Origin of the sequence: Paenibacillus sp. FSL R7-0272 (assembly GCF_037969905.1) — a bacterium.
GTDB lineage: Bacteria > Bacillota > Bacilli > Paenibacillales > Paenibacillaceae > Paenibacillus > Paenibacillus polysaccharolyticus.
In genome coordinates, this window is sequence record NZ_CP150221.1 from 403,701 (window position 1) to 461,371 (window position 57,671).

Consider the following 57,671-nt stretch of genomic DNA (forward strand, 5'->3'; position numbering starts at 1 on the left):
GGATGGAAGTGAAGCAAATGTGTCCAAACCAGCACTTTGGACTTCCTCGCGCATTGCGACGGCTTCCGTAAAAGATGGGATCATTCAAGCGAATGGTAAAGGTAAAGCGACCATTACCATCTCCTATGCAGGTGTAAAAACAAAGGTCAACGTTGTGGTTGAGGAGAAGTAAGGTCGGAATACGGATTAGAAATAGTAAATGTCAAAAAGGTGATATCAGCATTCAAGCTGATATCACCTTTTTGAGTAACATCCACATTTGAAAACATACGTTTTCCCGAATTCACAAATTAATTAAATAGGCGATCTAATCTGGTCACATCGTATGTGACAGTACCAAAGCACCATAGGCAAAAGCAATAAGGATAAGAATTGCCGGGTGCAGCTTGGTTTTGGTCATGACCCAGAGGGAGATGCCTGCAATAATCAGCGTCTGCCAGATGCCGATGGAGTCCGTGGATACTTGGCCGAATTCCCAAGTGAGCAGAATCATGAGTACAGCGATCACCGGTTGCACAAGCAGAGTCATGCCTTTGACCTTAGGTGAAGTCCGGTGTTTGTTCAACAAACGAAGTAATAGAATAAGTGCAACTGCTGACGGTACAATGGTAGCGAAGCTGGCGATTAACGCACCAAACCAGCCTGCGACGTGATATCCGACAAATGCAGCAATTTTCGTGGCAATCGGGCCTGGGAGCGCATTACCGATCGCCAGTACATCACCGAACTGCTCGGTTGTCATCCAGTGGTAATGATTCACAATCTCTTCCTGCATCAATGGAATGGAAGCGGGGCCGCCTCCGTATCCGAGGATGTTCGCTACGAAAAATCCCCAAAATAATTCCCACCATGTCTGAAGCATCCTACGATACCCCCTTGTCGGAGTTACCTTTGGATTTTACACGCTGTACCAGCCCGAAATGGAAGAAACCATAGGCCAGGAACACCGTAATCACCAGTCCCGGATGAATATTGAGTAACTGTAATGCGGCAAAGGCAATCACACCGAATAAAATAGCAAACCACTTACCCAAGCCTTTCCAGGCTTTCATCGCAAACTCATAGGCCATCATACCAAGCATCACAAAAATGACAGGCCGTACGGCTGCTACCATACCTGCTACAATCTTGGATTCACGCAGGGCGTACATCGAACCGAGTAGAGCAATAATCGCGATGCTTGTCGGCAAAATATGAGCGAGTACGGACACAATAGCGCCTAGAACACCCTTTGTTTTATAGCCAAGATAGGCAGCCATTTTGGTTGCGATAGGTCCGGGCAAGGCGTTGGCAATCGCCAGAATCTCGCCGAACTCATCGTCGCTGACCCACTTATACCGGGTGACGGCTTCATAACGGATTAGCGGAATAACCGAGGGGCCACCGCCATATCCCAAAATTCCGGTTCGTACCATGCCGACCACGAGACCGTTGTAATCTTTCCAACTCATGCTGATATCCTCCTAGAGTCTCATGCCCATGCGGCTTTTATATCGTTTTAAGAGCAGCTGTGATTCCACTTTGACGATGCCAGGCATCTTGTAGAGTTTCTCCAGTATAAACTGCTCCATCTCTTCCATATCTGCAAAAATACCGTGCATATGCAGGGTACTTGGGCCTGTCATATGATAGAGACTGGTCACGGCTGGCTCATCATCCAGCATCTCTGCAACTTCATCCAGGAAGCGCGGTTCCACATCGACATTAAAAAAGGCAGAGACCTGTAGCCCCACCTTGCCTGGGTTAATGACAACGGTGAAACGTTCAATGATTCCTTTTTCCGATAATGCATTGATGCGAGCTTGAACGGCTACGCGGGATAATCCGATCTGTGTACCCAGATCTGTATAGGAAATCCGGCTGTTCTCATGGAGCGCGGCGATGATTTTGCGATCCATCTCGTCCAGATTGTACATTTGCGGAATTTCTCCACCTTTGGAGGTACGTTTGTGAGACATGTTTGAATCACCCTTTTCATTTTCATATGTTGCATGATGTGTATCCGAATTTAAAGAGTAATTGAATGTACGCTTAATACATGCAGCATTCATAGTTTAATGACGAAACGTAACTAACGTCAACTGATTTTAGGGGGATTGTTAAAAATATTTAAGGGAGCACCTTCATTTTGTCGTATCTATGAAAGAAAAAGACTGCTCGCTTGATGCGGGCAGTCAGTACGTCTTTGTTAGGACAAGTTACTTCATGAATTTGTATCAGCAAGGATGCTTCTCTCAGGAGATTAGAAGTTGTTGCTATAATGAAGATGTTTGTTTGGATGGTGATGCATCACCCATTATGAGTTTACTGTCTTAGGTAGCAGTAGCGTAACCGTAGTTCCTTCGCCGGGTTCCGATGATACGCGTAACGTGCCGCCTGCTCCCCGTGCACGTTCCTCCATGCTGAATAGCCCAACACCATTCCCGGCAGTAGCGTCGTTAAATCCGGTACCTTGGTCTTCAATAACGACAAGCGTGAGCTCTTCCGTATCTTCTACGGTCACTTGTGCCTCGGCAACGTCAGCATATTTGGCTACATTGGTTAGAGCTTCCTGGATGATGCGATAGATGGCGATCTCCCGGTTCATCGCGAGCCGTTTGCGCAGATTGCATTCGAGAGTAACCTCGATGCCGTAATGGCGGTTATAGTTCTCGATATAGGTTCGAATCGCAGGAACGACACCCAGATCATCCAGCACAGACGGCCGCAGTTCCCAAGCCATACCGCGAACATCTTCCATAATGCCGGTAACCTGTTTCCGTAGTGCTTCTACACCTGGGTTTGCTTGATCTGCCAGCAGACGATCCATCTGAATCACGAGAGAGAACAGGCTTTGTCCAATCCCGTCATGAAGGTCACGAGAGATGCGCCGCCGCTCTTCTTCCTGAATGTTCATGACTTGCGACATCATCTGTTGTAGCTCAGCCTCGACTTGTTTCAGCTTGGTCACCTCACTGCGCACAGCTAAATACTGATATGGCTCACCATCGTTATCGAGGAAAGGCACAATCGTGGTATTTACCCAGTAATAACTTCCGTCTTTTGCACGATTCCGAATCTCGCCATTCCACACCTTGCCGGCAGAAATGGTATCCCATAACGTCTTCATAAAGGTTTTACCGTGGTACCCCGAGTTAATAATCCGGTGATCCTGACCAATGAGCTCTTCGCGGCTATATTGTGAAATTTCGCAAAATTTATCGTTCACGTATTGGATTTTACCTAATCGATTCGTCAGCGCTACGATCGAGGATTCGTCGAGTGCAAACTTCAAATCACCAAGTTGATGCAGCGAACCTTTCAGTTTGCTTCGGAATTCATTGTCCGAGATGTGCTTGTCAATCTCGCTGAGTAGGAGCTGAACAGGTTGGTCAGCTAATCCGCTGAGTCTGTTTTTGCGTGGCTTACTCAAAGTTCAACAACCCCTTTTTCATCGCAAACTTCACCAGTTCCGGTCTGGTGCGCAGGCCAAGCTTTTCCATCAGATTGCTTTTGTGGGATTCTACCGTTTTGACACTGATGACCAGATGCTCGGCGATTTCCTTATTCGCGTATCCTTTGGCAATCCAGGACAAAATCTCTTTTTCCCGATCCGAGAGCGTATCGTATGGCCCGGCATTTTCCTGTTTGGCTTTGTCCAGATACTCGCTCATTAATCGTTTGGTTGCACTTGGATAGAGGTAGGCGCTTCCATCGGCTACAGAACGAATGGCAGCCAGCAATTCCTCGTGGGGCGCGCTTTTGAGGATATACCCGGAAGCTCCCGCGTGAATTGCGCGGAACAGGTATTCCTCGTCGTCATGCATCGTAAGAATTAAAATGGATACATCCGGCATTAGCTTTTTTAACTCCGCCGTAGCGGTCAACCCATCCTTGCCCGGAGGCATACTGAAATCCATCAGAACCACATCGGGTTTCAGCTCCTGTGCTTTGGCAATGGCCTCGTCGCCATCGGCTGCATCGCCAACAATATGTATATCGTTCTTACCTTCCAGCAGGGCGATTAGCCCCGAGCGTACAACCACATGGTCGTCCACAACTAACAGTCGAATCACATTCATTTCCCCCTGTCCGATTCCATCATCTGTATCCATCATACCAAAAAAAGAGGCTTTTCAGAGGGGAATCTCCGAAAAGTCTCTTATTCAGTGTGTTCTGCTCCCTTATTCAGCTCATGCATATTGTTCCAATTGTCTGGCAGCTTGCTCGGTTTGTACAATCATCTCGGGGGAAAACGTGCAAGGGGTTCTGCTTCCCACTAGCAATACACCATTTGGCAGACTGCCTTCCCTGAAGATGGGTACGGCTATAGCACAAACGAGTCGTTCAGCAAGCATAAGCGGGCAGCGGTCCGGGGTATATTCTCCACGTGACTGCTCATCCAGCATAACTGTTCGTCCGGTTCGTAGCGCCGTTCCTACCAGATCTTGTCCAGGGCGCATAGCCATGCGTTTGACACGTTCATTGGTTGCCCCGAAGGTATATTTCCAGCGCAACATTGATCCAGACACACAAGCCATTCCGCAAAAATCGCCGGTGGTGTTCTGACACAGGCCGCTCATCATCTCCTGAACAGCAGATGAGACTTCATCATGCATGAGGGACACTTCCTTTTTTCGAATCATATGATGATCTGTTCTTCACTCGTTACGTTTCTTTCATTATCGTGGTCGTTCATCGTTGTCACAACATATGGGTAACCTTGAACTCAAGGCTCGTTGGATGGGAGAATCAGTTTACAATCAGGTTATTCCGATGTTAGTTCTATTGTAGACTGTTTCGTCAGCCTTGTAATTCAGGGAATACCCCTATTTCACTTCTGGAAACTGCTGAACATGGGCAGCGGATCACTCCGAGGAAGTATAAGAATGAAAAAAACAGCTGGCCGATTAGCCAACTGTTTCGTTTGAATGTGTATTCTGGAATGAGTATATATCTAGGAAGACTCTTCTGCAGATCAGAACATGTACACGTATCTTTCTTCTACATTGTAAATGTGCTCAGTAATGCCGGCCATACTGCGATCTTCTCACGGCAAGAGGGACATGTTGTTTTGCCTGCCAGATAGGGCAGATGCGAGGACAGTGTCTGTTCTCCGATCCTTGCTGTCCGTTCTGCTAAAACTTGTGTTTCCTCATCTGTCCATGCAGAAGCGGGAATGATGGCTTGAGCCGCCTGATCAGGTTGAAAAACAGGATCTTGTTCATAGGCTTTCAGAGGCACAGCATAATTTTCATCAGGCCATATGTACATTTCATTTGCGCAAGCCGGACACTCAGCTACATACTCGTCCCCTTCCGAAAATGTCATCAGCATATTCGCAACGATATAGGATTTGCGGAATGCGGCATCGGCAATGAGGATGTAACGTTTATCCGTATCATCTGTGGATGGTTCGGCAGCATCGGTCAGCACTTGTTCCGTCAGTGATCTGAGCTGGTCGATAGCTTCTACATAATCATTGTACATCTGCGTGCAGACCGTACTTCCCACCACATCAGCCAGCTCAGTCCAGGATGGCGGATATGGCGTTTGGTGTCGCTCATCGCGGCTTGCTTCAATAATACCGCAGCTGATAAACAGTTCCTTGCGCACTGCTGTATCGGATGTCGTACCTGCCAGACGAGCTAGAAATGGCATGGCGGCGTAAGTAGCCGTATAGATTGTATTTTGATGAAACAGATATTCCTGAAACAGTTCGTCAAAAACCTCTTGGCTGAATTGCTGCTGCAATTGTTGTAACAAGCCGGGAACATTTTCCGCTGACCCATAGGGGCCTGATAGCTTTTCCCAAACATCACTATTCCACGATAACATATGTATTCCTCCTGTTCCGGAGATGCATAAGATTGTAGATCCACAAGATTGAAGACTCACGAGTGGTTAACTGTATGCTAGCACTATCGTAAAAGTTTGACAATTCAAGATGAGATCATTCACAAACGGGGCTTTATTGGGGATATGTGACTTTTCTCACAGCGAATTGGGGGAGTTTCCCGCCAAAGATCAGGTAATCCCCCGATAACCTTTCGAACTGATTCACGATATGATGTAAACATAAGGAATCACCGAGGGGGACGAAAGTTATGGGTACAGTATTCGTGGAAAGAATCACCCGAAAAGTAGAGCAGACACAGACGGAGGCGGGCAAAATGACACAGAGAACAGGCGGGATTCTGTCTTTTGTTACACCGGAGCAATGGAGTCTGATCGAAGAGAAAATGCAGCCTAAAAAAGTAAAGTCGGGATACAGTCTCTTTTTGGAAGGTGATGAAGCTGGATATCTGTACTACATTCGTTCGGGGCGTGTGAAGTTGACCAAATCGACGGAGGATGGCAAAGAGATTATTCTGTCGATTCAGCAAAGTGGCGATCTGATCGGTGAATTCGGCGGTATTGGCGGATTGAATCATAGTTACAGTGCAGAGATGGCGGAAAAAGGGGAACTGGCAATCATCTCGCTGACGGATCTCGAAAGTGTGATTAGCAAAAATGGTGATCTTGCGCTGAAATTCTTGCAATGGATGGCACTTGCACAGCGGATTACACAGTCGAGATTCCGTGACCTGTTGCTCTACGGCAAAGCGGGCGCACTTGCCTCCACGCTGATTCGTGCCAGCAATACGTATGGCAAGATTGTTCCGGATGGCATCGTGCTGGAGATGAAGCTGAACCACACTGAACTCGCTGAGATGATCGGGGCAACCCGGGAGAGTGTTACACGTATGCTCGGAGCGTGGAAAGAGCAGGGCACCCTCGATATGCTGGACGGCAAATTAATGATTCGGGACATGGCTGCATTACGTTGCATGTGTGGATGCCCTTCGTTCCCAAGCTGCCCGAAAGAACTGTGCCGTCTGTAGGCCATATTACAGTAGATTCAGACAGTAGAACAGGTAACTTAGAGAGAACGCACGGGTGGGGAGACACGAGATCGGAACTGAACGGAACAAAATGAATAGGATAGAACGGGAAAAGGACGAAGCGGCATGGGCTGTTTCGTCCTTTTTGGTATGTGACTTTTCCAAAACTATAGGGTATCAATCCTCCGGCGGCTAACGATCACAGATGACCTTATTTTATGTATTTTAGCCCATTTGAAAATCTAACGATCAGGAGAAACGTTATTTCTCGAGATTTACAGGAAAATCCTGCTTTTTTGCGTCTTTTTTGGTGAAATAGCGCCACTGGTGATCGTTAGAATTCCAAGCAACTGCAAAACACCTAAATAAGCTTTCTGGTGATCGTTAGAATTTTGGTTGCTACCTCCGTACTCGCTTCACCCGTAGGTAGCACATTTATTTTATTCGAAATCCCGATCCAGCATGGAGTAGAGAGACGAGTCATGATATGCCCCTTTATATAACCAATGCTCCCGGAGAAGGCCTTCACGTTGCATACCGATCCGCTGCATGACGCGCTCAGACGCCGGGTTTTCTGGACGGCATTTGGCATAAATCCGGTGAACGCCAAGTTCCTTGAAGCCAAAATGAAGTAATGCGCGGCAGGCTTCGGTCACATATCCATTCCCCTGATAGGCAGGGTGAAGCACATAGCCGATCTCAGCATTGGTCTGATCGACAAGGTGGAGCCCTGCGCCGCCGATAAGAAGCTCTTCCTTTTTCAAAACAATGGCAAGTTCATATCCTTCTCTCGGCTCGGCCAGCTGCATACGAATGACATCCTGTACATAAGCCCGGGTATCCTCCTCCGTGTTCGGGCCCCATGCGGTGTGTTCCGTGACTTCGGGCATCGAGGTGTACGTATGGATGTGAGGCCAGTCATGTTCTACAATCTCACGAAGAATTAATCTTTCTGTTTCAAGCTTCATAATGTACACTCCTTTGCTCCAACTCAGATTTCTTCTTTCTACTTGGAGTGGGTCATATCCCACTGCTGAATGGATTCCGCATCGTATTGCATCCTATTGTAACGCACCATATGCACGCAAAAAAGCCCACGACCGAATTCATACAACTGAATTCCCCGCAGGCTATTGAAAGATTACCAAAATCGTTCATGTAACGGTATGTTATTATGGTTGGTTGCAAGTCGTTGCAGGATATGTGTAGGCCAGCTTGCGGATGATCTCCTTTTGCCATCTTGTGTCACCCAGGTTAATCGCCAGGTTCAGAAGATCCAAATAATCGTCAAGCTGCAGGACAGCCTTTTGCAGAGTTGTGTTCATTCGATGTTCGTTCCCCTTTATCTATAAAGTCATAAGCATGGTTGGCATCATTATCGGAATTGAAAATAAACAAGCTCAATAATGATAATCATTATCATATATAATGACATTATGCATCGAACGTAGGTAAATTGCAATGCCTAACCACGCTATAACTCAACTTTTTTCAGGAAATAGGCTCGCGATGACCGTTGCGGACTATGAAATTTTTCAAAAATTTTACATAAATCGAGAGGAATTCATCATATGAAGCTTTAAATTAGATAGGGACAAGCATTATACGTTATGGAGGAGGAGAAAGGTATATGAAAAAGGCGTTAAGGCAGCACTGGATCGGGGCATTCCTGGTCTTTGTTATGATGGCAACAACGTTACTCGCTCCGGGGGTTCAGGCTCCGGTTCAAGCCGCAGCACCACTTACCGTATCACAAGCGATTGCTGCCCAGAGCAGCGGAGGAACAGCAACCGTCGAAGGTTATGTTGTGGGACATGCGACCGGGTCACTGACGGCCAAGTTTACCTCACCGTATGCCAATGATTTCAATGTGCTGATTGCAGATTCTGCATCCGAGCGCTCGAACGCCAAACTGCTGGATGTGCAAGTTTCTTCTTCTTTCCGTGCTCAATATGGACTGGCTTCAAACCCAAGTCTGGTAGGCAAAAAGATTATCGTGACGGGAACACTTGGCGCATATAACAGCTATGCTGGTGTCAAAAATCCTACGTCGATTACCCTCTCTTCAGGTACCACGAATCCTGATCCAGAGCCAAATCCGAATCCAGGTACACCTCTTCCGGGCGGAAACGGCAAAAAAGTGTTGTTTGATAACACGCATGCTCAGACCGCAGGTGCGGCTGACTGGATTATCGATGGAGCTTTTTCAGACTTTGCGAATGGTTTGCGAAACGCAGGCTTTACCGTGGATCAGCTGGAACGCAGCATCCCGTATACATTTGGTGAGCAAGCCTACACCTATAACAAATTGAAGGACTATGACGTGTTTGTCATTGGCGAAGCCAACGTGCCATTCAAGGCCACAGAACAGGCTGCGCTCCTGCAATACGTACAGAATGGCGGGAGTGTCTTCTTCATCTCCGATCACTATAATGCAGACCGGAACAAAAACCGCTGGGATTCTTCCGAAGTGTTCAACGGCTACCGCCGCGGTGCTTTCCTGAATCCAGCCAAGGGCATGTCTTCTGCCGAAGCGGAATCCCCGGCGATGCAAGGCGTGACCAGTTCCGACTGGCTCGGTACGAACTTCGGTGTTCGTTTCCGCTATAACGCGCTGGGTGATGTGAACGCCACGGATATCGTTGCACCATCACAAGCTTTTGGCATCACGACAGGTGTACAAGCTGTAGCGATGCATGCCGGATCAACGATTGCCATTATGGACCCGAACAAAGCTAAAGGTTTGGTGTATGTTCCGGCAGGCGTGTCCAAATGGAATAACGCCGTCGATCAGGGCGTATATAACGGCGGCGGACGAGCAGAAGGGGCGTACGCTGCGGTTGCCAAAGTAGGCGCAGGAAAAGCGGCGTTCATCGGTGATTCCTCTCCGGTTGAGGATGCAACACCAAAGTATTTGCGTGAAGAAAACGGAGCCACCAAGAAAACCTACGATGGCTTCAAAGAGGTGGACGACGCCACATTCCTCGTGAATACGGTGAAATGGCTCGCGGTCAAAGAAAGCTACACCAGCCTGTCCCAAGTGCCAGGTCTGACCCTTGATACAGCAACAAGCCTGTTGCCAATGGAGACACCAGCCAACTCCACCGAGCCACAGCTTGAGCCGTGGGCTGCGCCAGCGGCAGGGTACAAATGGTATGATCCAACGACATTTAAAGCAGGTTCATACGGCAAGGCTCAATGATAGGTAGGTTAGGGCCGAATTAGAATTAGATAAGGATTTAGAATGACAATCATTCAAAATACGGAGCAACGTGAACAAACGCAAAGAAGCTGGTGATGTCACTCAGCCTCTTTGCGTTTCTTATTTGAAATAATCATATAGTAATTACGTTTCTGCATCATAAATCTCCTTGTTTTGTCGTCATACATTCATTGTAACATTTATCCAATTGGCAATGTATAAAGCTTCTTTTCTCCGGGCAAGGTATGGGTACTCAAGCTTGTAATCCAAAGAGGGAGGCGGCACAAGATGAATCAGCACATCGGACAAGCAGACTGTGACAGTTCCCTGATGCGGCAAAAGTTAAAGGCTGACCTGTACCGCGTAGCGGAACGAATGAATGTGACGTTATCGCGTTTTGATCATGACAGCGTCTGTTTGCTGGGACAGTTTGCGGAGATTCGTGCCGAGATCAAACACATTGAAGTGCTCGCTTCTTCTTTTTATCTCGACTGTTATTTGTCCCCGTTTACCGAGAAGTTTGCAGAACTGACGTCCAGTGTGCAGCATCTATCCGACCGCAGGTACGGAGCGCTGATTGTGATTGAACGGGAGGTTCCGCTGGAGACGATGATTCATTCCGGTGTAGCGGTGGATGCCAAAGTAACTCACGCGTTGCTCGAATCGCTCTTCATCCCTGGTGCGCCATTGCATGATGGAGCTGTGCTGATTCGTGGCAACCAGATTGTATCTGCTGGCAATGTGTTGCCGTTATCCCAAGCCGAAGCCCACGAACGTAAGTTGGGCACACGCCACCGGGCGGCACTTGGATTAAGCGAGCTGACCGATGCGGTGGTGCTGGTAGTCTCGGAAGAGACGGGACAGGCTTCTTTTGCGGTGGACGGGGCGTTGCATCCGATTAATGTGGTTGAAACGCTGACCTAGAGGATATAGCAGATAGCGATATGGTGAGATGGCGAGGGTACATAGGTACATAATCGTGAGCATATGAGTACATGAGCGTATCGACCTGCCTATGCTTCCAGAGCGAATTATTGGAGAGGCTAACCAGTCACAGGGTGACAGGCGGAGCCTCTTTTTGCTATGTGAGAGGTTTCCGTTTTGCACAAACTGGGTGGATATGGGTACAATAGAGGGTGGAGCGTAAATAGGAACGCTAGAATTCAACGCTGCGATTTATCGCAAAAATGGTTAGAGGAGACGGTTAGCACATGAGTTGGTTTGAAGCAATGGAGCAACATGATTATGAGGAACTGGTCCTGTGCCAGGATCGAACTTCGGGCTTGAAGGCCATTATTGCCATACACGATACAACACTTGGGCCTGCGCTCGGCGGTACACGGATGTGGACATACGCTTCAGAGGAAGCAGCCATTGAAGATGCACTGCGTCTCGCTCGGGGCATGACATATAAAAATGCAGTATCCGGTCTTAATCTGGGCGGAGGCAAAACGGTAATTATCGGAGATCCGCGTCGTGACAAAAATGAAGCGATGTTCCGCGTCTTCGGCCGCTATATTCAAGGGTTAAACGGTCGTTACATCACCGCCGAGGATGTGGGAACGACGGAAGAAGACATGAATCTGATCTATCAGGAGACCGATTATGTCACAGGGATCTCGGCTAGCTATGGCTCGTCTGGCAACCCTTCCCCTGCAACCGCTTGGGGGGTGTATCGCGGCATCAAGGCTGCTGCGAAGGAAGCGTTCGGCACCGATCTGCTGGAAGGTAAAACAATCGCCGTTCAAGGTGTAGGCAACGTAGCCATGCATCTATGCAAGTATCTGTATGAGGAAGGTGCACATCTTATCGTAACGGATATCCATAAGGATTCTGTGAAGCTGGCGGTGGAACGTTTTGGCGCCAAGGCGGTTGATCCGGCGGACATTACCAGTGTGGAATGTGATATCTATGCGCCATGTGCGCTCGGCGGCACAATTAATGACGATACACTCAAGACCCTAAAAGCCAAAGTGATTGCAGGTTGTGCGAACAATCAGCTGCTGGAGCCACGCCATGGGGATGAACTGTATCAGCGAGGCATCGTGTACGCACCGGATTATGTCATTAATGCAGGCGGTGTAATCAACATTTCGGATGAGCTGAACGGATATCATGAAGATCGAGCATGGGCGAAGATCGGAGAGATTTACACGACGCTGGAGAAAATTTTCGAAAGCTCCCGCACCGAAGGCATCGCGACCTATGTGGCGGCAGACCGTCTTGCCGAGCAACGGATCGAGATGATGAAGAACACGCGTAGCACCTTTTTGCAAAATGGTCATCACGCATTAAGTGCACGCAGACTGCGGAAATAAACGCTACCAGCCGAGAGCTGGACTCATGTAAGACAACGTGTAAGACGATAGGTAAGACGAGCAGATGAACTAAAGGGACAATCCTGAAGGTTTGGTCAAACGAACGTAGTAACCTCCGAAAAAACGCATTTTTGGAGATTTTTCGTGCAGACCCTATTCAGTATTGTCCCTTTTTGGGTGTGATTGCTCGTTTTCGTTTTAGCTTAAACTTAAGCAGAGGTTCTTATAAACCGAGGCTTGGACTTAGACGCTTTTCGAGTAATCAGGTGATTCGATTCCACGGTTATTTGTGGCGTTTTTTTCAATGTACCAGAGAAGAACCATACACACGGCATAGAACAGGCTGATCCCCAGAATAATGATCCATACACTCTTCATATCCACACTTCGAATGAACAGGCCCGTCAGATAAGGGCTAAGGGTATAGCCCAGACAACCGACAAACAACAGCAAGCCGTTAAATCTCCCCTGATGGCTGTCGGGTACGCGGGATGCAATATACAGATTGATATTGGTCTGCACCAGAATCTCTCCAATCGTCCAGAGCACCGTAGATACCACAACGATAGCAAATTGAGGCCAATCCCCGAGCAGGTATAGCGCACCAAATCCGATGCCATAGAAGAGAGCGCCTGCCGCGATGGAGTTTAGAGCCGTGAAGTTACGGGTCGCGGATAGTACCAGTGTAGTGAGAAGAATGACACTGATTGCATTAATGGTCATGACTGAGCCGTAGTAAGCTGCTCCATGTTCACCGAACGTCTGATTCATCTGCAAGGGCAGGCTGAACGAGTATTGCATGTAAATAAAATAGTTAAGAAAAGATACCACGATGAAAAAAACAACAAGTGGATTCTTCAGCAACATAGGGAACAATGGCGAAGGCAAAGATTCTGATCCTTGTTGCTGCCTGGATGGAGAGCGACCTTGTTTATGTTGTTGTCCCGGCTGCTGGTGTTCTTGGTGTTGTTGCCTTCCATGTGGCTGTTGTTCTCCCTGTGATTGCTTTGTATGCTTTGCAGGTTCCCTGGCAATGGTTTGCGTTGCTTGATCGCTCGAACCAATATAAACCTTTTTCCAAATGATGAAGGTAGAGATCAGAAATACGGTACCGATACTCAGAAAGACGATGTGCACGTAATCTTTAATAAAAAAACCGGCAATCAACGGCCCAAGCGCGATACCGAGATTGGCTCCGAGATACATCAGGGAAAAGGCTGACTTCCGCTCCTTCTCCTCTGGACATAATTCAATAATTAAGACGTTATACGCCGGGCGTGTAATACTGATGAAGAACATGACCGCAATCAGAAGATAACCGATGGTCATCGTGCCTGACCAGAAGGAGCAGCTTATGATCATAAGGGCAGACAAAATCTGCCCGGAGACAATGATCGTTTTTTTGCCAATCAGATCACTTAAATAACCGCCAAGCAGTACACCGGGGCCGCTAATCAGAGCCGCCATGGATACAAAAATTCCCGCACTAACCACACTCATGCCCATCTGCAGCGTAAGCACCAAGGTGATCAGGGAGAAAATAAAATCCCCCGTGCTGTTAATGGTTCTGGCTAAGCAGAGATAATAGATGCCGCGGCTGAGTCCCGCGTATGTTTTGAATAAAGACAATCGTTTCAAACCTCCCCAAGAAAAACACAGTCCCAGTAAAAAAACCACTACGTTAAGCTCGATCTCTATTGCGTATTGATGATCTTATACGTTTTCGGGAACCGCCACCTCAATGACAAATCGATCATACATCTCCAGTAACGTCTGACGTAATTCCTCAAACGAATCACCTTCCACAATAGCGAACCCTGAGCGGGTCATCGTGTCGTTTACAGCCCCGGCGTGCTGCCCCACTTCATAGGAGACGTTAAATTCAATGATGCCCGGAACATCCTTATAATCGTCTCTCCCCGAGATGTGCTGGATCACTCCTGCGCGGGAGGGGAAGCAGATCATACCCGTGAATTTGTTGCTGGTTTCCTGCTGCATGAAGGTATATGTACCGAGTTCCAGATCCGTCACTGCTTCGAAAAAGTCCACACCATGCGTGTTCTTGATGCAAGGCGGCATCACATGTGAACCCCCGATTCTGGCTCCAATCTCTCCGAAAACCACTTCGCCTTCCGGCGTGAGAAACAGCTCCGCATGGGTCACCGATTGATTGATGCCAAGCGCGGCAATAACTTGTCTATTGATGTCCTGGATATGCTGGATAAAATCCGCTTCTGTTCCTTCGGGGAAGGTAATGCTAGCCGGGGGTTTCTGCTGCGTTGCGATATCCAGACAGTTGTAGAGATATTGGGAAACGGAGGCAAACACCACTTCTCCTTTGCACACAATGGAGTCACAGTGGAACTCTGTGCCATGAATGAATTCTTCCAGTAAATCTCGTTGCTGTTCTTGTCTTGTGTATTGAAGATAATGTAACAGTTCTTCCATGCTGGACAATTTGAACGTGTTGATACTGCCGTAACCGCTGAGCGGCTTCACAATGACGGGGAACCCATACGTAGCGGAGAAATGAAGATAGTCTTGTTGCTGGAGTGCAATGGCCGTTCTGGACGTGCGGATTCCGCGCTGATGCAACATTTGTTTCATAATCCATTTGTTCCGAACCGCCTCGGCCTGATTGCGCTGCATGCCCGGAATGCCGAACTCGGAACGGAGTTGTCCGCCGATCTCAATGGCATTCTCACCCGGAGTTAACAGAGCAATGATGGAGTGAGATTGCAGAATGTGCTGGATATGTGCGCGGATGGCGTCCACAGATTCGAGATGATCAACGTATCTAATCTCATCAAAATAAGCTTCAAGCCGTTCGGGATGATGTAATTGATGGCGTTCAATAATCAGAATCTTTCGGCAGTCTGTATATTTGGTCAAGGGTTTCACGAAGTTTAAACCAAAGGGAAGCCTGAAATCAGATATGTATACGATCGTTTTCATATGTCCTCCTGGATAAAATTTGAAATAATGAATGGTTTTCACAACATTATAGCTCATTATTTTCAGGTTTCAATACATTATTTGTAAAATTTTATGCGCGATTGTACATATTTTTGTTGCGTTGAAGTGTTAATTGACAGCAGGAATTTTTTGGTATAGTATCGTACCAAATTGGAAAATAAATGGGAGGTAATGGATATAAATGGATATAAGTAAAGAGAAATATGCCATACTGGGCACATTGGGTGACGATGAAGGATTCTTGACTTGCAGCATGCATATTGCGAAAAAAATGGATAATTCTGATATGATTAAGCCATACCCCGAATTCGAAGCGGCTGCAGAAGACCTGAAATCCGGTGAAATTTCCTGCCTGCTGGTGCCTGGAGCGTATCCCAAGCTGAACAGTTTCATTATGGATTCAGATCTGGTCGTGTCCGAAAGTTTTGTAGAGAAGATCCCTGCACTGGTGTTGTCCGGCTTCCACGCCGCTTGTCCAGAGCAGATTGATACGATTTTTCATCATCCGGCAACTACATACTTGTTATCTGAACTGAATATTGCCTATAGAGAGAACAGCACAGTATCATCCAACCCGGAGGCCTGCAGGAAGGTTATGCTGAATACAGAGACCTCCATTGCGCTCACGAACCAGCTCTGTGCGGATCATTACGGACTGGTAACGTATAAAGTGCTGCGTGAAGGCATTCAAATGCCATGGGTATGTTTTACGAAAAAACCACAGAGGGTGAATGCACTCGTATGAAGAGAATTGCAATTATACTGGATAAAAATCTGGAGCAAGGAGCCGCGGCCAATGTGGCAGCGCTGCTTATGGGACAAGCTGCTCTCAACGAACCGGAGTTATATGCCGATCAGCCTGTACGGGATCAGAGCGGCATTCAGCATGCAGGCATCCGCTATAGCACCGTTATTCTGAAGGCGGGGGAGAATCAACTGATCAATCTGGCTAAATCCTGTGCGGAGAATCAGGACGGATTGAAACATCTTGTTTTTACACAGACAGGACAGTCGCTGAATAACGCTTTTGAACAATATGCAAGTGAAATTGCATCGATGACATTGGAGGCGACCAAAGTCGTAGGTGTCATTGTATGGGGTGAAGACGAGTCCGTTCGCGCGACGACCAAGAAGTTCAGTGTGATGAAATAGTGCCGTGAAAATAAGGCAGGTTTGGGGATATGCTTTAAATTAAGTACAGCAGGGGTACAGTTGCAGCATTGAGGTTGTTGCGCTTGGCTGGAACGGAATGGAACAGAGCGGAGAATAGCGCAGGACAGAACGATTTGTCCGCACGGGGCACGAAACATAAGGGCTACGAACATAAAAATAAGGGCAGAAGCGATCCATGGATGGCCTCTGCCCTTATTTTGTACAAGAGAAATTTTTAGATGAATGCTCTGTATATGGTGATGAAGATGCAGGTGCAAGTACAGATAAGATACAGGTTATGTGCCGCTCACGGCTGTAACCTTTTTCTCTGTGAAATAGTATAGTAGCGCGAGCAGTGGCATGATCAGACCAATCAGCGTTGTGAGACTCCATCCGCCATGGGCATATGACCAGCTTCCGACTGAAGAACCGATGGCACCACCGATGAAAAAGATCGACATAAACAAGCCGTTCACACGTCCTCTTGCCTCGTTGCCAAGGGAGTAGATGATGCGCTGACCCAGCACCAGATTACCGGAAACAGCCATATCCAGCGTAATGGCTACCACGACCAGCAGGATTAAGGCCGATGTGGAGTGACTCTGGAACAGATATGCCAGACCAAAGGAGGCTGCGGCAATGACCATAGCGGCTCCGGTGAGTACTCGGGTAAAACCGCGGTCTGCCCATCTTCCGGCAATCGGAGCGGCAATGGCGCCGCCTACCCCAGCGAGAGCAAACCAGGCGATGCCTTGCTGCGACAAGCCAAAGTCGTTTGCGAGCCGGAGAGGCACCGTCGTCCAGAACAGGCTGAATGCGCCGAACAAGCTGGCCTGATAGAACGCGCGCCGCCGTAACATCGGCAGGGTTCGAAGCAGTGTACCAAGGGAGATAATCAATTGTCCATAAGTCAGGTTGGGATCAGGCCGACGGGCTGGAAGTGCCCGTGACAGTAGCAGCATGAGCAACGCGATCACCACGGCCGAGAATGCAAAGACCGCTTGCCAGCCGAACACGCTGGTGATAAAGCTGGCGACAGGGCGTGCAAGCATAATGCCGAGCAGCAGACCGCTCATCACATTGCCGACCACCTGTCCGCGCTGCTCTTCCGAAGTCAGATAAGTAGCGTACGGCACCAGTATTTGCGCAACGACAGAACCGATGCCGATGAGCAGTGAAGCCGTCAGAAAGAGGAAAGCACTGGTGGAGAAGGTGGCGGTGATCAGCGCTACCACAAGTACAATGAGAAACAGAACCATTAAACGGCGATTTTCAATAATGTCACTGAGCGGAACGATGAACAGCAGACCAATGACATATCCGATCTGTGTCAATGTTACGATTAATCCAGCTGCGGCAGACGACAGACCTGTAGTGCTGCTGATCGGCCCAAGAACGGTCTGAGCATAATACAGGTTGGCTACGATCAGACCGCAGGAAGCGGCAAGCAGGAAAATAATCCAGGCAGGCACGGTCGTCTGAGTCTGGTTAGTACTTTGTTTCTGTGTGGTATCCATAAGATCAACCTCCAATAAAAGTGTATGATGGTAATTCAATTGCCATTTTCACTATGAAAGATGTGTAGGTTTAATTAATGAACGTTACGTTTACTAATTACACCTAAATAATATACGATACGTTTAGTATTGTAAATAGGTAGTTACAGAACATAGTAATTTTACATAAAGATGACGGAAATATAATGACATTGCTGTGAGCTTAAAAATGTATATTGACGCTGCATTTTAGTATAATGAACGTATCGTTTTGTTGATTTTATTTTTTTAGCTATTTTAGCTGAACTATTTTTACACAGATAACGGAGAGGACAGAAAAAATCTGGGGATAACAGCGATTGAAAGGTTATTCTGTCATTGAAGTGGTTGTGTAAATACTTTGGTTCAGCTTATATAGATGATTACAATGGAGGGTCAGCAATGACTGCAAAAAGAGGACGTCCCCGCAACATGGAAACCCAGAATGCCATTCTTGCTGCAGCCTATGAACTGCTGCTGGAGGATGGGTTCGCCGCGGTGACGATTGAAAAGATTGCCGAACGTGCACAGGTAAGCAAAGCCACCATCTACAAATGGTGGCCGAGTAAAGGTGCTGTCATGCTTGACGGGTACATGTCGGCGTTAACGGCCAGGTTGCCTGTGCCGGATACGGGGTCTGTATATGAGGATGTGCGTGCTCATGCAGGGAACCTGGTTCAATTTTTGACAAGTGCCGAAGGGAAAGTCATTACACAGATCATCGGAGAAGGGCAGTCTGATCCCGCCCTTGCGGAAGAATACCGTAGCAGATATATTCAGCCGCGCCGCCGTGAAGCATGGGGCATTCTGGAGAAAGGCGTGGAACGTGGCGAATTGAAGCAGGGACTGGACATTGGGCTGTATATCGACATGATCTACGGGCCTGTATTTTACCGGATGCTGGTCACGGGCGAGCCGATGGATGATACGTTTGTGGAGTTGCTGCTAGGCACGGTATTCAAAGGCATCGGGTCTGAGGCATAGCAATAAGTGATAGCAGCATGTGATAGTGAAGGAAGAGAAGAAGAGAAGAAAAGGAAAAGGGAAAGGGCAATTCGGAGAAAGACCGAATTACCCGGGGATACGGTTACTGCGTAGCCAAACGAAGTCTATACCTGGAAGATCGGGGAGATGGCAGAGGGCCATGTGTCCGTTGGTTTGGGGACGAAGGGAGTTTCGTGCTTGTTTAATATTGGGGGATCATTCCACACTGAACTTGGCAGTTCGTGTCTGTCCGTGTTGTATAATCCTATGGAAATAGTAGGATATTGAAGTTGGAATAACTGTATCATGTTCCTGTCCATTCTTCTAATGGATTTTTTCTATAAGCAATTCGAGGCGAAGGCAAGCTGGAGATGTAGAAGTTCTTGTGCTTGCATAAAAATGTAAATTTATTGCCACGATTGTTATTGACCACTGTAAAATTTAGGATTAAAATTGGTCTAATCATATAAATTCAAATTTCTGGATTTTAATTGTGGAGGTGGGATACATGGAACCTGCAACTACGATACGCTCAACGATTGAGGATTACATCAGGAAACAGGGATATACCCTTCAATATTTTGCAGATATATCGGGAGTGAACGCTGGAACGCTTAGCGCCATTATTAAGGGAACACGCCCCATCGCCATGGCGCAGCTTGATCTGATTACCCAGGGCATGAATCTGGAGGAAGGCTATTTCTACGAGACGTATGGTGGGGAGTGCTTCGTAGAGTCGGCTCCACACTGGCGAAGGCTTGAGCCCTTCCTGCAACGCTGTGCGGAATTGGACAAGCTGGACTGCATCCAGCGGGTGATTCAACAAGTAACGGATGATCGTTCCTATATCTCGGAACTGTTCGAGATGGCCGAAGGTATGCTGGAGCGCGGTCAGCAACAAGCTGCCCGTATGTTATATGAATGTGTAGCCGAGTGCGAGAAATACCAGCATTCCGAGCGCTTGGCCCTCTGCCAGTATCGTATCTTCACCCTCTCGCTAGGCCAGAATCAACACGATAACCTCCGTGCCGCCGTGCACTTTGAGCCTTATATTAATCGGCTAGATGAGGAGAGGCAACTGGATGCGATAAGGGAGCTAGCTAATACTTACAATGGGTTATGTCACTGGGACAAAGTATACCAGTTAGCTGATGAGCTGTTGGAACGGGTCAAATGTCTAGAACAATTCAAAAGTAAAAAAAGAGAAGCAGAGATTAATCGAATCTCTAAGCACCCATTGTTTACTTATAAATTTTATGCTTACTTATTAATTGCAACAGTATGGGGCGAACGTAAAGAGTACAAAAAGGCACTAGAGTATACTTCCCTCTATGCTAACATAGTTATCGAAAATTCTACTTCAGAAGATCAGCTTTTTATTAAACGATTTAATGAATGGGCAGAAGTGAATACCTATTTATATAAATTAATGACGGGCGATTACGATTCACTTTACTCTTATATTGATTTTATAGAAGAAAACGAAAATGAGACCCTTCTTGGACTTGTCAAAGTTATGGAAGCGGCTAATATATATCAGCTAAATGTAGACAAGGTTCTAAAAAGGTTTGAATTATTCATTCATATGTTAGCTAATGATCATGATTACCAGAGTAGCTACACTATTCAGATAAAAGATGATAGATATACTAAATTTTGGGCTGAATTAGCATTTTATCAGTTGTCCAAAGAAAGATATCATGAAGGATTCAGAGATTTACTAACCTGCCTAAGCTATGCTCTCAAAATTAATGATGACTCTACTATAATTTATTGTGTAAGTTTGTTCGAAGAACACAGAATCCAGGCCCCTAAATCAATTAAGTCACAATATAAAAGTATTATTAAGGAGGTTTATAGTCGATATGAGAAGAAAAGTAACGTTGGCATTGACGCTGTTTAGTTCGTTCATTATGTTATCGAGTATTACAGATAGTATAGACCAAATTATCAACTTGCTTCTCAATCATGGTGCAGGCGGATATTAGAAAATGGTAGATAATTTATTATAACTATTGGGCGTACTATATTTAATAGGGTATAGCGCGCCTATTTGGATTGTTATAATGAGTGACCGATGTAAAACTAAAAATAAATATATTTATTGTATATTTGATTAAATCATAAGTTATTCGATTAGTGGACATAAGACAGTGGAAAGGGTTTGTACAGTAATAGTACATATTGAGGTACATCTGAGAGTGAAATCTCAAATTAAGCTTACATTGTGGATAGATATAATAATTCCAAAAAAAGTGAAAATAGATATATGAATGGAAAAAAAAGCCAGCTCTTATAATTACAAGTGGCTTATTTTTTATTCAACCTCATGTGTAATTATGCAGAAAATGCATTGAAATTATATCGTTTTAATGATTACAACTTCCCCCTTTATTAGGTTGGCGCCTTCCTGCGGGCTTCACTTGACATTTAATGCATGAGATAAAAGTAAATCTCGAATTTTACATCATATACAACTATCGGTTGACTCAAGTTGTTTGATTATCCAATTCATTCAGCAGATTAAGATACTTATCTAATAGAACTTCCTTTTTATAGTCTTCTAAATGATATGATGGATATTCCTTTTCTGCATCCAAGATACTATTAATAAATCTTTCTACTTCGCCTTTTGTTGGAGTTGATCCTGAACTACTTATAATATTGTCTATAATAATTAAAACGGAGTTCAAAATTTGTTTGAAAACAACCAGTGACATTTTTTCGGCTTTATTTATTTCTGATGTGGAACCGTTTGAAAAAAAGCTCATTACGGTTTGATAGAGTTTATCTAGAGTGTTAATATACTTTTTTTCAATGGAAATACAATATCTAATATCACCAACATCTAGTAGCTCAGGCATCAAGTTGTCCATGTACTGATTGTTGGAGGAAGTAAAAAAAGTAGCAATGTTTTTATATGATTTACGTATTTTGTCTACCCTACCTTGGATGCTGTTACAGGTGATTTGGTCTTCTTTTTCTCTACATTTACTAAGATCAGTCTTTAAATGAGTTAGTTCTTTCTCACTGCATGATAGAGCGAAATCGTCAAGATAACTAGTTAGAATGAAATATAGCTCTTTTGCATTTTTCATTAAAGATCACCTCATGAAATAAGATTCGTGAATGTAAACGTAGAAGCAGTCTTAAGACTGCTTCTACGTTTACATAACTATTAAAAGAAAGAATGGCCACCAGATCTATCCCAAATATGGTAATGATAATAGTAACCGAAACCGAGACCAGGTTTACTAATTTCAGGTCCTACTGGCTCTTTTCCACCGCCTGCTCGCTGAGCAACTTTAGCTGCTCCAGATAAGGTCGTAGACCATACATCTCTTCCAGTAACGTCACTATCACCATTGAAAGACTTCAATCTATTAACCGCTGTGCTAAGGGATATTGCAGGCCCAATCCATACATCGCCTTGCATTATTTTAGCATAGTAGTGGTCGTACTCTCGTTTATTTCTCAAATTCATTGCAATTTCATCTGTTTTTGCAAATTCAATATTGTTGATCATAACTACAGCTGCAATAAGAAGGAGTGCTTCTATCAGTTTAGCACCCACGATCTGAACTAGTGGCGCTAATATTACCACCATTGGTCGGATAATGGTATCATCTTTACTAATAGTCGCTGTCTGTCCTGTTTTTTGATCTTCATATGTTACAGTTACGCCATTTTCTGTTGAATAGTCATCAATTGTTACTTCATAGTGCTCTACTTGTTTACTATCCGTTGATTCAATAGACATCAGTGAGACGGGGGCGGTCTCTGCTTTTTCGTATGTAGAGAAGGTAGTTTTTAAGGTCTCTTTATCTTGAACCAATATCCCGACTAAACCTTCAATTTCAGTTTTTAGCCTTATCTCTTGATCGTTATTTGCCAAAACTTCGACACCATTTACCGCGGTTATTTCAAATTCTTTCTCAGATTTAGCATAGGATGGGCTGATTAAACTTACACTAACCAGAACAAATACAAGAAATGTCGCAATGAACCTTAAGAAGTTTCGTTTAAGTAACATATTAAAGATTTCTCCTTTTCTGATATGAAGTGTGTGAAAAAAATTAAAGCAATCTACCCTCCTTTTTTTGATATCTAAAACAAATATATACAAATATATATGAATATTCAACATTATTTTACTTTTTATATATTTATATGGAATTTATAACATGTAATTATTTCTACATTAAGTATTAAATTGAAGGAATCAATTTGGCTAAATCGCTACGCTCGCGTCTTAATAAAATGATTTCTTAAAAGCTTGGTCTAAATAGGATTGAATGTACATTCTCCGTTCCTCCTGAGAAAATATTAATGATATGTGTATTTTGTTCCCATGAGGTTTTGACCGCTTAAGTCGAAGTTGGCCATCATCTGCTATCCTCTAATATTTTCGTCTAGGCCCACCTTCTCGTTCACTCCAGTACCTTTCAATGTAAGTGTTAGCTTACAGCGTTTTAAAACAGGATAAAGTGTGCCTTTCTTGAGTAAAAAAGCCCCGTTGGTTACTTGATTATATATTGTGATATCTCATAACCGTATGCATCCCTAACGCCACCTACTATGTATTTCTATGTAGCTGAATTAACATATTTGGTTATGGATAGCCCCTTCCCACATTTGAGTCTGATCAACATAAGCTTCATTACACTTTGTTATGTTACCTACGGACTTATCGCACTCAAGTTTGTGAAAGTTATATCCAGAACACATCGGACATAGCAGGAGGATCTATGATTAAAATTGAAGATTTGAGCTTTTCTTATCCCAAAGCCTCTCGCAAAAACCTGGATCATTTACATGCTGAGTTTCCCGAACAGACCGTGAATATGATCATTGGCAAAAATGGTTCTGGCAAAACGACATTATTTGATCTGATCGCAAATGTGGTTAAACGTCCGTCAGAAATACAAGGTATTCCTGATGAGAAGGAGATCATCTACCAGCTTTGCCACTTGCCTTTTACTCAAAATTGTACAACAATAATTACCAGTAAAGAGTTAAATTGTGCAACAAACTGTGCTAAATTGAAGATAATAAAAAAGAGCAAGGATGCGCTAACATCCCTACTCTTTACAACAGCCGCTTCTAAGGGTGGTGGCTGTGCATAGGTAGCTGAGATAGACCATACCTTAGCTGGGGCGGTCTATTTCTTTTTGTTTTGATTATTTAAGGCAATTAACACCGAATCACCACAGGCATCACCTTTGCGGCAATTAGAAAATATCTGATTGATATGACAGGAATTGCATTCGACATCAATGGGTTTTATTCATCAAGGGATCATATGAGACATTTATTAAAATGGGTGATGGGGTGAATCCTGACTTGGCGTTTCTGTGAAATGTGGATGGATCACGATATGTGGACAAAACATAAGATTGCGTATCCATATGTTGTATGTGTTTTTGATTAATGTGCATTTAAAAAATACTAAACTTATGAAACTAAACCTTTGTAAACAATCATTTGATTTTGCAAAGGAAAAAAATATGAATTTTTTGGCAATGTATCCTAAAATGATGTAAAACGAGGGGGTGCATGCTATGGGTGAACCGATGCAGATTAAAGATCGAATTGAACGGGATAGGCAAAAGTTACGTCGGTTGGCGGAGAATCATGGCATGCAGGATAACAAAGTCCTCGAACAGTCCATGGTTTTGGATGAGCTAATCAATGAATATTATCGATTCCAATATAAACATATGATGAAGAGACAACCGATTGCTTAATGCAGTCGGTTTTTTAATGTGACCCAAAAGAAGCCGACTGCTAAATTGCATTCGGCTTTTTAATGTTTTCCGAAAGATAACTCACCCTCCCCTAACGTACTCCCAGAACATCCCTCCATCCCATCCAATTCCTCTTTAAATTCCGTACTAAATCCATAGCTTACAGGATCGTCACGACATCTCTAAACTGGATATGATGACCTCAATTCACCCGGAATGGATGCATCTGTTTGCTCCAACGGGATGAACCTTTTCATCGAACAACAGCTAGGGTTCATACAATGAAACGAAGGAGGGGGACAAGTGAATGACAGAAAGGACACTGAAAGGTTTTCTTTCTATTCGGGATTTCATAGGTTTCAGCTCGATTCGAAAAAGCATAAACCTGCGCTCCAAGCTGCTAGTGCTTTTTCTGGCATTGACGCTCTTGCCGCTTAGCTTGCAGGGGGTGATGAGCTACGCTCATTTCTCGCAGACGCTGGATCGCAAGACGGAGCAGTTCACGATTGATATGGTGCGGCAGATCAACACCAATCTGAACCGGATGCTCAAGGATTTTGAAAGGTTGTCGCTCTTGCCGCTGTATGACGAGACCGTTCTTGGCATCCTGCGGAAGTACGATGGTTCGATGGGTTCAGGGACGTGGGCCAAGTCGGATGATTATCAGAAAATGAAGCTGTATACGTCAGCTCAAGCCTATGATCGGCCAGAGATTCGAGGCATTCATCTGATCAGCAATAGCGGCATTCTGTTCTCCAATCTGGACTCCCTTGCAGTCAAACCCGTCTGGGACGGCAACCAGGAACAGTGGTTTACTGAACTGAAAGGCACAGAAGGCATATGGCACGTGCTTCCTCCGCATATTCCCGGCTACTACGTAAGTGGTCAGGAAGCGGAATACATCACCGTGGGCAGAGAGCTGCGTGATCCGGGGACGCTACAGCGGCTGGGGTACATTTTGATCGATATCCGGCTGGAGGCCTTTGGGCAGCTATTATCCAACCTGAATTTTGAGCAAAAAGCAAGCCTGATGATCGTAGACAGCCAGCAACGTCTTATTTTTGAAAAAACGTCAACAGACGGGTTATCCGCTTATGCTCCTTTGTTATCCCATGGAAAGCTTCAGGATTATGCAGACCATCAGAAGATAGCACTGGATGGACGTTCCTACCTCCATGTAAGGCATCATTCAGGATATTCGGGGTTGTCCGTGATCGGCCTGACGCCAATTACGGTCATTCAAAAAGAATCAGGGGAGATGCTGACCTTTACGATGGGACTAGCCCTTCTCTGTATGGCGGCTGTAGCAATCCTCGCCGTACTGGTATCGTATAGGGTCACCCGTCCGCTTATTCGTCTGAAACATCATATGATTCGTGTGGAGCAGGGGGATTTCAGCCAGCGGGTTACCCAATACAGCAGTGATGAACTGGGGCAGATTAGCAGAGGATTTAACCGCATGATGGAGGAGATCCATCGCCTGTTCCATGAGGTGTATATGCTCGAAATTCAGGAACGGGAAGCAGAACTGTCGGCACTGCAGAGTCAGATGAACCCTCATTTTATATACAACACGCTGGAGTCGATCAACATGATGGCTGTCCGCCAGAGACATGCAGAGGTGTCTGCTATGGTGACAGCGCTTGGCAGACTACTGCGATACACCATTGATAAGGCAGATCGCATGGTGACGTTGCGGGAAGAGCTGGCGTTTGTCGATTCTTATGTACGAATCCAGCAAGTGCGTTACAACGGTGAATTGGAGATTATCTATGACATGGAGGAAGAGGTTAACGACTGTCTTGTTCCCAAGCTGATCCTGCAACCACTGGTGGAAAATGCGATCTGCCATGGGATCGAAGGACGGCTAGCAGGCAGCGACACGGGAGGTATGATCTGGGTATCTGCTGTTGTATTCGATCAGGAACTGCTCATCAGTGTCCGGGACAACGGCAAAGGAATGGAACAGGAGGAGCTGGATCGGTTAAATGCTTCTATCTCTGGACAGACCGTTTCTGGAAAAAACGTGCATCCACCCGCTAATCCCATTCTGCATCGTCATGCCGGGGAGAGTCTGGGGCTGCACAATATCGCTCAAAGGCTGCACCTGGTGTATGGAAAAGACAGCGGACTAAGTGTGGATGGCAGTCCTGGGCAAGGGCTGGTTGTTACCTTATCCATTCACCTTCAACGGAAAGGGGATTGATACGCATGTATAAAGTGCTGCTTGTCGAGGATGAAACGGTGATTCGCCAGGGATTACGAGAGTTGATTGTACAGGCATCCCCTCAGTTTCAGGTGGTGGGGGAAGCGGCAAGCGGAGCCGAGGCACTGGAGGTACTGCGCTGTGAAGTGCCGGATGTATTAATCACGGATATCCGTATGCGCGAGATGGATGGATTGACGCTGGTTTCATTAGCGAGAGAGATGTACCCTGATCTGCTGATGCTTATTATCAGCGGGTACGGAGAGTTCGAATATGCACGCAGGGCAATGGAACACGGGGTATTAAGTTATCTTTTGAAGCCAATCGAACGTCATGAACTGGTGAAATGTCTGGAAAAAATACAATCGCTGCTGGACCGTAGGTATGGTCTCTCCACACTTCCCATCCCCGAAACCTCTGGCACAGCCAACCCGGAACACGGGGAACCTCGCAAAATTATTCGTAGCGTGAAAGAGCACATCCACCAGCATCCCGATGGTGATCTGCGGCTCCAGACGGTTGCTTCACTGGTCAATCTGAACCCGACGTATCTGAGCCAGTTGTTCAAAACCGAGACGGGCATCAACTATTCCGAATATATCGCGGAGGCTCGAATGGAGCGTGCCAAGTGGCTGCTGGCCAACACCGGACTCAAAATCTATGACGTTGCCCGGTTATCTGGATATCAGAGTCCGAAACATTTTATGTTGGTTTTTAAACAGCAGATGGGATGTACCGCAGGGGAGTACCGTGATGGTTATGGTGTACAGCGTGGGGAGTAGTAAGAAACAGAGAGTAAAGGTAAGAGATTAGCACTAGCACAATGCCTCTTGGTTTAGAAGAGTTTGGACGAGCGAAGTATAGAGAGCATTTAGGCGATTACTGTATGAGGGCAGGGTTAGGAGCCACGAAAAAAACCTCTTTAAATTCCGTACCATTTCTGCAACTGACGTGATTTAGGAGCAAGCAGCGCTTTCGATATACTGGGGTGGCACAAGAATACCATAACGTCCATAAGGGGGATTTCGATGAAAAAAGCAGGACTGATGCTGATTCTCGCGATTATGATCACAGCTCTAATCGGGTGTACTAGCACCAATACGGGCGGGGGTTCTAACGCCTCTGGTGGAGAGAACGACAAGGTAGAGCTGAAGTTCATGATGTGGGGTAATCAGGCCCACATTGATGTGTACAACAAGCTGATCGATGGCTTTACCAAAGAGAACCCGGGCATCAAGGTAACGATGGAATCGGTACCCTTTGCCGATTATCAGCAGAAAATATCGGTGCTTGCCGCTGGTGGCTCGCTCCCGGATCTGGCTTGGGTATCGGAACGCATGATACCACAGTTCAAGTCCAATCACATTCTGGCCGACGTGTCGGCGTTCAAGGATGATGCACAATTCAAGCTGGACGATTACATTCCCAGCACGCTGGATCTCTTCCGTGAGGGAGATCAACTGTTAGGCCTGCCGTTTTCTACACCGCCGGTGGTAATGTTTTATAATAAAACGCTCTTCGACAAAGCCGGGCTGACCGATCCAAACACGCTGGCTGCCAAAGGGGAGTGGACGTGGGAACAGTTCGAGGCATCTGCCAAAGCCATCACCAGCAAAGATGCGGCGAAGCGCATTTACGGGGCTAACTTTTTTCGCGACTGGAAGACTTGGGCGGTGCTTTCCTCGTACTCCTGGTCTAATGGAAGCGGGCCGTTCAACGAAGATATGACAGCGTTTACCTGGAATGACCAGTACGGTGTGCAGACCTTCGCGATGCTGGAACGCATGATGTTTACCGACGAATCTCACCCGAAAGCGGGCGAACAGGTGAGCTTTGATGCAGGCAATGTGGGCATGTTCTTCGATAACTACAGCTATGTGTCCAAAGCGAGGGAGATCAAGGATTTTGAGTGGAGTATTGCACCTATGCCGTCCGGCTCACAGGGCAGCGTACCGATGCTGGGGCAAGCGGGCTATGCCATGTTCAAGGATAGCAAGCACCCGGAGGAGACGAAGAAATTGCTGAAGTATTTCGCCAGTGAACAGGGAACGCAAGCAACCGCGACGTACTTTGTGCCTGCGCGTACTTCGGTGCTGAACTCCGATGCTTTCATCCAGCAGCCGAACAACCCGAGCAAAGAGCATATCGTGCAGGCGGTCATTGATGAAATGCCGAAAGCCCGTCTGATTCCGGGACATATCCGCTGGCAGGATATTGATAACGCGGTACTGCAAGGTTTTGACCGATTATTCGCCCGTACAGCCTCGCCAGAGGATAATTTGAAACAAATGCAGACGGAAGTGCAGCGCATATTGCAGCCCTGAAGAGTTGGAGAGTGAAGGAGTGCGGGAGATGAAGCGTAAATAAGATAGAGCGTAGGGAAGACGGGAAAATGATGGAAAGAAAAATGACGGAAAAAAAGTGAATGGGGCGTATGCAGAGTGAGAGAAGTGAGAGAAGTGAGGGGATGAACCAGGTGGAAGACATGAAGAAGGGTCAGCAGACGGAGCAGATGCAGCAGCGTTCGCAGAGGAAGGAACAGACAAAGGGGTCACAACAGATGCAGCATTCTCAGAGTTGGCAGAACCCGGAGAACGCGCAGAACCCGCAACATTCACATCAAGTCGGTCAACTTCGGACTAAGCAGCATGTGCAAAAGACAGGTCAACTGCAAGCCATGCTGGAGCAAAAACCGTTGTCGCTCATCGTCAGTCTGCCCGGGAATGATCTCGCACTGGCTCGGGCGGCACGGGAGGAAGGTGCGGATGCTCTGAAGGTGCACTTTAATGTGGGCCATCGCGCAAGCGGCAACCATTTTGGTCCGCTGGATGAGTACACCGAGGTATTTCGGGCGATCCGCTCGGAGTTCGCTGGTCCGTTCGGCGTTGTGCCCTCCGGCAGTATTGAAGGCACACGGAGAGAAGATGTGGAGCGCCTGGCGGGTATGGGCTTTGACTTCTACTCCATCTATGCGCATCATCTGCCTTCTTTTATGTTGCAAAATCTTGGGCTGGAATCTACGTTTGCGATTAACAACGAGTATGATGTGTCTCTGGTGGCGTCTGCTGCACATTTCGGCTTTACTGCACTAGAGGCTTCAATTGTACCCGGCAAAGAATACGGCACCCCGCTCAGCTTTGCGGACGTGCTTCATTATCGGCAACTGGTCTTGCAGGCCGGAGTACCGGTACTTGTCCCTTCCCAGCGCAAGCTGGTGCCGGAGGATGTTCCCGTGCTTCACCATAGCGGCATCAAGGCCATTATGCTGGGGGCCATCGTTACAGGCAAAACGGAGGATGAGCTACGTAGAGCGGTGAGTAGCTTCCGCAATGCAATAGATCGTTTGACTGGGAGGGATGGCTCGTGAGCCGATCCAACAAGCGAAGACGTGGAGGGCCGCTCGCCAGGGAAGCGCAGATTGCTGGCTGGTTGTTTATTTCGCCAATGGTGCTGGGCTTTACTTTGCTGCTTCTGTTCCCGATGGGGCTTGCGTTGTATATGAGCCTGACGGATTGGCCGCTGCTTGGGGATCACCATTTTATTGGACTAGAAAATTATCGGAATATTATGACGGACGCCATGTTCTGGGAAGTGCTTGGCAATACGGTTTACTTCACGGCAGGTCTGGTGCCGCTGAATATCGTGCTCGCTTTGCTGCTCGCCCTGCTCTTATCCAAAAGCATTCGAGGGATCAGCCTGTTCAGAACGGCCATTTTCGTCCCGGTGATGACGTCTTTAATTGTCTGGGCCATCGTGTGGAAGCTGATGTATGCAACAGAGTCGGGACTGATCAATCAGCTATTGCTGATGATGGGGATTAAAGGCCCTGCCTGGCTATATGATCCGAACCTGGCCATGCCTGCGGTCATTGTGACGAGTGTGCTGAAAAATGTCGGGCTGAACATGGTGCTGTTCATTGCAGCACTTCAGCAGGTCCCGCGTTCCTTGTATGAAGCGGCGACACTGGATGGCGCGGGCAGAAGGGCTTCTTTTTTCAACGTCACCCTGCCTATGATCACGCCGACCGTATTTCTGACCGTCGTGATGACCGTCATTGGGTCGCTCAAAGTATTTGGACAGATCTATGTCATGACCCAAGGCGGGCCGAGCAACAGCACGAAAGTTCTGGTCTATTACATCTGGGAAAAAGCGTTCAAGCTGTTTCAGTTCGGCTATGCTTCGTCCCTTGCGTATGTGCTGTTCCTGATTGTGCTGATTCTGACGCTGCTGCAATGGCAGCTCCGAAAGAGGTGGGTGTTTGGTGAAGGCGATGCCTAGTTTGTCAGGCCGAAGGTTCGGGGCTGCGGTTGGCACCTATTTGATACTGTCGGCAGTTTCGCTGATCATGATTGTTCCGTTGATCTGGATGGTCTCGACATCCCTCAAGGAACCGCAGAGCATATTTACCTATCCGCCGCAGTGGATACCGGACAGCTTGCAATTTCAGAATTATATCGATGTGTTTCGATTGATTCCGTTTCACCGTTTTTACGGGAATAGTGTGTATATCTCTGCGTTGGTGGTGCTTGGCACGGTGTTTTTCGCTTCGCTTGCGGGGTATGCTTTTGCCAAGATTCCGTTTAAGGGGCGGAATGTGGTCTTTCTCATTTTGCTGAGCGCGATGATGATTCCGCATGAAGTCACAGCGATTCCGATGTTTCTGTTTATGCGGCAGCTAGGGTGGATTGATACGCATCTTCCGCTGATTTTACTGCCGATCTTTGGCGCGGGCGGCGTGTTTGGCATCTTTGTGATGCGGCAGTTCTTTATTACGGTGCCCACCGAGCTGGAGGAAGCGGCCATGATTGATGGCTGTAGCCGATTTCGGATTTATTGGCAGATTATGCTTCCGCTTGCCAAGCCGGGTATGGCGACGCTGACGATTTTTACATTTGTGACGAGCTGGAATGAGTTCTTTGATCCGTTGATTTTTATCAATTCGAGAGAGCTGATGACGTTGCCGCTGGGGTTGTCCCTGTTCACGGATGAGGTGGGCACAGCCTGGCAGTATTTGATGAGTGCAACCGTGATGGCGACGGTGCCGCTATTGATCGTCTTTTTTCTGGCGCAGCGGCGTTTCATTGAGGGTGTGGCGATGACAGGATTGAAGGAGTGATCGGGATCGGGAAGCTGCTGGAAGGCTGGGAGAATTGAAGGGTAACAGAGAAGGGATGGTGAGAACCGTGGGAACGGTGAGAACGGGGAGAAGCGCGAGAGGATAGGCGAAAGCAGACAGACAGAGGCAGGATGCATCAGGCATCAGGCGATTGGAAGGGCAGCATATCGTCTGGAAGGGAGAGGGCATGTTTGAATGAAGTGGCGAATGTCAGAAGGGAAACGGCGGATGTTGTCGTTGTCGGAGGCGGCCCCGCGGGAATAGCGGCGGCGATTGCAGCAGGGAGGCAGGGTGTTCGCGTGCTTCTAGTGGAACGCTACGGATTTGTTGGCGGGATGTCAACCGCTGCTATGGTCTACCCGTGGATGACGTTTCATACGGAGCAGGGTGAGCAGGTCATTCGGGGAATTGCACAGGAGATTGTGGACCGCTTGCAGGCACGTGGAGGTTCGCCGGGTCATCTGCGGGATACGGTTGGTTTTGTGCATAGCGTGACACCGTACGATCCGGCTGTGTATCAGGTAGTTGCGGCAGAAATGTTGAGAGAAGCGGGTGTTCGGCTGTTGCTGCACAGCTTCGTAGATGGTGTTACTACGGTGGATGACCGAGTAGAGGCGGTGCGAGTGACGAACAAATCCGGTCAGCTGGAGCTTCAGGCGAACGTATTTGTCGATGCGAGCGGTGATGCGGATGTGGCTTATCTGGCTGGGGCCACTATAGCGAAGGGGCGGGAGGAAGACAGCCAATCTCAGCCCATGACGATGAAGTTCCGTATGCGCGGCGTGGATCTGGGGCGTGTAAAACAGTATATGCAGGAGCATCCGGAGGATTTTTATGAGAAGACACCTTTTGCCGAGTTAGACACGATTCCGTTGACGGGCGTGAGCGGCTTCTATTCACACTGGAAGAAAGCGGCGGTGCCGATTCAACGCGATCAGGTGTTATTTTTTACCGGGCCAGCAGAAGATGAAGTGTTGATTAACTGTACCCGGGTGCAGGGGCTTGATGCCACCAATGCTGTGGATTTAACCGAAGCTGAACAGGAAGGACGGAAGCAGGTGCTTATGATTGCCGAATTTCTGAGGAATGATGTGCCTGGTTTCGAACGGGCTTCAATCTCGGCTGTAGCCCCACAGATCGGTATTCGTGAATCCAGACGTATTGTTGGGCGCTATGCACTGACTCAGGAAGATGTCGTTGCAGGGCGGAAGTTCGAAGATGTAGTCGCTAGAAGCGGTTATCCTATCGATATTCATGATCCCTCCGGGCAGGGTGTGACTGCAGCCTTTATTGAAGGAGATGGTGCGTATGATATTCCCTATCGTTCGCTGCTCTCGCAAAATATCAGCAACTTGCTGGCTACCGGACGCTGTATCTCCACGACACATGAGGCTCACGCCACAACCAGACTGACCCCAAGCTGTATGGCCACGGGAGAAGCTGCGGGAACAGCTGCGGCTATGGCGGTAAAGCTGAAACTTGCGCTTGCAAAGCTTCCTGTATCACTGTTGCAAGCAGAGTTACGCCAAAATGGTGCGGCAATTTGAGCGGAAAGGTTGGAATAAGAATGGGCCGGGGGGGGAGAAGCTGCGAGAACGTCTTAGGTTCGTTGGAAGGGAAGACGGATTCGTAAGTAACACGGCTTAGAATGTGTGGGGCTGCGAACCTTTGAAGCTAATCTACTCTCCCAGAACATTAGTGAAGGCGAAATAACTCGGTAAAGGGAACGAAGTTAGGGTAACCGCACAGTGGTGAAATTCTAGCTATGATGAACGTAAACAAGGATAGCCCTCCATATTGCTGCACTCGTAGGTTAAAATGGAAAGTGACAAAACCACCATTTCAGAGCTACACAGCAAAGGAGAGCTATCACTATGCAGTCTACCACAAAATTCATCGGTTTAGATGTGTCCAAAGAAAAAATTTCGGTGGCTATCGCAGACGAAGGACAGGCCAAACCTCGGTATTACGGGTCCATTGCGCATTCGCCTGCCGCTTTACGTAAACTCATCAAAGCGCTTGGACCTGCAAATACCTTGTCCTTCTGCTATGAAGCTGGTCCGACAGGATACGAAACCCACCGCTGGATTGAATCTATGGGTGCACATTGTGTGGTCATCGCTCCGTCCCTCATTCCCAAACGTGCAGGGGATCGAGTGAAAACCGACCGCCGCGACGCAGAACAACTGGCGCGTTTATTTCGTGCGGGCGAACTCACTCCCATTTACGTTCCCGCTCCAGAGGATGAAGCTCTGCGTGAATTGGTTCGTGCACGTGAAACAGCTAAAGAGGATTTACACCGGGCTCGCCAGCGTGTGCTCAAGTTTTTACTTCGCCACCAGATCCATCCGCCGGAACACATCAAACGGGCCTGGACGAAAAAATATCGGATCTGGCTGGGAACAGTCACTTTCCCGCAAATCTCGATGCAAACCGCATTTACCGAGTATCTTCACACACTGAATGAGGTGGAACAGCGGATTAGTCGATTGGAAAAAGCACTTATTGAAGAAGCGGCGACCCATCCCAAAACGGAAATGATCCGCATCTTGCAGTCCCTTCGCGGCATTGGTTTTCTGACGGCGGTTACCCTGGTTTCGGAGATCGGTTCATTTGCCCGGTTTTCTTCCCCAGCGAGGCTCATGGCTTACTTGGGCCTGGTTCCCCGTGAGCATTCGTCTGGAGCCAGTACCAAACGAGGTTCCATCACCAAAACAGGGAATGGGCGCCTACGTCGAACCTTGATCGAATCGGCTTGGAGTTACCGTCACCGACCGGCGGTGAAAGGAGACTTAGCCATCCGTTTAGAAGGTCTGTCCGCGGACATACAACAGATTTCATGGAAAGCGCAGAACAGGCTACATGCTAAATACCGCCGTCTGATCTTTGGAAAACACAAGCATCCCAATGTGGCGATTGCCGCTGTAGCACGTGAACTGATGGGCTTTATTTGGGCGGTTGCCCGAACCATGGAACAGCCGAACGCAAAGTAAGTTGTTTTGCATTTGTCCAAGACGTTCGTCACAAGGGAATAGGGTAAAACTCGGAGTCTTACGCCCGGGGGTTCATGAAAAGGTTCAGGAGAGAATCTGTGTTGATCGTTTGCACTAGGCTCTACGTGGGCTGAACGTGCGTTTCTAGCTTACAACCGCTCTCCTTGACGAAGGCATACCATGTGGTAACCAACCCACGGATAGCAGCGTGCCAACCGTCGCTCGCATATGGACCCCCGCGCTTAGGACTTCGACGAAATTGCAGTATTTTTGTGCTGGGCTTGACTAAAACGTTCATAGCAACGATCACGAGTGACGCTATTTTGCCAAGATTGCTCGGAATGGGGCGTAAAATGGCCTGAATCAGCAAAATAAGCTTCCTACGGATCGTTAGAATTGAAAATGCCTCAAAAATGGCTAAATAAGCTCATCTGAGATCGTTAGAATTCAAGAGCTCCAATTCCACGAAAAATGTGGAACGGGAGCTTTTGAACTTCGAACCGTTGCTTTGTTTAGCTCATATTGCGAGCGACTCCACTTCGAGCATTGAAGCTGGAGGAGTTGAATCGCGAGCAATCGTAGCGGTTGCCTCAAACCGTTCAACATGGAGCACTAGAGCAGCATGGCTCCGAACCGTTGCCACAAGCAATGGAAACAAAACAACTGAAACAAAACAACTGAAACAAAACAACTGAAACAAAACAACGCTTTACCTCCCTAGTTCATTCGTGCCTCAAGTCTTCTGGCAACGATCGAGAGGGAGTAGTTGATGATGAAATAGAGTACAGCAGCGAGCAACAACGCCGGGATGATGTAATCGAAGCTTTGACCTCCAAGGATCTGCACATTGCGCATCAGCTCCGGCAGGGAGATGATGATGGCCAGTGACGTATCCTTCAATAGAGAAATAAATTGGCTGACCATGGGCGGAGACATGCGGCGCAGTGCTTGTGGCATAATGATACCGCTGAGCGTCTGCATGTAACTTAGGCCAGAGGAGCGGGCAGCTTCCACCTGACCGCGTTCTACAGACTTAAGACCGCTTCGCACGATCTCAGCGATCATGGCGCCTTCGAACAGACTCAGTCCTACAACCGTGGACCAGAAGGGTGGCATTTTAATACCAAGCTGTGGTAGCACGATATGGATAAAAAAGATGATGAGCAGCAGCGGCAGGTTACGAATGGTATCTACGATAACCGCCACAATCTGGGAGAGGACGGGGATTCGTGTAAATCGTATCGTACCGAGCAGTGTGCCCAGCACAAAGCTGAACACAATGGATAAGCCTGCAACTTGAAGGGTCACCCAAAATCCTTGCAACAGGAAACGAAGGTTAGGCCATTCATAGGCCCCGCTAAAGTCCATACGTTCGATGCCTCCTACGGTGAGCGATATATGTTCAATGCGTCACCACATGTGACTGGATTAGAAATGCTCTACATCGTAACCTGCCCGGCAGGTTTATTTTTCTTCGGTTTTCCTTTGGGCTTGCGTGCTTCTGCATCACTCTGTCCAAATCTGCGTTCCATATAATGCACCAGAAAGCTGAGCGGTAAGGTCAGTATCAGATAGAACAGAGCAACGATGGTGTAGACGCTTAGTGGCTGGAACGTATCGGAGTTCACAATGTCGGCAAAATACATCAAGTCCATGCCGGCCACAACCGCCAGGATGGATGAGTTTTTGACCAGATTAATAAATTGATTGCCAATAGAAGGTAGTACAATTTTGATGGCCTGCGGCAGGATGACCAGATTCATGGCCTGTACATAAGACAGTCCCGATGAACGTGCGGCCTCCAGTTGACCTCGAGGTACAGTTTGGATGCCTGCCCGAATCGCTTCTGCGATGAAAACGGCCGTGTATATGGTTAGTCCCAGTGTGCCCGCGACAAATCCATCCAGAGAAATACCCAGCGAAGGCAGTCCGAGATAGAAAAAAAACACAACCAGCAACAACGGAATGTTGCGGATAAATTCAACAAAGGCCGTACCAAACCAGTTCAACGGTTTGACCGGTGAGATTCGAAAGATCGCCAGAATGGCCCCGAGTACAAAGCTGCCAATCAGAGCCATCACGCTCACTTGAATTGTATTCAGAAATCCTTCCATAAAGCGGTCGGAGTGTCTGAACAGTACGCTGAAATCCAATGTGCCCATAACAAGAGCCCCCGTTCTCCAGGTGTGAAAATAAAACAACAGCGCATCTGCTGCATACGTATTTCTCGTATACGGCAGATGCTTGCAGTGTATATTGAATGTTTAGCTGATGGTAGATTTGCTCATCATCAGGTACTTGGACTATTCAGGCTTGCTACCTAGCCACTTTTCATGCAACGTGTCATACTCACCGCTATCCTTCAGGGCTTTCAGCATCTTGTTCACATCTTCTACAAAAGCCGTATCGCCCTTGCGAATCGCCATGCCGTATGGCTCACTAGTGAAGTTGCCGCCAACCAACTTGTAGTTGTTGTCCGTCTGCTGCATGCCGATGAGGATGATGTTATCGGTCGTCAGCGCCTCGCCTTTGCCTGCTTTCAGCGCTGTAAACGCATCTTGATAATTATCAAACTCCAGCACGTCGGCTTTCGGTGCCTTCTCGCGGATATTCTGTGCAGACGTAGAGCCTTTCACGGCAAGCACTTTCACACCATCCAGGCTCTCCAGACCAGCGATGGCACTGTCGTTTTTCACCAGAAGGGATTGGCCTGCCTCGAAGTACACATCACTGAAATCCACTTGCTCTTTCCGCTCATCCGTGATGGTCATCGTCGCAATGATGATGTCGATATCTCCGTTTTGCAGCATCGGTATCCGTGTTTTGGACGTTACTTCTTTCAGTTCGACCTTCGTTTCATCTCCCAAAATCTGCTTGGCCAGTGCCTTGGCAATATCGATATCAAAGCCTTCCACATCTCCGCTTGCCGGGTCTTTGAGTCCAAATAACTTCGTGTCATATTTCACGCCAGCAATCAGCTTGCCGCGTTCCTTAATCCGTTCAATCGTACCTTGCGCTTCCGCATCGCCCCCACCGCTTGTGGAAGGTGTGTTTGTACCAGTGGAGTTACAGCCAGATAATACGAGTGATAACATAAGCACCAACATTAACGTTAAAGACGGGAACTTCATATTATTGTTCATCAATTTAAGACCCCTTTCAAAATGTGGAGTGAGCATAAATGATTGGATTAACGTCTGGGTGAAAGTACGAAGAGGTTAATGATGGATCAGGCGGCTAAGGAACTGTTGTGCTCTTTCTTCTCGGGGATTGTCAAAAAAATCTACTGCGGGTGCCTCTTCGACGATCCGGCCCTCGTCCATGAAAATGACCCGGTCTGCCACCTCACGGGCAAATCCCATCTCGTGGGTAACGACGACCATGGTCATGCCGTTGTGGGCAAGGGAGCGCATCACATCCAGAACCTCCCCGATCATCTCAGGATCAAGGGCGGACGTGGGTTCGTCAAAAAGCATAATCTTCGGTTCCATGGCGAGTCCTCTCGCAATGGCTACACGCTGTTGTTGTCCACCGGACAATTGGGATGGGTAACTGTCTGCTTTATCGGCAATGCCGACCCGTTCAAGGTATTTCATAGCGGTTGCTACGGCTTGGGCTTTGGGTTGCTTACGCACCTTGACGGGTGCAAGAGTGATGTTGTCGATGACTTTTTTGTGGGGATACAGATTGAAATGTTGAAAAACCATGCCGATGTCGCGGCGGAAGAGGTTGATGTCCACCTTTTTCTGATGCAGAGGAATGCCGCTGACAACGAGCTCACCTTCACTGATGGTCTCCAGGCGGTTAATGCAACGGAGCAACGTACTTTTGCCAGAGCCTGAAGGTCCGACAATAACGACGACTTCTCCTTCTTCGATACGAAGATGAATATCCTTGAGGACATGGAAATGACCGAAATGCTTTTGCACACGTTTAAATTCAATCAAGAACACACACCCTTTCTGCAATGGAGAGTAAAAATGGGATTAAAAGGAATTATTGCAAAGTGGTTATTTAATCATACATAGACATCCTGCTGATAGCAATTGGTCTGTAATAAAACGTGACATAAGTAATGGGTTTTATAGGGCTATAGCCCAAATTTACGTTATATATATGTTATATAGTTGGTTTTCTTGTGACGAATGCTGACAGAAAAATGAATCAATACTCCTAGTTTATTTACAATGACTGGAATTGATGTATGCTGTAAACTAAAAATAGTGTCTTGTTTTTATAGACGGGCTAACAAATATAAATAACAAATAACATCAAGTTCACTCTGTACATGGCAAAAAAGCTTAACCCGTCACTACTGTGCCGTTGATATGATGAAACGAGAGAACCGAGTAGAGAGGATGATTTCATACCATGAATATATATCGCTCCCCATTATCTGCAGGGTCAGGCAGTGCAACTGAACTTCAAGCATACGAAGTGGATTTGCCCGAGATTCCTAAAAATGATTTTCATATTACCGAGTATGGTGCCGTTGGAGACGGTATTACAGATAATACAGAGGCCTTTCGGTTAGTTATTGCGGCATGTGCAGACGCAGGTGGAGGCAGGATTATCATTCCTGCCGGCGTGTGGCTCACTGGACCGATCGTGCTGCGTAGCCGGATTGAACTGTATGTGCAAGCCGGCGCACTGGTAACCTTTAGTCAGGATTTCAACAAGTATCCTCTTATTGCATCAAGCTTCGAGGGTTGGCAGGTTGTACGTTGTCAATCTCCAATTGATGCAGACGGACTCGAAGATATTGCGATTACGGGGGAAGGCATCTGGGATGGCGGCGGTGAAGCCTGGCGTCCGGTGAAACGTTCCAAAATGACCGCTGGCCAGTGGAAGCGACTGCTTGCCTCTGGTGGTGTTGTGGAAACGTCAGAAACGACGGATGAACAGATCTGGTGGCCTTCCCAATCTGCGATGGATGGTGGTGCCATTGCCGAGAAGCTATACCTGGAAAAAGTACGTGATCTCGCCGCGCATCAAGAGATCCGGGATTTCTTGCGGCCGAACATGGTTAGCTTGCGTCAATGCAAACGGGTTCTGCTGGAAGGGCCTACTTTCCAGAACTCACCGGCCTGGAATCTGCATCCCTGGGCTTGTGAACATGTGACGATTCGTAAAGTGAATGTGCGAAACCCGTGGTTCTCCCAGAATGGAGACGGGCTGGATATTGAATCATGTCGTCATGTTCTGGTAGAGCAGAGTATATTTGATGTTGGTGACGATGCAATCTGTATGAAATCAGGAAAAGATGCCGAGGGGCGTGAACTCGGGCTACCATCGGAGTACGTTACGATTCGGGATTGCACGGTGTATCATGGTCATGGCGGCTTTGTGATCGGCAGTGAAATGTCTGGCGGTGTACGGCATGTACGGGTAACGGATTGTACGTTTATCGGCACGGATATTGGTCTTCGTTTCAAGAGCGCACGCGGACGCGGGGGGACCGTTGAGGATATTCAGATTGAGCGCATTTATATGAAGGATATCATTATGGAAGCTATTTCGTTTTCCTTTTTCTATGCCAATATGGAGGGGTCTGCCCGCGGTGGGGACCTTGCAAAAGAGGTCAGCGAAGAAACGCCGGTGTTCCGCGATATTCGCATCTCGGATGTGGTCTGCGCGGGAGCTGATACGGCATTATTTGTTAGCGGTCTACCGGAGATGCCTCTGGACAGCGTAAGTATCGAACGTTACAGCGTGGAAGCGCGTACGGGCATTCAGTGTGCTCAGGCAAAACATTTACAGATTACAGGGCTTCAGGCACAGATCACCGAAGGTCCGCTTATTCATCTTCATAACTGCAAAGGCGCTACACTGGAGGACATTAAAGGTGTGGGTGCGGATGGGAAGCTATTGAAAGTCACTGGACTTGAATCTGCGGGGATTGTATGTCGGGAAACGGATGCAGATACGGAAGGACGGCAGATATCGGTAAGTCCGGAAGTCCGAAATGGAGTTATCATTCGTAGATAAACGGTGTGATTTTTTCGTGCCTATTAGAAGTGTAATAGGGCAGCCATGTATGCAGTCCAGTCATCGCCTGAACTTCTCCTGAGATGGAGAAGAGCACATGCTGGAGCTGGAAAACGGCTGCCCAATTGATTTTGTATAGGAAGAATAGGTTAGGACAACATGTCACATTCATCGATGCTCTTTGCGATAACGTAGCGGCGTTGTGCCTGTGATCTGTTTAAAGGTTTTGTTAAAATGAGCAGTATGCTCAAATCCGACCTTCTCTGCGATAAATTGAACCCGCTCTTGTGTTGAAAGTAATCTTCGCTGTGCCTCTCGAACTCGAACGATACGCAAATATTCGCTGAAGCGAAATCCGGTAAGCCTGCTGAACATTCGGCTGAGATAAGAAGGGCTGATATAAAAACGGGCTGCAGCATCTTCCAAAGTGAGCGGTTCGGTGTAGTGTTTATTGACATAGGTTACAATCTCGCTGATCTTGTCCTGCATCGGATGTAGCGAGCCTGGATTGGATTCCCGGATAACCTCCTGTGCCCGATGGACAAGAATCAGAAGTTGAGCCAGCAGACTACGTACGGCGATCTCATAATGAGGGCGTCGTTCTTTGCATTCCTGAAGCATCTGCCACAGGATGCGCTCGATCTCTGGTTGATCTGACTCGGGAAGACGGAGGAGGCTGGAGCATTTGAATGGCAGCAGGCCACATATGCCTAGCTCCATGCCCGTGGCAAAAGCAGGCGAAAAACCAATGAGAATCCGTTCGAAGCCAGGTTTGTTGCCTTTGGAGGTGGTGTGTACATCATGCGGGTTGATGAGAACCAAGTCACCTTTTCGCGCAGGCAAAATCTGTCCATTCATGGAGTATACCCGTTCACCTTCGAGCAGGTAATATAATTCGTAAAAGGGATGAGCATGAGGTTGCGGCATCGCACTCCCGTCATGTCTTCGCATATATTCTATGGTAAAGGCATAATCACCAATCCGATACTTGGGTCCGATTCGATCCTCAATGAGACTCATTAGGCAACTCCTCTCCACTTCAGCTTGGCGTTGATACTCATATCATAACGGAAAGTAGATAATTTTGTAAACGCTATCATATAGAGTGAGATTGCTTTTTGTGAAGATAGATATCATTCATCAGGGACGGGAGGGATATTGTGGAGAAGGTGGACGAATGGAAGAATGCCCGTTATAAAGGTGACAAAACGGACATGTTGTTTTAGAGTAAGGAGAGCGAGGTCATGCTCCAGTTTGGGAGTATCCCCGAAAATGAATTGGAAGGAAGGAAACAAGTTATGACAGCACATGAATTATCACCGCTCGTAGCTGCGCTGGATATGCAGCCTCACGTTGAAGGTGGTTGGTATAAGGAAGTTTGGAAAGCATCTTATCAAATCCCGCAATCCGTATTACCGGACGCTTACTCTGGTCCGCGCTTCTCGGCAAGTTCAACGTATTTCTTGCTTCATGCTCATGAAATCTCCGAGTGGCACACGGTGCTTTCGGATGAGCTGTGGTTATGGCACAGCGGCAGTCCAATTGAATTGAAATTGGGTGGCAACGGCGAAAACCCGGAGAATGAGGAAGTGCTGATTCTCGGCATGGATATCGAGGCAGGACAATCTCCGCAGGTACTTGTGCCTGCAGGTGTATGGCAGACGGCACGACCATTGGGCGATGAGCCGGTTCTGGTCACTTGCGTCGTAGCGCCAGGTTTTCACTTTGATGACTTCAAGCTGGTATCCAAAGGATAAGCTTATATTTAAAACTTTAAATTTAAAAAACCGATTCAGACATGCTTCAGCATCTGAATCGGTTTTTTTTGAGTGCTCTTCTTTCTTGCTCTTACATTTCTCATATCACCCTTGATGTTCATTGTGAATGCTTTGCATGTCCGATGGCGAATACTGCTCACTTCGGATTTTCATTACTCATCCAGCTGTCTACATAAAACTCTCCATTATACTCCGGTAGCTTAGCGAGTTCCTTAAGCTTGAGTTCAGCTTCTTCCGCGGTAGAATACTCACCGATAACAGCCGTGAACTCATCCGTAGACGTTTTAAGGAAGGAGATATCCTCATCCGGATAAGATTCTTTTAATATACCCATGGACTCTCCAAAAGGCATTGATTCTGTACGGAGTGAGAACACCTTTCGAGGTGTGACTGGTTTGCCGTCAGAAGTCAGCTTCACTTCCAAATATCCAGGGTTCTTGAATTCCGTGACGGAATACTGTACGCCTTCTTTTAAAACAACAACGAATCCGACGGAGGAGTCGTCTAGAATCATGGAACCATAGACATCTTTTACTAAAGGTTGAGTCATGAAGTCGTTTTTTACTTTCTCCATATCCATGTAACGTGCACCGCTGAATGTAAAGAGGATACGATTGGGTGCTGACTTGTGTACTACATTATAATAAGGTGCGTCATTCGTCTGGTCCTGGTCATCGGTACTAAAATGAATTTTAAGCGTATTTTGCGTTGCGTCCGAACCCACGGTTACTCCATCGGTAATCTTACCGCCATCGCCAAATTGTAATACTTGAACAATCGTTCCGACCACAGGTATTTTGACCATAGCATTTGCAACTGTAGGAATGTTGACGATGAACAGAAAAGCTGCACATGCTGCCAGAGCAGAAGCATAGCGAATGAGACGAGATGATTTTTTGCGAGCAGCCGCTTTTCGCTGGGCTTGACGAATAACCTCTGTAAGTTGAGCCGGGATTTCAATGTTTTCATAACGTTCTTTACTTGTCATAGATCTCCAACCTCTCCTTCAACTAAATCCAATTTTAATTTATTGATGATCCGATAAAATTTTGACTTGACGGTATTCTCAGATAGGGAGAGCACTTCAGCGATTTCTCGAAAACGCATATTATCGAAAAACTTCAATATGATATAGGCTCTATCTTCAGGCACGAGGCGATCGAGCGCATCGTACAGATCCATCTTTTCTTCTATGGAGGCTCCTCGCTCTGGAGCTGCGAACTCTTGCACATGATCCTCCATATAAGTTACGCGCTGGCTGCGACGAATATGGTCGATCGATGTATTGATTACAATCCGTGACATCCAGGAATCAAAATAGGTCATGGAATCCATTTTGCCATAAGCAATATAACCTTTGTATGTGGCTTCGGATACGATGTCCAATGCTTCTTGTTCATTTTTCACATAGCAGTATGCCAGTCTGTATAATTTGTTTTGGATCGTTGTTATTTTTTCGCTGAACTGTTCTTCCTTTGTTTTTCTGCTGTTCAGTCTAATCAATCTTGTTCCCCCCTGATCAACCTAAATAATATTCAAGTCCTCGTATATTCCAGGCCCGGATTGGTGTAGAGTGCTTGAGTTGTTTGATACCCGTTAGACTGATAAGGAGGCAAAATAGTTTTAAGGCTTGCAAAAAAAATATGTAATCTCTATTACAAAGGGGCCATACCATCATTTTTCACAACGAAGTCTGTGACTATAACCTGCGCAGAACCATATCAAAACACCCGCTCTTCCAGAAACGAAGGCGGGTGTAGCTCAATTCAATATGTCAGAAATTAAAATTGTCCGGATCGGAACCGAAACGCTTATTCTCGTTCAGACCGTTAATCTGTTCAATCTCCTCAGCTGTTAACTCGAAATCATATAGCTCGGTATTGGCATGAATGCGCTCAGTTGTTACGGATTTCGGGATGGTCACGATGCCATTTTGCAGATCCCAGCGCAATATGACTTGTGCCGGTGACTTACCGTACTTGGCTGCGATGTCCTTGAGCAAAGGATGCTCCATCAGATTACCTTGTCCAAGTGGAGACCAGGCTTCAATCTGAATCTCATGTGTGCTGCAATAGTCGCGTAGTTCCTTCTGAGTCAGGAGCGGATGAAGCTCGACCTGATTGACCGCAGGTTTGATGGTGGCATCCATCAAGAGGTCTTCCAGGTGGTGAGTCTGAAAGTTACTCACGCCGATGGCGCGAACACGTCCTTCTTTATAGAGTTTCTCCAGTGCTCTCCATGTATCTTTGTACTTGCCTTTGACAGGCCAGTGGATCAAGTAGAGATCGAGATATTCAAGCTCCAGACGTTGCATGCTTTCTTCGAAAGCGGCAAGTGTGCTCTCGTAGCCTTGGTCACTGTTCCATACTTTGGTTGTGATAAACAAATCTTCACGAGCAATGCCAGATTCACGAATGCCTTGAGCGACACCGGATTCGTTATTATATACTTTGGCAGTATCGATGCTGCGGTATCCAGCTTCTATCGCTGTTTTGACGGCATTTACAACCTCATCTCCGTCTTTCACTTTGAATACGCCAAAGCCAAGCCATGGCATCTTGACTCCATTGTTGAGTGTGGTTGTGTCCTGAACGTGTTTCATGATCTGTCATTCCTCCTCTGATTCTTCTGTGAATTTCCTATATATAGAGTACTACGATATAAGTAATTGGTCTAATTTTTCGAAATGAGATTTGTTAAAAGAGAGTTAGTTAAATTTCAAGAATTATTTCTTTGAAACATATATAGTTATGTTGGACTAGTTATTTAAATAAAAGTAACTATTTACAACAAAATGGTTTATGGTTCCAAAAAACTATGATATAGTAAACTTGGTATATATAACCTATATTGTGATCTACATATTCACAATCGCGCATTCATAATTGGGGAATAACCCCAAAATGGCTTGGGGAAGGGATGATGGTTAAAGCTGAAATGCCTCAAATCTCGTTTGTCGTAAAAAACATTTCATGATGCATGATGTTGATGAGTATGTCACGATTTAATATTTCTGTGTTCGTATAACAATGGAGGTAAGTGATATGAGTAGTTTTACTGAGCATAAGAATGAGCCTATTGCAATTATTGGTGTGGGGTGTCGTTATCCGGGCGGAGTGCATTCTACTGAGTCATATTGGAAGTTGCTTGTAGATGGAGTTGACACGATTTCTGAAGTGCCAGAGGATCGTTGGAACAAGAATACATATTACAACCCTAAGAAAGAAAATATGGGTAAGACACAATCTAAATGGGGTGGATTTCTAGATAGAGTGGATCATTTCGATGCTGCATTTTTTGGTATTTCTCCAAGAGAAGCGGCGTTAATGGATCCGCAACAAAGGTTGCTGCTGGAAATTTGTTGGGAAGCAATGGAGGATGGACTTCAGGTTCAGGAGAAAATGGCAGGTACCGATGTAGGTGTGTTTATTGGTGCTTTTACATTGGACTACAAACTACTACAGTTTTCAGAATCAAACAGACACCTTGTTGATGCACATTCGGCTACCGGAGCAATGATGACTTTATTAGCGAATAGAATCTCATATGTCTATGATTTTCGTGGGCCTAGTTTAACAGTAGATACTGCATGCTCTTCTTCACTTGTTGCTGTACATCTGGCATGTCAAAGTCTTTGGAATGGCGAAAGCTCTATGGCGTTTGCAGGGGGAGTAAATGTAATTGTAAAACCTGAATATTATATTGCGGAATCAAAAGCAGGGATGTTGTCACCAGATGGTCGCTCCAGAGCATTTGATTCAAGAGCTAACGGTTACGTTCGTGGAGAGGGGGCAGGAGTAGTTCTACTTAAACCCTTATCAAAAGCTTTGGAAGATGGAGATCCTATACATGCTGTAATTCGAGGAACTGGTAGTAATCAAGATGGAAATACACCGGGAATTACTGTGCCAAGGGGTGATTCGCAGAAGCAGTTGATTCAGGAGGTTTATAGCAGAAGCGGAGTTCATCCGCAGAACGTAAAATATGTAGAGGCTCATGGGACGGGTACTCCAGTGGGAGATCCAATTGAAGCTAATGCACTTGGCAGTATTTTTGGAAATCAGGCCGAAGGCCAACAATGTTACATAGGATCAGTCAAAACAAATATCGGACATACAGAAGCTGCTGCGGGGATTGCGGGGTTGATCAAAGCAATGCTATGTCTTAAAAATAAACAGATTCCTGCACATCTGCATTTTGAGAATCCGAATAAGGATATTGACTTAGAAGCATTAGGGATAAAGATACCGACAAAACTGACCGAATGGCCGACTAGAGAACATGAACCAGCTATGGCGAGTGTCAATTCCTTTGGCTTCGGGGGAACAAATGCTCATGTGATTTTGCAAGAGTACAATGATAAGCCACAAGATGCGAAGAATTCAATAATTAAAGATAAGGGAGATTCAACACCTGAAAATGTGATCTGTCCCATTGTAATTTCGGCACGTAGCCAGGATGCACTTAGAGATTTAGTACTTGCTTTTAAAGAAAAATTCGCCGGATCTACATATAGTCTTCAAGATATAGGATACAGTTTAGCTCGCAAAAGGAATCATCATGATCATAGGTTGTCTATCTCTGCTGTATCCATTAATGACTTGAACGAGAAAATTGATCAATTTCTAGATGGAGATATTGGTGATGGAATCAGTTCTGCAATTTCTTATGGGAAGCATAAGCAACCGTTAGCTTTCGTATTTACAGGTATGGGTCCTCAATGGTGGGCTATGGGAAGAGAATTATTAAAGGAAGATGTGGTATTTCAGGATTTTGCTAAAAAATGTGATGAATTATTTAAGAAATTTTCAGGTTGGTCTTTAATTGATGCTATGAATGCGGATGAAATGCATTCTCGTATGGATGATACGGAAGTCTCTCAACCTGCCAACTTTCTCTTACAGGTTGGTCTTGTAGAGCGATGGAAGGCATGGGGGATTGAACCTGATGCGATTGTAGGACATAGTGCTGGTGAAGTAGCTGCCGCATATTGTGCAGGTGTGCTGAGTTTAGAGGATGCCATCAAAGTTGTCTATTACCGAAGCCATCTTCAGCAGAGAACAACAGGATGTGGACGTATGGCAGCGGTTGGTTTATCCCACGAGGAAGCGAAGATTGCGATCCATGATATGGACCAGATATCCATAGCGGCCATTAATAGTCCAAACTCGGTCACCCTAGCAGGAACACCAGAATCGTTGGAAAAAGTTATCCAGTCATTGGATAACAAAAAGATCTTTTATAAATATTTACATGTTAACGTGCCATATCACAGTCACTACATGGATCCATTGGAAGATGATTTGATTCGTGGGTTAGAAGATATCCATGTTATGGAGGGTCATACACCGCTATACTCCACTGTTACTGGGAAAATAATGAGTGAAGGAGATTTCTCAACCCAATATTGGTGGAAAAACGTAAGAGACTCTGTTCTTTTTGCAGAGGCTGCAGGAAATATGATCAAGTCAGGTATTTTGAATTTTGTAGAAATTGGCCCTCATCCTGTGTTAGCAAGTTCTTTAAAAGAATGTTTGAGTCTGCATAACTCTAAGGGTGAGACATTCACATCCTTGCGCAGAAAGGCAAATGATAGAAAGACATTAATTGATTCATTGGGAGCACTATATAGTAAAGGGTATAACATAAACTGGCCTGCGATATATTCGGAATCAGCAGAAATGATAGCTATGCCTATTTATCCTTGGCAAAGAGAACGTTACTGGCAGGAATCAAAGATGTCAGAAGAAGAACGGGTTAATAGCCCCTCGCATACTTTACTAGGAAGAAGATTGAATACACCAGATCCTACTTGGGAGAACGAATTGGACTTGTGGTGCTCTCCATTTCTGGAAGATCATCAGATTCAGGGTACGATTGTCTATCCGGGAGCAGCATATGTCGAGATGATGCTAGCTGCTGCTAAGGAATTATTTGGGGATACAAGCTATATCTATGGTGAAGATGTCAAGTTTAGAAAAGCACTTTTCTTATCTCCTTCCGAAATAATTAAACTCAGATTGATTTATGTTGAGCAAACTTCAGAAGTTGAAATTTATAGTCAAAAACTAGGGGCATCCGAAGGGTGGACTTTGCATGCCACAGGTTCAATTCGAACTGACGCTGGAACAAATAAGCCTGGTTACGAGCTTGCGAGTTTGAAAGAGCGGTGTGAGTTAGAGGTATCCAAAGAAAAATGCTACTTACAGTTTAGAAAGTTTGGACTGGAGTACGGGGAAGGCTTCCAAGGGATCGAAAGATTGTGGCAAGGAGAACATTGTGCACTTGCTCAAATTTTGGTACCTGAATGTATACATTCTGAAGTGGACAAATTCCAGATTCATCCGGCAGTATTGGATCAATGTTTTCAGGTTCTTGCTGCTGCACTCCCTTTTCAGCAAGAAGACGAAAATTCTTCAGTGTACATGCCTGTTGGGGTTTCTAAAGGTGCGCTTCATGCACCATTGAAATCCAATATGTGGATATACGCATCTATCACAGAAAAAAGTGAAACTCTACTTAAAGGCGATATCTTCCTTATGGATTCTGAAGGTAAGACTATTATGGAAATTTTAGGGTGTGAGGCTATGTCATTGAAGGATGATACTGCTTCAAACTCTGTCAAAGTACCTCAAAGTATCTATGAAACTCAGTGGATTTTAGGGCCTAGGCATAATCCAATTGATTATGCGCCTGTGAACCATCAAGAGAAAGGTGCTTGGGTTGTGTTTTCTGATATGCAATCTATTGGTTCTATGCTCATTGAAAGATTAGAGGGGCAAGGTGAATATTGCTATCGTGTCAGTCACGGTTCCACTTATGGGAGAAACGGTGAGAACTTTATCTTAAATCCTTCCAGGTCTGAAGACTTTGTTAGTTTACTTCAAAGTGTAGTCTCTGAAGGCAAACGATTAAAAGGGATAATATACAACTGGGCCTTAGATATTTCTGAGGGCAGTATGATAAATTCGGAAGCTTTAAATGAAGCAGAGCAATTGGGTAGCATCGGTATCCTCTATTTAATGCAGGCCATAACACATAATCGACTTCAAGATAAAATTCGTGTATGGGTGGCGACCAAAGGAGCACAACAGGTCGTGGATGCTGCTCCTTTAAGTCAGATTTCTCAATCTCCGATTTGGGGATTGGCTAAAGCGATCGGTCATCAGGAGTATATGGATCAATGGGGAGGAATTATTGATTTGGATGATGATTGTTCTGCTGAGGACAATTCATCCCATTTATTTGAGGAAGTGTGGTATACGGATGGAGAAGATCACCTAGCTTATAGAATGGGACAGCGGTATATCCTCCGGTTGGAAGAAGATATTACATTGAATAGTTCCATTCCTGCCAAATTCCGTGGCGATGTGAGTTACCTTATTACTGGTGGTTTCGGTGGATTGGGACTACTGACTTCTAAATGGATGATTGAGCATGGAGCACGACGCTTGATCCTAATGGGTAGAGCAGAATTTCCAGAACGTAAGAGTTGGAGGGATATAGACCCTGAATCTGTACAGGGAAAGAGAATTGCTGCTGTAAAAGAATTGGAGAAACTGGGTGCGACGATTCATTTTGCCAAGGCTGATGTATGCAATAAGGAAGAAATTGAACGTGCTGTTCATGAATACAATGAAGCTGGCTGGCCGGAAATACGTGGTGTCATTCATGCTGCTGGAGTTGCAAGACCTCAATTACTGTATCAGATGAATCAACACGACTTTATTAATGTCTTGCGCCCTAAGGTGCTAGGGGGCTGGAATTTGCATGAACAATTTAAAGATGATCCTCTCGATTTCTTTATTTTATTCTCTTCGGTCGCATCTATAGTGGTTATGAGTGGGCAAGCAAACTATAGTGCAGGCAATTCATTCCTAGATGCACTCGCGCATTATCGCAGAGCAAGAGGGATGCATGGATTAAGTATCAACTGGGGGCCATGGCTTGAATCAGGTATGGCAACACAGTTGGATTTACTTAACTTTTTTGACACACGTGGGTTGTTTGCAATGACCAATAGCCAAGGTCTCGAAGCCCTCAACCATATTCTATGTCAGACTCGAGCGCAGTTCACTGTGTTAGGAGCTGATTGGCCAAGAGTCGCGGATAAAAACTATCCTTTAGGTAATGTACCGCCATTGATTGCATCTCTTGTATCGAAACATAGAGCTCTGCAAGCTCAATCTGATTCTGAAGGTCAGCGTACAGTAAATTTTGTCGAGGAGTTAATGTCCGTTACTGAGCCCGAAGAAAGATTGGAAATGCTTGTATCTTATCTTTTGGATGTTTCAAGTACTGTACTTCGAATGAATAGATCCAGTATTGAGGCATCATCTCCACTCAATTCTTTTGGGCTAGATTCAATGATGGCTATGGAGCTCAAAGGAGCTATCGAATCTGGGTTACAGGTTAGTGTCGCAGTAGTTGATCTTTTAAGAGGAGTAACTACTGAAGATTTGGCTATTAGTATCATGGAAATGCTGATTGAAAAACAAGCTGGTCAGTCTGATCAAACGGTAGAAGAACTATTATCTGAGATGGAAGAGTTGCCAGAAGATATGTTACATGAAATGCTTAGCCAAATTGCAGCCGGGAGTGAACAAGTTGGGAAATCTCAATGATCGCATTTCAGCCCTGTCTGAAGAACAAAAGGCCTTATTGAAGCTGAAGCTTCAGTCAAAATTGCATCAGGAAGCTGAAGTGCAAGAGCTTGAATTGGATGTTGATTATGAAGCATTGTCCTTTTCGCAAAAGCGCCTCTGGTTTCAGAGTCAATTGGATGTGGAGAGTGCAGCATATAATATTCCTTCTGCATTTTTGTTATTGGGGGATTTGAATCCACATATATTAGAGCGTTGCTTTTACGAATTAGTAGAGAGGCATGAAATATTACGTACAAATATCGTTGTTAATACAGAAGGTGAGCCTAGACGTAATCAGCTGTCTAATGTAGAGGTAACAATTCCGGTCGTGGATCTAACGGACTTGTCAAGAGATGACCAACGGAAAGAAAGAACTCGAATTGTACAGGAGGAGATCGGGAAACCGATCTCTCCGACTTCTTCATCCGTTCTATGGCGGTTGTTATTGATACGTCTGAATCAGGATGAGCATTATCTTGTCATTACGATGCATCATCTGATCTTTGATGGATGGTCAGTTACATTGATGCTTCAAGAGTTAAGTGCGCTTTATACTGCGTTCAATAAACAATTGTCCTCACCTCTGGAACCGTTGACAGTTCAATATTCAGATTATGTTACTTGGCAGAAACATCATAAATCGGAACAGGTCTTGCAGAAGCAATTGAAATATTGGTCAGATTACTTGGAAGGGGCTGCATCCGTCCTTGAGCTGCCTACTACATATGTACGTCCTTCTGTACAAACTTTCAATGGAGCTTCATACGTTCTCGAACTGTCAAAGGAATTAAATGAGAAGCTTAAAAATTTGTGTGTTTCTGAGGAAGCAACACCATTCATGGTTACCCTTGCAGTATTCAAAACATTATTATATCGATATACGGAGCAGTCGGATATCACATTAGGTGTTCCTGTTTCTGGCCGAAATGAACGTCAGTTTCAGCAACTGATCGGAGTTTTTGTTAACACGCTCCCGATTCGAACTGTTTTTGCGGAAGAAATGAGTTTTAGAACGCTACTTAGAACAATCAAGATGAACTCTTTAGAGGCATTTTCTAATCAGGATATACCTTTTGAGGATATTGTTCAGGCGGTGCAGCCTAATCGAAGTGCAAGTATGAATTCATTGTGTCAAGTGCTTTTTACATATCAAAAGGCAGTACCCAATTTTCAGCTAGATGATGTTTTAATGAACTATCAGCCTATTGATGGAGGTACTTCAAAGTTTGACTTATCACTAGACATTTTGGATGGTGGGAATCAATATCCACCTAAATGTATCTTTGAATACAATACTGATCTGTTTGATTTCTCGTTTATGAAACGTATGGCTAGTCATTTTGAGATTCTGTTGGAGAAAATCTCGGCCGACCCTGATGCTCTTCTGGGGCAATTTACATATCTAACTCCTGAAGAGATAAATAAACTTAAGTTTTGGCAAGGTACTACGATTAATTATTCGGAAAATGATAATTTTTGTACATTGTTCGAGAAAAACGCTATAGATAAAGGAAATTCCATTGCTTTGAGTTTTAATGGTGAACAAGTTACTTATCGTGAATTACATGAACGTTCCAGCAAACTGTCCGCATATTTAATTGATAAACCAGTGGAGGCTGGAAGTGTAATTGGTATATGTTTACCGAAGTCCATAGAATTCATTGTTGCTGTCATGGGGATTCTTAAAGCGGGAGCGGCTTTTCTACCTATGGATCCTTCGTATCCTACCAGTCGTTTAGAACACATGGTAGTGGATTCAAAGATGGAACTCGTGGTCACGAAAAATGATGTTAGTTGCCTGGATTTCGGCTCTTGCGATGTAGAGAGAGTCTTGATTGAAGAAGCGGTTTTACAAATACCAACTAACAGTTGTACTCGTATGGTTTCAGGCGATGAACTTGCTTATGTGATATACACATCTGGTTCTACTGGGTTGCCTAAAGGCACGATGGTTACTCATCGTAATCTCATTCATGCTTATCGGGGGTGGGAACACGAATATCGTTTATCTACTGAAACGACTTCTCATTTACAAATGGCCAGTTTATCCTTTGATGTATTTGTAGGTGATGTGGTCAGAGCCCTTGGGTCGGGTTCAAAATTAGTTTTATGCCCTTCTGATTTGTTGTTGGAACCCTCTGGATTGTATAAATTGCTCTATCAAGAAAAAGTAGATTGTGCAGAGTTTGTACCCGCAGTGATTAGAGGGCTTATGCAATACCTTGATGAGAGTAATCAAGATCTTAACTTTATGAAGTTAATCATTGTTGGTTCAGATACATGGACTATGGAGGAGTATTCTAATTTAAGGAGTTTCTGTGCGAATGATGCTCGATTGATTAGTTCCTATGGACTAACAGAAGCTACAATAGACAGCTCTTATTATGAGTATCAGAACGATTCTGCTCATTTTAATGAGACTGTTCCGATAGGGAAGCCATTTCCCAATACACAATTACTTATTCTAGACAGACATAGACAAGAGGTCCCGATTGGTATTACTGGTGAATTATACATTGCTGGTGATGGGGTAGCAAAAGGCTATATCCATAAGTCTAACTTAAGCAAAGAACGTTTCTTGACAATTTCCACAGGAATCAGGCCAGCATTGTCTGTTTACAAAACTGGTGATTTAGCCAGATATCTAGCTGATGGGAATATTGAATTAGTAGGACGCTCTGATTTCCAGGTGAAAATACGCGGGTATAGAATCGAGATTAACGAGATCGAAAAAAATATTCTACGTGTACCAGGTGTCAGCCAATGTGTAGTCGTTGTCAAAGAGGACAAATATGCATTGAAATATCTGGTTGGATATATAATTTGTGAAAAAGAAGCGGTCGTCACGAGTAAAGATGTACGAGACTATTTGAAAAAACAATTACCTGATTACATGGTACCCTCTTCTGTTGTTGTGTTAGATGAATTCCCATTAACAAGTAATGGGAAGATAAATAGATTACTTCTTCCAACGCCCACTGTTTTTGATATGAGTGTAGATACAATGTATGTGCAACCTCGAACAGAACTAGAAGAAATCATAAGTGGAATCTGGAAGGACGTTTTTGGGGTTTCACGGGTTGGCGTTCAAGATAACTTCTTCGAGCTTGGCGGATATTCCTTGTTGGCTATGAAGATTGTTGCCCAGATCCGTAAGGCTACTCAGGTTGAACTACCCTTGCAAGCTTTATTTCAAGCCCCTACTGTAGAAGGGCTTGCTGAGACGGTAGCATCACTTCTTAACAGTCAGTCGACAAATGTAAGTAAGACAAATACAGATTTAATGCTTATGATCCATGCCGATCCTATAAATAAATATAAGCCTTTCCCGCTAACTGACATTCAACATGCCTATTGGATCGGTCGCAATGAAAGTTACGAACTCGGAAATGTTTCCACACATAGCTATGATGAGTATGAAGCGCAATTTCTGGATATAGAGAAATTTGAGAAAGCTTGGAATGTGTTAATCAAGCGCCATGATATGTTAAGAACAGTAGTTACATCCGAAGGGATGCAGAGGGTTCTTTCAGAAGTTCCGTTCTACCAAGTGAAAGTTACAAATCTTCGAGGTAAAAAACAAGAAGAAATTATAAATTCAATTAATGCAACGAGACAAGAAATGTCACATCAAATGTTGAATCCACATCAATGGCCTGTTTTTGATATTCGGATCACTTTGTTGGATGATCAAAAGTCACAGATTCATTTTAGTACAGATGCCATAATGTGGGATGTATGGAGTTTTGTTATATTAATGAGAGAACTTGTTTTGATATATACAGGGAAGGAATCGGAACTTAGTCCTTTAGAAATTTCATTCCGGGATTATGTGATGGCTCAACAAGAATTTAAGAAGTCAAAGCAATACAAGGAAGCTTTTGAGTACTGGAAAACTCGATTACCTACAATGCCTCCGGCACCTGAACTACCCTTATCACGAAATCCGACAGAGATTATAAAACCTAAGTTTGTTCGCTATCATGAAAAACTGGACATTGAATCATGGACTCGATTGAAAACCAAAGCAATGAAAATTGGTATCACAACAACAGGAATCTTATTAACTGCTTTTGCAGAGGTCATTCGAAAATGGAGTAAGAATCCTGATTTTTCATTAAATCTAACTTTTTTAAATCGAAATTCATCTCATGCTCAAATTAATCAAATTGTTGGAGAATTTACTTCGGTTCTATTATTTGAGGTGAAAAACCATAGCACATCCACTTTCAGTGAGCGTGCTAGACAAATTCAGAACCATTTATGGAATGATCTCGAGAACAATTATATTAGTGGCGTAGATTTAATCAGAGAGTTGAATGCAACTCATGGCGGAGGCAATCAAGCAAAGATGCCTGTAGTGTTTACCAGTGCCCTTGTCGTTCCAATTCCGGACGAGAAAGAAATGCCTTTCCCTATCAAACCTGTAGAAAGCTTGGGAGTAACCCAAACTTCACAAGTTTGGCTGGATTGTGGAGTATGGGATGATCGTAATGGGCTCTATTGCAATTGGGATGTCGTAGAAGAAATGTACCACCCAGGCTTTATCAAGGAAATGTTTCGTGTATTCTGGTCGCTAGTGAAACGGCTTGCAGAAAATGACGAAGTCTGGAACCAGCGGTGTATCCCATTAGTTCCTATAAATCAATTAGAAAGAAGGAACGAAACTAATCCCCAACAGCAGTTGCAATGCGCTGAGTTGCTACACACACTATTTAATAAAAGCGCACTTATTCATCCTAATCACCCTGCCATTATTAGTTCTCATAACATACTGACCTATGATGAACTTTTCAGAATATCGAATCAGATTGGTAGACAGCTTCGTTCGTATGACATTCTGCCGAATCATCTGGTGGCAATATACATGAATAAGGGCTGGGAGCAAGTCGCAGGCGTTCTGGGGGTTATGCAAGCTGGTGCAGCTTATATGCCGATTGATCCAGATCTCCCTGAAGAAAGATTGAGGGAATTATTTGAATTCACAGATATAAAATATTTCTTAACTACGAATGAACTATTGGAAAAACTACAGGACTTACCCAGTGTTTTTGCAGTAGCTATTAGTGAAGAATCGCTAAAAAGTTGGTCGGATGAACCTCTAGATACGGTTCAGGCTTCAAGTGACCTTGCATATACCATCTTTACATCAGGCACTTCTGGTAAACCAAAAGGTGTAATGATCGATCATGCAGGGGCTGTTAATACGATTATGGATGTTAACAGAAGATTTGCCGTAGATCATAACGATAGGGTGTTCGCTTTATCAGCATTTCACTTTGATCTCTCTGTGTATGATATTTTTGGAAGCTTGGCAGCAGGGGCTACAATCATCATTCCAGATCATCATAGGCTACTGGAGCCAGCGCATTGGGAAGATACCATAAAACAAAACGGAGTGACCATCTGGAACTCTGTGCCTTCGCTAATGGCGATGTATGTAGAGCATTTAAGAAACCACAATAAAAGTTCAACGACACTGCGATTAACGTTGCTTAGTGGCGACTGGATTCCTCTATCTTTACCAAGTCAAATTAGATCTGTATCAAAAGTAGAGGATATTGTCAGTTTAGGGGGAGCAACAGAAGCTTCAATATGGTCAATCTTCTACAGAATTAATGAAGTGGAGCCAGATTGGAAAAGCATACCCTATGGGAAAGCGCTATCGGGACAAAAAATTTATGTGTTAAATGATGCACTTGAACCCTGCCCTGACTGGGTCACAGGACAAATCTATATCGGAGGAGTCGGTTTGGCTAAAGGGTACTTCAAAAATGAGGAAGCAACCAAGTCGAGTTTTCTTTATCACGCCAAAGAGCACATCTATCGAACGGGAGATTTAGGAAGATATTTACCGGATGGAAATGTTGAATTTCTGGGTAGAGCAGATATGCAACTGAAAATTCAAGGATATCGAATAAATCCCAATGAGATATGTTATCAACTGCTCAAACATCCTTTAGTAGATGATGCGGTTGTATTATCAGTGGGTGAACCAAAAGCTTATCAGAAGTTAGTAGCCTACTATCGAGCAACTGAAAATCCCAACAATATTAGTGATGAATTAAGAAGCTTTTTGGCGTTGAAATTGCCGAAATATATGATCCCTGTAGCTTTTGTAAGGGTAGAATCGTATCCACTTAATGCAAATAACAAGATTGATTATGA

The 57,671-nt window shown here is 45.5% G+C and carries 45 protein-coding genes (2 of these 45 cut by a window edge); 23 read left to right on the forward strand and 22 right to left on the reverse strand.

Annotation, left to right across the window (positions count from 1 at the left end; genetic code table 11):
- Nucleotides 1-172, forward strand: the end of a protein-coding gene (locus MKY23_RS01905; RefSeq protein WP_339834866.1) for an Ig-like domain-containing protein. 2,174 nt of this gene lie to the left of the window's left edge; the window shows 172 of its 2,346 coding nt (coding positions 2,175-2,346); its start codon lies off the left edge, out of view; the stop codon is at nt 170-172.
- A gap of 144 nt (nt 173-316) precedes the next feature.
- Here MKY23_RS01905 and MKY23_RS01910 read toward each other — a convergent pair whose 3' ends face one another.
- The 7 genes from MKY23_RS01910 to MKY23_RS01940 form a co-directional block, all read right to left on the reverse strand.
- Nucleotides 317-862 carry a chromate transporter gene (locus tag MKY23_RS01910; RefSeq protein ID WP_090918944.1) on the reverse strand — a complete coding sequence of 182 codons (546 nt, stop codon included), beginning with the start codon at nt 860-862 and terminating at the stop codon, nt 317-319.
- Nucleotide 863: 1 nt separating this feature from the next.
- Complete coding sequence (locus tag MKY23_RS01915; protein WP_339834870.1) at nt 864-1,451, reverse strand: chromate transporter; 588 nt, start codon at nt 1,449-1,451, stop codon at nt 864-866.
- A 12-nt stretch (nt 1,452-1,463) separates the two neighbouring features.
- Nucleotides 1,464-1,958 carry an Lrp/AsnC family transcriptional regulator gene (locus MKY23_RS01920; protein ID WP_339834872.1) on the reverse strand — a complete coding sequence of 165 codons (495 nt, stop codon included), beginning with the start codon at nt 1,956-1,958 and terminating at the stop codon, nt 1,464-1,466.
- Nucleotides 1,959-2,296: 338 nt separating this feature from the next.
- The gene (locus MKY23_RS01925) at nt 2,297-3,412 is read right to left on the reverse strand and encodes a PAS domain-containing protein (RefSeq protein WP_339834874.1); all 1,116 of its coding nucleotides are present in this window, start codon (nt 3,410-3,412) and stop codon (nt 2,297-2,299) included.
- Nucleotides 3,405-4,055, reverse strand: coding sequence for a response regulator transcription factor (locus tag MKY23_RS01930; RefSeq protein ID WP_090919046.1), 651 nt, complete (start codon nt 4,053-4,055; stop codon nt 3,405-3,407). The genes MKY23_RS01925 and MKY23_RS01930 overlap by 8 nt, the downstream gene beginning before the upstream one ends.
- A gap of 117 nt (nt 4,056-4,172) precedes the next feature.
- Complete coding sequence (locus MKY23_RS01935) at nt 4,173-4,598, reverse strand: GAF domain-containing protein (RefSeq protein ID WP_339834876.1); 426 nt, start codon at nt 4,596-4,598, stop codon at nt 4,173-4,175.
- Nucleotides 4,599-4,983: 385 nt separating this feature from the next.
- On the reverse strand, nt 4,984-5,817 hold the full coding sequence (locus MKY23_RS01940) for a hypothetical protein (protein WP_339834878.1): 834 nt from the start codon (nt 5,815-5,817) through the stop codon (nt 4,984-4,986).
- Nucleotides 5,818-6,086: 269 nt separating this feature from the next.
- Here MKY23_RS01940 and MKY23_RS01945 point away from each other — a divergent pair, with 269 nt between their 5' ends.
- Nucleotides 6,087-6,863 (forward strand): Crp/Fnr family transcriptional regulator, encoded by a 777-nt coding sequence (locus MKY23_RS01945; protein ID WP_339834880.1) that lies wholly within the window; start codon nt 6,087-6,089, stop codon nt 6,861-6,863.
- A gap of 440 nt (nt 6,864-7,303) precedes the next feature.
- Here MKY23_RS01945 and MKY23_RS01950 read toward each other — a convergent pair whose 3' ends face one another.
- Nucleotides 7,304-7,831 (reverse strand): GNAT family protein, encoded by a 528-nt coding sequence (locus MKY23_RS01950; RefSeq protein ID WP_339834882.1) that lies wholly within the window; start codon nt 7,829-7,831, stop codon nt 7,304-7,306.
- A 204-nt stretch (nt 7,832-8,035) separates the two neighbouring features.
- Nucleotides 8,036-8,188: a hypothetical protein gene (locus MKY23_RS01955; RefSeq protein ID WP_167375706.1), complete on the reverse strand. Its 153-nt coding sequence runs from the start codon at nt 8,186-8,188 to the stop codon at nt 8,036-8,038.
- A gap of 305 nt (nt 8,189-8,493) precedes the next feature.
- Between MKY23_RS01955 and MKY23_RS01960 the strand changes: the two genes are divergently transcribed.
- The 3 genes from MKY23_RS01960 to MKY23_RS01970 all read left to right on the forward strand — a co-directional run bounded on the left by MKY23_RS01960 (nt 8,494) and on the right by MKY23_RS01970 (nt 12,383).
- A complete protein-coding gene (locus tag MKY23_RS01960) occupies nt 8,494-10,065 on the forward strand; it encodes a DUF6359 domain-containing protein (RefSeq protein ID WP_339834884.1) in 1,572 nt (523 codons plus the stop codon).
- Between the two features lie 288 nt (nt 10,066-10,353).
- On the forward strand, nt 10,354-10,989 hold the full coding sequence (gene cdaS / locus MKY23_RS01965) for a sporulation-specific diadenylate cyclase CdaS (protein ID WP_339834886.1): 636 nt from the start codon (nt 10,354-10,356) through the stop codon (nt 10,987-10,989).
- A gap of 287 nt (nt 10,990-11,276) precedes the next feature.
- Entirely contained in the window at nt 11,277-12,383 is a 1,107-nt protein-coding gene (locus MKY23_RS01970; RefSeq protein ID WP_339834888.1) for a Glu/Leu/Phe/Val dehydrogenase, read from the forward strand.
- A gap of 243 nt (nt 12,384-12,626) precedes the next feature.
- On the opposite strand, the gene MKY23_RS01975 is transcribed toward MKY23_RS01970, so the two are convergent.
- Nucleotides 12,627-14,012: an MFS transporter gene (locus MKY23_RS01975; RefSeq protein ID WP_339834890.1), complete on the reverse strand. Its 1,386-nt coding sequence runs from the start codon at nt 14,010-14,012 to the stop codon at nt 12,627-12,629.
- Between the two features lie 84 nt (nt 14,013-14,096).
- Nucleotides 14,097-15,338: an ATP-grasp domain-containing protein gene (locus tag MKY23_RS01980; protein ID WP_339834892.1), complete on the reverse strand. Its 1,242-nt coding sequence runs from the start codon at nt 15,336-15,338 to the stop codon at nt 14,097-14,099.
- A 202-nt stretch (nt 15,339-15,540) separates the two neighbouring features.
- On the opposite strand from MKY23_RS01980, the gene MKY23_RS01985 reads away from it, so the two are divergent.
- Nucleotides 15,541-16,104 carry a hypothetical protein gene (locus MKY23_RS01985; protein ID WP_339834894.1) on the forward strand — a complete coding sequence of 188 codons (564 nt, stop codon included), beginning with the start codon at nt 15,541-15,543 and terminating at the stop codon, nt 16,102-16,104.
- Nucleotides 16,101-16,511, forward strand: a complete 411-nt coding sequence (locus MKY23_RS01990) for a DUF2000 family protein (protein ID WP_311281530.1) — start codon at nt 16,101-16,103, stop codon at nt 16,509-16,511. Before MKY23_RS01985 ends, MKY23_RS01990 begins: the two co-directional genes overlap by 4 nt.
- Nucleotides 16,512-16,807: 296 nt before the next feature.
- Here MKY23_RS01990 and MKY23_RS01995 read toward each other — a convergent pair whose 3' ends face one another.
- Nucleotides 16,808-18,028, reverse strand: coding sequence for an MFS transporter (locus MKY23_RS01995; protein WP_339834897.1), 1,221 nt, complete (start codon nt 18,026-18,028; stop codon nt 16,808-16,810).
- A 420-nt stretch (nt 18,029-18,448) separates the two neighbouring features.
- Here MKY23_RS01995 and MKY23_RS02000 point away from each other — a divergent pair, with 420 nt between their 5' ends.
- Nucleotides 18,449-19,030: a TetR/AcrR family transcriptional regulator gene (locus MKY23_RS02000; protein ID WP_221790880.1), complete on the forward strand. Its 582-nt coding sequence runs from the start codon at nt 18,449-18,451 to the stop codon at nt 19,028-19,030.
- A 508-nt stretch (nt 19,031-19,538) separates the two neighbouring features.
- Nucleotides 19,539-20,933 carry a helix-turn-helix transcriptional regulator gene (locus MKY23_RS02005; RefSeq protein ID WP_221790883.1) on the forward strand — a complete coding sequence of 465 codons (1,395 nt, stop codon included), beginning with the start codon at nt 19,539-19,541 and terminating at the stop codon, nt 20,931-20,933.
- Nucleotides 20,934-21,519: 586 nt separating this feature from the next.
- On the opposite strand, the gene MKY23_RS02010 is transcribed toward MKY23_RS02005, so the two are convergent.
- Complete coding sequence (locus MKY23_RS02010) at nt 21,520-22,128, reverse strand: hypothetical protein (RefSeq protein ID WP_221790885.1); 609 nt, start codon at nt 22,126-22,128, stop codon at nt 21,520-21,522.
- Nucleotides 22,129-22,208: 80 nt separating this feature from the next.
- Nucleotides 22,209-23,063, reverse strand: coding sequence for a hypothetical protein (locus tag MKY23_RS02015; RefSeq protein ID WP_221790887.1), 855 nt, complete (start codon nt 23,061-23,063; stop codon nt 22,209-22,211).
- Nucleotides 23,064-23,778: 715 nt separating this feature from the next.
- Between MKY23_RS02015 and MKY23_RS02020 the strand changes: the two genes are divergently transcribed.
- From MKY23_RS02020 to MKY23_RS02065, 10 genes are all read left to right on the forward strand, one after another.
- A complete protein-coding gene (locus MKY23_RS02020) occupies nt 23,779-24,156 on the forward strand; it encodes an ABC transporter ATP-binding protein (protein ID WP_221790889.1) in 378 nt (125 codons plus the stop codon).
- A 435-nt stretch (nt 24,157-24,591) separates the two neighbouring features.
- A complete protein-coding gene (locus MKY23_RS02025) occupies nt 24,592-24,777 on the forward strand; it encodes an aspartyl-phosphate phosphatase Spo0E family protein (RefSeq protein WP_221790891.1) in 186 nt (61 codons plus the stop codon).
- Nucleotides 24,778-25,084: 307 nt separating this feature from the next.
- Entirely contained in the window at nt 25,085-26,983 is a 1,899-nt protein-coding gene (locus MKY23_RS02030) for a sensor histidine kinase (RefSeq protein WP_339834902.1), read from the forward strand.
- Between the two features lie 5 nt (nt 26,984-26,988).
- The gene (locus tag MKY23_RS02035) at nt 26,989-27,765 is read left to right on the forward strand and encodes a response regulator (RefSeq protein WP_339834904.1); all 777 of its coding nucleotides are present in this window, start codon (nt 26,989-26,991) and stop codon (nt 27,763-27,765) included.
- A gap of 246 nt (nt 27,766-28,011) precedes the next feature.
- Complete coding sequence (locus MKY23_RS02040; protein WP_339834906.1) at nt 28,012-29,307, forward strand: sugar ABC transporter substrate-binding protein; 1,296 nt, start codon at nt 28,012-28,014, stop codon at nt 29,305-29,307.
- Between the two features lie 110 nt (nt 29,308-29,417).
- A complete protein-coding gene (locus tag MKY23_RS02045; protein ID WP_339834908.1) occupies nt 29,418-30,350 on the forward strand; it encodes a hypothetical protein in 933 nt (310 codons plus the stop codon).
- Nucleotides 30,347-31,261 carry a sugar ABC transporter permease gene (locus MKY23_RS02050; protein WP_336121291.1) on the forward strand — a complete coding sequence of 305 codons (915 nt, stop codon included), beginning with the start codon at nt 30,347-30,349 and terminating at the stop codon, nt 31,259-31,261. Before MKY23_RS02045 ends, MKY23_RS02050 begins: the two co-directional genes overlap by 4 nt.
- On the forward strand, nt 31,254-32,099 hold the full coding sequence (locus MKY23_RS02055) for a carbohydrate ABC transporter permease (RefSeq protein ID WP_336122757.1): 846 nt from the start codon (nt 31,254-31,256) through the stop codon (nt 32,097-32,099). The genes MKY23_RS02050 and MKY23_RS02055 overlap by 8 nt, the downstream gene beginning before the upstream one ends.
- Before the next feature lie 191 nt (nt 32,100-32,290).
- Nucleotides 32,291-33,646: an FAD-dependent oxidoreductase gene (locus MKY23_RS02060; protein WP_339834911.1), complete on the forward strand. Its 1,356-nt coding sequence runs from the start codon at nt 32,291-32,293 to the stop codon at nt 33,644-33,646.
- 327 nt (nt 33,647-33,973) lie between these two features.
- Nucleotides 33,974-35,092: an IS110 family transposase gene (locus tag MKY23_RS02065; protein ID WP_154985940.1), complete on the forward strand. Its 1,119-nt coding sequence runs from the start codon at nt 33,974-33,976 to the stop codon at nt 35,090-35,092.
- 717 nt (nt 35,093-35,809) lie between these two features.
- On the opposite strand, the gene MKY23_RS02070 is transcribed toward MKY23_RS02065, so the two are convergent.
- From MKY23_RS02070 to MKY23_RS02085, 4 genes are all read right to left on the reverse strand, one after another.
- On the reverse strand, nt 35,810-36,460 hold the full coding sequence (locus MKY23_RS02070; RefSeq protein ID WP_090918873.1) for an amino acid ABC transporter permease: 651 nt from the start codon (nt 36,458-36,460) through the stop codon (nt 35,810-35,812).
- A gap of 71 nt (nt 36,461-36,531) precedes the next feature.
- Nucleotides 36,532-37,254, reverse strand: a complete 723-nt coding sequence (locus MKY23_RS02075) for an amino acid ABC transporter permease (protein WP_090918871.1) — start codon at nt 37,252-37,254, stop codon at nt 36,532-36,534.
- Between the two features lie 141 nt (nt 37,255-37,395).
- Nucleotides 37,396-38,235 (reverse strand): transporter substrate-binding domain-containing protein, encoded by an 840-nt coding sequence (locus tag MKY23_RS02080; RefSeq protein WP_339834913.1) that lies wholly within the window; start codon nt 38,233-38,235, stop codon nt 37,396-37,398.
- A gap of 75 nt (nt 38,236-38,310) precedes the next feature.
- Nucleotides 38,311-39,060, reverse strand: coding sequence for an amino acid ABC transporter ATP-binding protein (locus MKY23_RS02085; RefSeq protein ID WP_276539760.1), 750 nt, complete (start codon nt 39,058-39,060; stop codon nt 38,311-38,313).
- A 403-nt stretch (nt 39,061-39,463) separates the two neighbouring features.
- Between MKY23_RS02085 and MKY23_RS02090 the strand changes: the two genes are divergently transcribed.
- Complete coding sequence (locus tag MKY23_RS02090) at nt 39,464-41,080, forward strand: glycoside hydrolase family 28 protein (protein ID WP_339834918.1); 1,617 nt, start codon at nt 39,464-39,466, stop codon at nt 41,078-41,080.
- Nucleotides 41,081-41,248: 168 nt separating this feature from the next.
- Here MKY23_RS02090 and MKY23_RS02095 read toward each other — a convergent pair whose 3' ends face one another.
- Entirely contained in the window at nt 41,249-42,100 is an 852-nt protein-coding gene (locus MKY23_RS02095) for an AraC family transcriptional regulator (protein ID WP_090918863.1), read from the reverse strand.
- 278 nt (nt 42,101-42,378) lie between these two features.
- Between MKY23_RS02095 and MKY23_RS02100 the strand changes: the two genes are divergently transcribed.
- Nucleotides 42,379-42,837 (forward strand): cupin domain-containing protein, encoded by a 459-nt coding sequence (locus tag MKY23_RS02100; protein ID WP_090919039.1) that lies wholly within the window; start codon nt 42,379-42,381, stop codon nt 42,835-42,837.
- Nucleotides 42,838-42,994: 157 nt separating this feature from the next.
- Here MKY23_RS02100 and MKY23_RS02105 read toward each other — a convergent pair whose 3' ends face one another.
- The 3 genes from MKY23_RS02105 to MKY23_RS02115 form a co-directional block, all read right to left on the reverse strand.
- Nucleotides 42,995-43,846 (reverse strand): hypothetical protein, encoded by an 852-nt coding sequence (locus tag MKY23_RS02105; RefSeq protein ID WP_339834920.1) that lies wholly within the window; start codon nt 43,844-43,846, stop codon nt 42,995-42,997.
- Nucleotides 43,843-44,361, reverse strand: a complete 519-nt coding sequence (locus MKY23_RS02110) for a sigma-70 family RNA polymerase sigma factor (RefSeq protein WP_154891466.1) — start codon at nt 44,359-44,361, stop codon at nt 43,843-43,845. The genes MKY23_RS02105 and MKY23_RS02110 overlap by 4 nt, the downstream gene beginning before the upstream one ends.
- Before the next feature lie 271 nt (nt 44,362-44,632).
- A complete protein-coding gene (locus MKY23_RS02115; RefSeq protein ID WP_339834923.1) occupies nt 44,633-45,460 on the reverse strand; it encodes an aldo/keto reductase in 828 nt (275 codons plus the stop codon).
- 442 nt (nt 45,461-45,902) lie between these two features.
- Between MKY23_RS02115 and MKY23_RS02120 the strand changes: the two genes are divergently transcribed.
- Both MKY23_RS02120 and MKY23_RS02125 read left to right on the forward strand, forming a co-directional pair.
- On the forward strand, nt 45,903-51,482 hold the full coding sequence (locus MKY23_RS02120) for a type I polyketide synthase (protein ID WP_339834925.1): 5,580 nt from the start codon (nt 45,903-45,905) through the stop codon (nt 51,480-51,482).
- Nucleotides 51,466-57,671, forward strand: the 5' portion of a protein-coding gene (locus MKY23_RS02125) for an amino acid adenylation domain-containing protein (protein ID WP_339834927.1). Its footprint extends 295 nt past the window's final position; only the first 6,206 of its 6,501 coding nucleotides appear in the window; it begins with the start codon at nt 51,466-51,468; the stop codon falls past the right edge of the window. Before MKY23_RS02120 ends, MKY23_RS02125 begins: the two co-directional genes overlap by 17 nt.

Excerpts from the sequence above, each read along its gene's own strand:
- MKY23_RS02000 (WP_221790880.1), top strand. The coding sequence starts at position 18,449 with ATGACTGCAAAAAGAGGACGTCCCCGCAACATGGAAACCCAGAATGCC.
- MKY23_RS01995 (WP_339834897.1), bottom strand. The coding sequence starts at position 18,028 with ATGGATACCACACAGAAACAAAGTACTAACCAGACTCAGACGACCGTG.
- MKY23_RS02075 (WP_090918871.1), bottom strand. The coding sequence starts at position 37,254 with ATGGGCACATTGGATTTCAGCGTACTGTTCAGACACTCCGACCGCTTT.
- MKY23_RS01940 (WP_339834878.1), bottom strand. The coding sequence starts at position 5,817 with ATGTTATCGTGGAATAGTGATGTTTGGGAAAAGCTATCAGGCCCCTAT.
- MKY23_RS02025 (WP_221790891.1), top strand. The coding sequence starts at position 24,592 with ATGGGTGAACCGATGCAGATTAAAGATCGAATTGAACGGGATAGGCAA.
- MKY23_RS01920 (WP_339834872.1), bottom strand. The coding sequence starts at position 1,958 with ATGTCTCACAAACGTACCTCCAAAGGTGGAGAAATTCCGCAAATGTAC.
- cdaS (WP_339834886.1), top strand. The coding sequence starts at position 10,354 with ATGAATCAGCACATCGGACAAGCAGACTGTGACAGTTCCCTGATGCGG.
- MKY23_RS01960 (WP_339834884.1), top strand. The coding sequence starts at position 8,494 with ATGAAAAAGGCGTTAAGGCAGCACTGGATCGGGGCATTCCTGGTCTTT.
- MKY23_RS01955 (WP_167375706.1), bottom strand. The coding sequence starts at position 8,188 with ATGAACACAACTCTGCAAAAGGCTGTCCTGCAGCTTGACGATTATTTG.
- MKY23_RS02070 (WP_090918873.1), bottom strand. The coding sequence starts at position 36,460 with ATGGACTTTAGCGGGGCCTATGAATGGCCTAACCTTCGTTTCCTGTTG.
- MKY23_RS02030 (WP_339834902.1), top strand. The coding sequence starts at position 25,085 with ATGACAGAAAGGACACTGAAAGGTTTTCTTTCTATTCGGGATTTCATA.
- MKY23_RS01945 (WP_339834880.1), top strand. The coding sequence starts at position 6,087 with ATGGGTACAGTATTCGTGGAAAGAATCACCCGAAAAGTAGAGCAGACA.
- MKY23_RS02040 (WP_339834906.1), top strand. The coding sequence starts at position 28,012 with ATGAAAAAAGCAGGACTGATGCTGATTCTCGCGATTATGATCACAGCT.
- MKY23_RS01990 (WP_311281530.1), top strand. The coding sequence starts at position 16,101 with ATGAAGAGAATTGCAATTATACTGGATAAAAATCTGGAGCAAGGAGCC.
- MKY23_RS01950 (WP_339834882.1), bottom strand. The coding sequence starts at position 7,831 with ATGAAGCTTGAAACAGAAAGATTAATTCTTCGTGAGATTGTAGAACAT.
- MKY23_RS01985 (WP_339834894.1), top strand. The coding sequence starts at position 15,541 with ATGGATATAAGTAAAGAGAAATATGCCATACTGGGCACATTGGGTGAC.
- MKY23_RS02065 (WP_154985940.1), top strand. The coding sequence starts at position 33,974 with ATGCAGTCTACCACAAAATTCATCGGTTTAGATGTGTCCAAAGAAAAA.
- MKY23_RS02115 (WP_339834923.1), bottom strand. The coding sequence starts at position 45,460 with ATGAAACACGTTCAGGACACAACCACACTCAACAATGGAGTCAAGATG.
- MKY23_RS01910 (WP_090918944.1), bottom strand. The coding sequence starts at position 862 with ATGCTTCAGACATGGTGGGAATTATTTTGGGGATTTTTCGTAGCGAAC.
- MKY23_RS02010 (WP_221790885.1), bottom strand. The coding sequence starts at position 22,128 with ATGAAAAATGCAAAAGAGCTATATTTCATTCTAACTAGTTATCTTGAC.
- MKY23_RS02035 (WP_339834904.1), top strand. The coding sequence starts at position 26,989 with ATGTATAAAGTGCTGCTTGTCGAGGATGAAACGGTGATTCGCCAGGGA.
- MKY23_RS02080 (WP_339834913.1), bottom strand. The coding sequence starts at position 38,235 with ATGAACAATAATATGAAGTTCCCGTCTTTAACGTTAATGTTGGTGCTT.
- MKY23_RS02120 (WP_339834925.1), top strand. The coding sequence starts at position 45,903 with ATGAGTAGTTTTACTGAGCATAAGAATGAGCCTATTGCAATTATTGGT.
- MKY23_RS02095 (WP_090918863.1), bottom strand. The coding sequence starts at position 42,100 with ATGAGTCTCATTGAGGATCGAATCGGACCCAAGTATCGGATTGGTGAT.
- MKY23_RS02105 (WP_339834920.1), bottom strand. The coding sequence starts at position 43,846 with ATGACAAGTAAAGAACGTTATGAAAACATTGAAATCCCGGCTCAACTT.
- MKY23_RS01970 (WP_339834888.1), top strand. The coding sequence starts at position 11,277 with ATGAGTTGGTTTGAAGCAATGGAGCAACATGATTATGAGGAACTGGTC.
- MKY23_RS02055 (WP_336122757.1), top strand. The coding sequence starts at position 31,254 with ATGCCTAGTTTGTCAGGCCGAAGGTTCGGGGCTGCGGTTGGCACCTAT.
- MKY23_RS02100 (WP_090919039.1), top strand. The coding sequence starts at position 42,379 with ATGACAGCACATGAATTATCACCGCTCGTAGCTGCGCTGGATATGCAG.
- MKY23_RS02005 (WP_221790883.1), top strand. The coding sequence starts at position 19,539 with ATGGAACCTGCAACTACGATACGCTCAACGATTGAGGATTACATCAGG.
- MKY23_RS02015 (WP_221790887.1), bottom strand. The coding sequence starts at position 23,063 with ATGTTACTTAAACGAAACTTCTTAAGGTTCATTGCGACATTTCTTGTA.
- MKY23_RS01915 (WP_339834870.1), bottom strand. The coding sequence starts at position 1,451 with ATGAGTTGGAAAGATTACAACGGTCTCGTGGTCGGCATGGTACGAACC.
- MKY23_RS02020 (WP_221790889.1), top strand. The coding sequence starts at position 23,779 with ATGATTAAAATTGAAGATTTGAGCTTTTCTTATCCCAAAGCCTCTCGC.
- MKY23_RS02090 (WP_339834918.1), top strand. The coding sequence starts at position 39,464 with ATGAATATATATCGCTCCCCATTATCTGCAGGGTCAGGCAGTGCAACT.
- MKY23_RS01935 (WP_339834876.1), bottom strand. The coding sequence starts at position 4,598 with ATGCATGATGAAGTCTCATCTGCTGTTCAGGAGATGATGAGCGGCCTG.
- MKY23_RS02045 (WP_339834908.1), top strand. The coding sequence starts at position 29,418 with ATGCAGAGTGAGAGAAGTGAGAGAAGTGAGGGGATGAACCAGGTGGAA.
- MKY23_RS01980 (WP_339834892.1), bottom strand. The coding sequence starts at position 15,338 with ATGAAAACGATCGTATACATATCTGATTTCAGGCTTCCCTTTGGTTTA.